The organism is Kribbella endophytica, from assembly GCF_054781295.1.
Window position 1 is genome coordinate 55,735 of sequence record NZ_BAAGUR010000006.1, and the last position, 56,407, is coordinate 112,141.

General features: G+C 68.8%; 50 protein-coding genes and 1 pseudogene (2 of these 51 running past the window's edge). 33 read left to right on the top strand and 18 right to left on the bottom strand.

Features of this window, described 5'->3' with window-relative positions; all coding sequences use genetic code 11:
- Positions 1-607 carry the 3' portion of a phytoene desaturase family protein gene (locus ACYVIO_RS38235; RefSeq protein ID WP_460655892.1) on the top strand. Its footprint begins 980 nt before the window's first position, so 607 of the gene's 1,587 nt are visible here — the last part of the coding sequence; the start codon falls outside the window, past its left edge; the stop codon is at positions 605-607.
- Positions 608-616: 9 nt separating this feature from the next.
- Here the strand turns inward: ACYVIO_RS38235 and ACYVIO_RS38240 are convergent, their stop codons facing one another.
- Positions 617-1,144 (bottom strand): GNAT family N-acetyltransferase, encoded by a 528-nt coding sequence (locus ACYVIO_RS38240; protein ID WP_460655893.1) that lies wholly within the window; start codon positions 1,142-1,144, stop codon positions 617-619.
- A gap of 66 nt (positions 1,145-1,210) precedes the next feature.
- On the opposite strand from ACYVIO_RS38240, the gene ACYVIO_RS38245 reads away from it, so the two are divergent.
- Entirely contained in the window at positions 1,211-2,440 is a 1,230-nt protein-coding gene (locus ACYVIO_RS38245) for an RNA polymerase sigma factor (RefSeq protein ID WP_460655894.1), read from the top strand.
- A 13-nt stretch (positions 2,441-2,453) separates the two neighbouring features.
- Here ACYVIO_RS38245 and ACYVIO_RS38250 read toward each other — a convergent pair whose 3' ends face one another.
- Both ACYVIO_RS38250 and ACYVIO_RS38255 read right to left on the bottom strand, forming a co-directional pair.
- Positions 2,454-3,989: an MFS transporter gene (locus ACYVIO_RS38250; protein ID WP_460655895.1), complete on the bottom strand. Its 1,536-nt coding sequence runs from the start codon at positions 3,987-3,989 to the stop codon at positions 2,454-2,456.
- Positions 3,986-4,420, bottom strand: a complete 435-nt coding sequence (locus tag ACYVIO_RS38255; protein ID WP_460655896.1) for an alpha/beta hydrolase — start codon at positions 4,418-4,420, stop codon at positions 3,986-3,988. Before ACYVIO_RS38255 ends, ACYVIO_RS38250 begins: the two co-directional genes overlap by 4 nt.
- 121 nt (positions 4,421-4,541) lie before the next feature.
- Between ACYVIO_RS38255 and ACYVIO_RS38260 the strand changes: the two genes are divergently transcribed.
- From ACYVIO_RS38260 to ACYVIO_RS38270, 3 genes are all read left to right on the top strand, one after another.
- Positions 4,542-5,750, top strand: a complete 1,209-nt coding sequence (locus ACYVIO_RS38260; protein ID WP_460655897.1) for an alpha/beta hydrolase fold domain-containing protein — start codon at positions 4,542-4,544, stop codon at positions 5,748-5,750.
- Between the two features lie 124 nt (positions 5,751-5,874).
- Positions 5,875-7,194 carry an acyl-CoA dehydrogenase family protein gene (locus ACYVIO_RS38265; protein WP_460655898.1) on the top strand — a complete coding sequence of 440 codons (1,320 nt, stop codon included), beginning with the start codon at positions 5,875-5,877 and terminating at the stop codon, positions 7,192-7,194.
- On the top strand, positions 7,194-8,408 hold the full coding sequence (locus ACYVIO_RS38270; RefSeq protein ID WP_460655899.1) for an acyl-CoA dehydrogenase family protein: 1,215 nt from the start codon (positions 7,194-7,196) through the stop codon (positions 8,406-8,408). Before ACYVIO_RS38265 ends, ACYVIO_RS38270 begins: the two co-directional genes overlap by 1 nt.
- Positions 8,409-8,681: 273 nt before the next feature.
- Here ACYVIO_RS38270 and ACYVIO_RS38275 read toward each other — a convergent pair whose 3' ends face one another.
- Positions 8,682-9,239, bottom strand: coding sequence for a hemerythrin domain-containing protein (locus ACYVIO_RS38275; RefSeq protein WP_460655900.1), 558 nt, complete (start codon positions 9,237-9,239; stop codon positions 8,682-8,684).
- Between the two features lie 483 nt (positions 9,240-9,722).
- Between ACYVIO_RS38275 and ACYVIO_RS38280 the strand changes: the two genes are divergently transcribed.
- From ACYVIO_RS38280 to ACYVIO_RS38290, 3 genes are read left to right on the top strand one after another with little or no spacing between them, the layout of a single operon-like run.
- Positions 9,723-10,472 carry a hypothetical protein gene (locus ACYVIO_RS38280; RefSeq protein ID WP_460655901.1) on the top strand — a complete coding sequence of 250 codons (750 nt, stop codon included), beginning with the start codon at positions 9,723-9,725 and terminating at the stop codon, positions 10,470-10,472.
- Between the two features lies 1 nt (position 10,473).
- Complete coding sequence (locus ACYVIO_RS38285) at positions 10,474-10,893, top strand: phage holin family protein (RefSeq protein WP_460655902.1); 420 nt, start codon at positions 10,474-10,476, stop codon at positions 10,891-10,893.
- Positions 10,869-11,501, top strand: coding sequence for a DUF3618 domain-containing protein (locus ACYVIO_RS38290; RefSeq protein ID WP_460655903.1), 633 nt, complete (start codon positions 10,869-10,871; stop codon positions 11,499-11,501). Before ACYVIO_RS38285 ends, ACYVIO_RS38290 begins: the two co-directional genes overlap by 25 nt.
- A 251-nt stretch (positions 11,502-11,752) precedes the next feature.
- Here ACYVIO_RS38290 and ACYVIO_RS38295 read toward each other — a convergent pair whose 3' ends face one another.
- From ACYVIO_RS38295 to ACYVIO_RS38325, 7 genes are all read right to left on the bottom strand, one after another.
- Positions 11,753-12,085 carry a DUF3140 domain-containing protein gene (locus tag ACYVIO_RS38295; RefSeq protein ID WP_460655904.1) on the bottom strand — a complete coding sequence of 111 codons (333 nt, stop codon included), beginning with the start codon at positions 12,083-12,085 and terminating at the stop codon, positions 11,753-11,755.
- On the bottom strand, positions 12,085-12,306 hold the full coding sequence (locus ACYVIO_RS38300; RefSeq protein ID WP_460655905.1) for a hypervirulence associated TUDOR domain-containing protein: 222 nt from the start codon (positions 12,304-12,306) through the stop codon (positions 12,085-12,087). The genes ACYVIO_RS38295 and ACYVIO_RS38300 overlap by 1 nt, the downstream gene beginning before the upstream one ends.
- Positions 12,303-12,485 (bottom strand): hypothetical protein, encoded by a 183-nt coding sequence (locus tag ACYVIO_RS38305; protein WP_460655906.1) that lies wholly within the window; start codon positions 12,483-12,485, stop codon positions 12,303-12,305. The genes ACYVIO_RS38300 and ACYVIO_RS38305 overlap by 4 nt, the downstream gene beginning before the upstream one ends.
- A 76-nt stretch (positions 12,486-12,561) precedes the next feature.
- Entirely contained in the window at positions 12,562-12,738 is a 177-nt protein-coding gene (locus ACYVIO_RS38310; protein WP_460655907.1) for a hypothetical protein, read from the bottom strand.
- A 262-nt stretch (positions 12,739-13,000) separates the two neighbouring features.
- A complete protein-coding gene (locus ACYVIO_RS38315; protein WP_460655908.1) occupies positions 13,001-13,438 on the bottom strand; it encodes an SRPBCC family protein in 438 nt (145 codons plus the stop codon).
- 4 nt (positions 13,439-13,442) lie between these two features.
- Positions 13,443-14,303: an SDR family NAD(P)-dependent oxidoreductase gene (locus tag ACYVIO_RS38320; RefSeq protein WP_460655909.1), complete on the bottom strand. Its 861-nt coding sequence runs from the start codon at positions 14,301-14,303 to the stop codon at positions 13,443-13,445.
- Positions 14,300-14,719, bottom strand: a complete 420-nt coding sequence (locus ACYVIO_RS38325; RefSeq protein ID WP_460655910.1) for an SRPBCC family protein — start codon at positions 14,717-14,719, stop codon at positions 14,300-14,302. Before ACYVIO_RS38325 ends, ACYVIO_RS38320 begins: the two co-directional genes overlap by 4 nt.
- A 72-nt stretch (positions 14,720-14,791) precedes the next feature.
- On the opposite strand from ACYVIO_RS38325, the gene ACYVIO_RS38330 reads away from it, so the two are divergent.
- From ACYVIO_RS38330 to ACYVIO_RS38355, 6 genes are all read left to right on the top strand, one after another.
- Positions 14,792-16,348: a phytoene desaturase family protein gene (locus ACYVIO_RS38330; RefSeq protein WP_460655911.1), complete on the top strand. Its 1,557-nt coding sequence runs from the start codon at positions 14,792-14,794 to the stop codon at positions 16,346-16,348.
- Positions 16,326-16,529: a hypothetical protein gene (locus ACYVIO_RS38335; RefSeq protein ID WP_460655912.1), complete on the top strand. Its 204-nt coding sequence runs from the start codon at positions 16,326-16,328 to the stop codon at positions 16,527-16,529. Before ACYVIO_RS38330 ends, ACYVIO_RS38335 begins: the two co-directional genes overlap by 23 nt.
- A complete protein-coding gene (locus ACYVIO_RS38340) occupies positions 16,526-17,260 on the top strand; it encodes a molybdopterin oxidoreductase family protein (protein ID WP_460655913.1) in 735 nt (244 codons plus the stop codon). Before ACYVIO_RS38335 ends, ACYVIO_RS38340 begins: the two co-directional genes overlap by 4 nt.
- Positions 17,260-17,469: a hypothetical protein gene (locus ACYVIO_RS38345; RefSeq protein ID WP_460655914.1), complete on the top strand. Its 210-nt coding sequence runs from the start codon at positions 17,260-17,262 to the stop codon at positions 17,467-17,469. Before ACYVIO_RS38340 ends, ACYVIO_RS38345 begins: the two co-directional genes overlap by 1 nt.
- A gap of 131 nt (positions 17,470-17,600) precedes the next feature.
- Positions 17,601-19,094 (top strand): FAD-dependent oxidoreductase, encoded by a 1,494-nt coding sequence (locus ACYVIO_RS38350; protein WP_460655915.1) that lies wholly within the window; start codon positions 17,601-17,603, stop codon positions 19,092-19,094.
- A 131-nt stretch (positions 19,095-19,225) separates the two neighbouring features.
- Positions 19,226-20,224 (top strand): hypothetical protein, encoded by a 999-nt coding sequence (locus tag ACYVIO_RS38355; RefSeq protein WP_460655916.1) that lies wholly within the window; start codon positions 19,226-19,228, stop codon positions 20,222-20,224.
- 110 nt (positions 20,225-20,334) lie between these two features.
- Here the strand turns inward: ACYVIO_RS38355 and ACYVIO_RS38360 are convergent, their stop codons facing one another.
- The gene (locus ACYVIO_RS38360) at positions 20,335-20,517 is read right to left on the bottom strand and encodes a hypothetical protein (RefSeq protein ID WP_460655917.1); all 183 of its coding nucleotides are present in this window, start codon (positions 20,515-20,517) and stop codon (positions 20,335-20,337) included.
- A 154-nt stretch (positions 20,518-20,671) separates the two neighbouring features.
- Between ACYVIO_RS38360 and ACYVIO_RS38365 the strand changes: the two genes are divergently transcribed.
- From ACYVIO_RS38365 to ACYVIO_RS38380, 4 genes are all read left to right on the top strand, one after another.
- Positions 20,672-21,406, top strand: a complete 735-nt coding sequence (locus tag ACYVIO_RS38365; RefSeq protein ID WP_460655918.1) for a GAF and ANTAR domain-containing protein — start codon at positions 20,672-20,674, stop codon at positions 21,404-21,406.
- 135 nt (positions 21,407-21,541) lie between these two features.
- On the top strand, positions 21,542-22,261 hold the full coding sequence (locus ACYVIO_RS38370; protein WP_460655919.1) for a VIT1/CCC1 transporter family protein: 720 nt from the start codon (positions 21,542-21,544) through the stop codon (positions 22,259-22,261).
- On the top strand, positions 22,258-24,033 hold the full coding sequence (locus ACYVIO_RS38375) for an FAD-binding protein (RefSeq protein ID WP_460655920.1): 1,776 nt from the start codon (positions 22,258-22,260) through the stop codon (positions 24,031-24,033). Before ACYVIO_RS38370 ends, ACYVIO_RS38375 begins: the two co-directional genes overlap by 4 nt.
- 49 nt (positions 24,034-24,082) lie before the next feature.
- A complete protein-coding gene (locus ACYVIO_RS38380) occupies positions 24,083-24,664 on the top strand; it encodes a Chromate resistance protein ChrB (protein WP_460655921.1) in 582 nt (193 codons plus the stop codon).
- A 4-nt stretch (positions 24,665-24,668) separates the two neighbouring features.
- On the opposite strand, the gene ACYVIO_RS38385 is transcribed toward ACYVIO_RS38380, so the two are convergent.
- Positions 24,669-25,592, bottom strand: coding sequence for a MurR/RpiR family transcriptional regulator (locus ACYVIO_RS38385; protein WP_460655922.1), 924 nt, complete (start codon positions 25,590-25,592; stop codon positions 24,669-24,671).
- Between the two features lie 251 nt (positions 25,593-25,843).
- Here ACYVIO_RS38385 and ACYVIO_RS38390 point away from each other — a divergent pair, with 251 nt between their 5' ends.
- From ACYVIO_RS38390 to ACYVIO_RS38425, 8 genes are all read left to right on the top strand, one after another.
- On the top strand, positions 25,844-26,872 hold the full coding sequence (locus ACYVIO_RS38390; protein ID WP_460655923.1) for an ABC transporter substrate-binding protein: 1,029 nt from the start codon (positions 25,844-25,846) through the stop codon (positions 26,870-26,872).
- A gap of 1 nt (position 26,873) precedes the next feature.
- Positions 26,874-27,926, top strand: a complete 1,053-nt coding sequence (locus ACYVIO_RS38395; protein ID WP_460655924.1) for a FecCD family ABC transporter permease — start codon at positions 26,874-26,876, stop codon at positions 27,924-27,926.
- Positions 27,923-28,951: a FecCD family ABC transporter permease gene (locus ACYVIO_RS38400; RefSeq protein ID WP_460655925.1), complete on the top strand. Its 1,029-nt coding sequence runs from the start codon at positions 27,923-27,925 to the stop codon at positions 28,949-28,951. Before ACYVIO_RS38395 ends, ACYVIO_RS38400 begins: the two co-directional genes overlap by 4 nt.
- A 9-nt stretch (positions 28,952-28,960) precedes the next feature.
- Positions 28,961-29,770 carry an ABC transporter ATP-binding protein gene (locus ACYVIO_RS38405; RefSeq protein ID WP_460655926.1) on the top strand — a complete coding sequence of 270 codons (810 nt, stop codon included), beginning with the start codon at positions 28,961-28,963 and terminating at the stop codon, positions 29,768-29,770.
- 176 nt (positions 29,771-29,946) lie between these two features.
- A complete protein-coding gene (locus ACYVIO_RS38410) occupies positions 29,947-30,741 on the top strand; it encodes a COG4280 domain-containing protein (RefSeq protein ID WP_460655927.1) in 795 nt (264 codons plus the stop codon).
- On the top strand, positions 30,738-30,956 hold the full coding sequence (locus ACYVIO_RS38415; protein ID WP_460655928.1) for a hypothetical protein: 219 nt from the start codon (positions 30,738-30,740) through the stop codon (positions 30,954-30,956). The genes ACYVIO_RS38410 and ACYVIO_RS38415 overlap by 4 nt, the downstream gene beginning before the upstream one ends.
- A gap of 103 nt (positions 30,957-31,059) precedes the next feature.
- Complete coding sequence (locus tag ACYVIO_RS38420; RefSeq protein ID WP_460655929.1) at positions 31,060-32,511, top strand: TldD/PmbA family protein; 1,452 nt, start codon at positions 31,060-31,062, stop codon at positions 32,509-32,511.
- Positions 32,508-33,833, top strand: coding sequence for a metallopeptidase TldD-related protein (locus tag ACYVIO_RS38425; RefSeq protein WP_460655930.1), 1,326 nt, complete (start codon positions 32,508-32,510; stop codon positions 33,831-33,833). The genes ACYVIO_RS38420 and ACYVIO_RS38425 overlap by 4 nt, the downstream gene beginning before the upstream one ends.
- 156 nt (positions 33,834-33,989) lie before the next feature.
- Here the strand turns inward: ACYVIO_RS38425 and ACYVIO_RS38430 are convergent, their stop codons facing one another.
- Positions 33,990-34,928 carry a GNAT family N-acetyltransferase gene (locus ACYVIO_RS38430; protein WP_460655931.1) on the bottom strand — a complete coding sequence of 313 codons (939 nt, stop codon included), beginning with the start codon at positions 34,926-34,928 and terminating at the stop codon, positions 33,990-33,992.
- 138 nt (positions 34,929-35,066) lie between these two features.
- Between ACYVIO_RS38430 and ACYVIO_RS38435 the strand changes: the two genes are divergently transcribed.
- Positions 35,067-37,277, top strand: coding sequence for a penicillin acylase family protein (locus tag ACYVIO_RS38435; RefSeq protein WP_460655932.1), 2,211 nt, complete (start codon positions 35,067-35,069; stop codon positions 37,275-37,277).
- A 3-nt stretch (positions 37,278-37,280) separates the two neighbouring features.
- Here the strand turns inward: ACYVIO_RS38435 and ACYVIO_RS38440 are convergent, their stop codons facing one another.
- Positions 37,281-37,763, bottom strand: coding sequence for a CGNR zinc finger domain-containing protein (locus ACYVIO_RS38440; RefSeq protein ID WP_460655933.1), 483 nt, complete (start codon positions 37,761-37,763; stop codon positions 37,281-37,283).
- 83 nt (positions 37,764-37,846) lie between these two features.
- On the opposite strand from ACYVIO_RS38440, the gene ACYVIO_RS38445 reads away from it, so the two are divergent.
- A complete protein-coding gene (locus ACYVIO_RS38445; RefSeq protein WP_460655934.1) occupies positions 37,847-38,719 on the top strand; it encodes an alpha/beta fold hydrolase in 873 nt (290 codons plus the stop codon).
- A gap of 4 nt (positions 38,720-38,723) precedes the next feature.
- On the opposite strand, the pseudogene ACYVIO_RS38450 reads toward ACYVIO_RS38445, so the two are convergent.
- Positions 38,724-39,337 (bottom strand): annotated as a pseudogene (locus ACYVIO_RS38450) (AMIN-like domain-containing (lipo)protein).
- 80 nt (positions 39,338-39,417) lie between these two features.
- On the opposite strand from ACYVIO_RS38450, the gene ACYVIO_RS38455 reads away from it, so the two are divergent.
- Positions 39,418-40,380: a GNAT family N-acetyltransferase gene (locus ACYVIO_RS38455; protein WP_460655935.1), complete on the top strand. Its 963-nt coding sequence runs from the start codon at positions 39,418-39,420 to the stop codon at positions 40,378-40,380.
- Positions 40,381-40,486: 106 nt separating this feature from the next.
- Positions 40,487-41,845, top strand: coding sequence for a hypothetical protein (locus ACYVIO_RS38460; RefSeq protein ID WP_460655936.1), 1,359 nt, complete (start codon positions 40,487-40,489; stop codon positions 41,843-41,845).
- On the opposite strand, the gene ACYVIO_RS38465 is transcribed toward ACYVIO_RS38460, so the two are convergent.
- Together ACYVIO_RS38465 and ACYVIO_RS38470 are read right to left on the bottom strand one after the other, a co-directional pair.
- Entirely contained in the window at positions 41,835-42,479 is a 645-nt protein-coding gene (locus ACYVIO_RS38465; protein WP_460655937.1) for a response regulator transcription factor, read from the bottom strand. The genes ACYVIO_RS38460 and ACYVIO_RS38465 overlap by 11 nt on opposite strands.
- Positions 42,464-43,699: a sensor histidine kinase gene (locus tag ACYVIO_RS38470; protein WP_460655938.1), complete on the bottom strand. Its 1,236-nt coding sequence runs from the start codon at positions 43,697-43,699 to the stop codon at positions 42,464-42,466. The genes ACYVIO_RS38465 and ACYVIO_RS38470 overlap by 16 nt, the downstream gene beginning before the upstream one ends.
- A gap of 370 nt (positions 43,700-44,069) precedes the next feature.
- Here ACYVIO_RS38470 and ACYVIO_RS38475 point away from each other — a divergent pair, with 370 nt between their 5' ends.
- The 3 genes in view from ACYVIO_RS38475 to ACYVIO_RS38485 are tightly spaced (at most 39 nt apart) and all read left to right on the top strand, a layout consistent with a single transcriptional unit that may run on beyond the window.
- Complete coding sequence (locus tag ACYVIO_RS38475) at positions 44,070-45,368, top strand: lysine N(6)-hydroxylase/L-ornithine N(5)-oxygenase family protein (protein WP_460655939.1); 1,299 nt, start codon at positions 44,070-44,072, stop codon at positions 45,366-45,368.
- A gap of 39 nt (positions 45,369-45,407) precedes the next feature.
- Positions 45,408-48,407, top strand: coding sequence for an amino acid adenylation domain-containing protein (locus tag ACYVIO_RS38480; RefSeq protein ID WP_460655940.1), 3,000 nt, complete (start codon positions 45,408-45,410; stop codon positions 48,405-48,407).
- Positions 48,404-56,407, top strand: the start of a protein-coding gene (locus ACYVIO_RS38485) for a non-ribosomal peptide synthase/polyketide synthase (RefSeq protein WP_460655941.1). Its footprint extends 15,861 nt past the window's final position; 8,004 of the gene's 23,865 nt are visible here — the first part of the coding sequence; its start codon is at positions 48,404-48,406; its stop codon lies beyond the right edge, outside the window. Before ACYVIO_RS38480 ends, ACYVIO_RS38485 begins: the two co-directional genes overlap by 4 nt.

The window sequence follows — 56,407 nt, forward strand, 5'->3', positions numbered from 1 at the left end:
CCCGATCCCGTGGAACTCCGACGAGGCGCGGCAAGCCGGCGTCGTCCACCTCGGCGGTACGGCGGACGACCTGATCCACATCTCGGCCGACCTGGAGACCGGACGGTTGCCGTCGGCACCGTTCATGCTGATCGGCCAGACCACGAAGTCCGACCCGAGCCGTTCGCCGGAGGGCACCGAGGCGGTCTGGGCGTACTCGCACCTGCCGCGCGGCATCGCCGACGACGCCTCGGCCGAGAAGCTCGGCGACCGGATGGACCGGCACATCGAGCGGTACGCGCCCGGGTTCTCCGACCTGGTGATCGACCGCGACCTGCAACGCCCGTTCGACTTCGCCGGCGAGAACAGGTCCCTCGGCCTAGGCGCCCTGGGCGGCGGTACGGCGCAGCTCCACCAGCAACTCATCTTCCGCCCCACCGTCGGCCTCGGCAGCGCCCGCACCTACGTCACCGGCCTGTACCTCGGTAGCTCCGCCATCCACCCAGGCCCCGGCGTCCACGGCGCCTGCGGCCACCTAGCAGCCCGCACCGCCCTCCGCGACGCCTCCCTGCTGGGCCCGATCACCCGGGCGTTCCCCACCGCAGCCCTCCGCCGCCTCCAACGCTGACAGCCGGCTTCAAGAGGACGCGGGTCGTAGGCCGAGCCACTGGTCGGCGTCCCAGGCGTGGAAGCGCTCCAGCTCGGCAAAGCCCAGCTTTGCGGCGAGGCGCATCGAGCTGGTGTTGGCGGTTTGGGTGGCGAGGACCACCGGCTCGCCGGGGAGAACTCGGTCGAACCAGTCGAGCGCCGCAGCGCAGGCCTCGGTGGCGTAGCCGAATCCCCACGCCTGCGGCAGGAACAGGTAGCCGAGATCGACCTTCCCGACTGCGGCCGGGCGGTGCTCCGTCGCTCTCCTGAGCAGGATCTGGCCGATCATCGTTCCGTCGAGCTCGACGACGAAGCTTCCGGGCCACTGCCCGGGGATCGCCGGCATTTCGCGCTCGAGCTCGTCGCGCTGCCGAGGGCCGCCGAGATAGGTGTGGACGTCCGGCGACGACGCCAACTCGACGAAGGCCGGACGATCCCGTGCCTCGGACCCACGCAGCACCAGCCGCTCGGTCCGGATCGGTTCAGGCGGCCAGGTGACAGCTCCGAGATCGTTCACGCCCGCCAGCCAATCAGCAGCCACGCCGACGATCAAGCCACGCTCGTCCGTATAGGCTCGGAATCTATGACTGAGATCGAGCCGCTGCTGCGGGAGCTGACGCCGCAGGTGCTGGGCTTCCTCGCGCGGCGGTACGGGCAGTTCGACCTGTGCGAGGACGCCGTACAGGAGGCCCTGCTGGCGGCGGCGACGCAGTGGCCGACCGACGGCGTACCGGCGAACCCGCGAGGTTGGCTGATCACCGTCGCGACCCGTCGCCTGACCGACCAGTTCCGGAGCGAGAGCGCCCGGCGCAAGCGCGAGGACTCGGTCGCGGGCCAGGAAGAACTGGTGTCGCCCGGCGCCGACCAGGACCAGCCAGCGGAGAGCGACGACACGCTGACCCTGCTGTTCCTGTGCTGCCACCCTGCCGTCACACCGGCCTCGCAGGTCGCGCTCACGCTGCGTGCGGTCGGCGGACTCGGTACGGCGGAGATCGCGCGCGCATTTATGGTGCCTGAGGCAACGATGGCGCCGCGGATCAGCCGGGCCAAGAAGAGCATCAAGGCGGCCGGCAGTCGGTTCGTGCTGCCACCGGAGGAGGAGCGCGCGGACCGGCTGCGCGTCGTACTGCAGGTGCTCTACCTGATCTTCAACGAGGGCTACACGGCCAGCTCCGGCGAGGAGCTGCAGCGCGTCGAGCTGACCGCCGAGGCGATCCGGCTGACCCGGATGCTGCGCGAGTCGCTGCCGGACGAGGGGGAGGTCGCCGGTCTGCTCGCGCTGATGCTGCTCACCGACGCGCGACGCGCGGCCCGGGCGACGGACGACGGCGAGCTGATCCCGATCGACGAGCAGGACCGCACGCTGTGGAACCAGGAGTCCATCGAGGAGGGCGCGGCCCTGATCCTGCAGACCTTGGCCACCGGCGAGGTCGGGCCGTACCAGCTGCAGGCCGCGATCGCCGCCGTTCACGCCGAGGCACCGACGGCCGACGAGACCGACTGGCGGCAGATCCTCGCGCTGTACGTGTTGCTGGAGAAGCTCGCGCCGAACCCGATGGTCACGCTCAACCGCGCGATCGCGCTCGCCCAGGTCGAGGGCCCGCAGGCCGGGCTGGACCTGCTGGCCACGCTCGACGACAACAAGCACCTGGCCGACAACCACCGGCTGGACGCCGTACGGGCTCATCTGCTGGAGCGAGCCGGCGACCCGGCGGCTGCGCGTGAGCACTTCCTCGCGGCAGCACGCCGTACGACGAGCCTGCCGGAACAGCGCTACCTCACAGCGAAAGCCGCCGGGATCACCGACGGCTGACGCCTAGCTCCTCCTACGGGACCAGTTCGCTCTCCCGCTCAGAGGCCGCGGGAGCCCGCAGCCGGATCGCGGCCATCACCGCGCAGCCGAGGAAGATCACCGCACCCACCCCGGCCACCAGGTCCAGCCCGTTGGCGAAGGCGGCCTTGGCGACTGTCGCCAGATCCTCGCCAAGCGGCCCGGCGATCTGACCGGCCGCGACGACAGCGCCCGTCACGCTCTGCGTCGCCTGATCCGCGACGTCATCGGGCAGCCCGGCCGGCAGGTCGAGCGTGCGCCGGTAGGCCAGCGTCCCCAGGCTGCCCAGGATCGCGATGCCCAGAGCGATCCCACCCTCGCCGCTCGTCTCGTTCAGCGACGCCGCCGACCCGGCCCGCTCCGGCGGAGTGGCCGCCATCATCAGGTTCATCGTCAGCCCCATCGGCACGCCCATCCCGAACGACGTCACGACCAGTCCGGCAATCAGTACGCCGAGCCCGCCGGTGCTGTCGGTCCGGGTGACGATCAGCAGTCCCACGACGCAGACGACCAGCCCACCGGCGATCGCCGTCGACGTCTGCCAGCGCTGCGCGATCCGCGGCGCCAGGGTGAGTCCGGCGATCATGGCGAGGTTTGACGGGATCAGCCAGAGGCCTGCTTGCAGCGGCGACAGGCCCTCGACCACCTGCAGGAACAGCGCCGCCTGGAACGAGACACCGGCCATCACGACTCCACTGGCGAACATGATGCCGAGCGCCGGGCTGAACCGGGGCAGCCGGAACAGACCGAGGTCCAGCAGCGGGTGCTCGAGCCGCTGCTGCCGCCGTACGAACAGCACGCCGATCGCTACACCGCCCGCAACCGCCAGCACAGGCAGTGCAGACCAGCCGGACCGGGCCAACTCCTTCAGCCCCCAGATGAAGGGCAGGATCGTGGCCAGCGACAGCACCACGCTGGCCAGGTCGAGCCGGCCGGCCTGCGGATCCTTGTACTCCGGCAGCAGGACCGGACCGACGATCAGCAGCAGCACCATCACCGGTACGCCGAGCAGGAAGGCCGAGCCCCACCAGAAGTGCTCCAGCATGACCCCACCGACCACCGGGCCGAGCAGCATGCCGCCCATGAAGCAGCTGTACCAGAGCCCGATCGCCTGGCCCATCTGCTTCGGGTCGTGGAACATGTTGCGGATCAGGGCCATCGTCGACGGCATCAGCGTCGCACCGGCGACACCCAGCAGAGCACGGGTGGCGATCAGCATCTCCGGACTGCTGGACCACGCCGCCAGCAGCGAGGCCGCGCCGAACGCCGCACCACCGATCAGCAGCAGCTTGCGCCGACCGATCCGGTCGCCCAGCGTGCCCATGGTGACCAGGAAGCCGGCCAGCAGGAACGAGTAGATGTCCAGGATCCACAGCTGCTGGGTGCTGGTGGCACCCAGGTCGGCGCTGAGCTTCGGCAACGCCAGGTAGAGCACGCTGACGTCCAGCGACAGCAGGAGAGTCGGCAGGGCCAGTACGGCCAGGCCGATCCACTCACGTCTCGTTGCGAGCGTAGTAGTTGTGTCACTCATCGGTTCGTCCTTTCCAAGGTGGTGATCAGGTCGGTGAGCAGCAGGAGCTCGGGCCAGCCCTCCTGTACGGCGATCTGACTGACCTGTACGGCGAGTGCGAGGCCGTCGCCCCGGCCGGAGATCAGCAGCCGGGCCGGGTCGGCCTCCAGCTCGGCCGCGTGGTCCGCGGCCCAGCCGACGATCGCCCTGGCGTCTGCGAGGGCCTGGTCGTGGTCAGTGGCTGTCGGACCGGCCAGGATCACCAGACCGCCGCGTCGGCAGATCTCCCGGCACTCCTGGTCGGGGTCGTTGCTGTCGGAGCCGGGGAAGAAGACCAGCAGCGGCGGCGTCCGGTCACCACTGCGGGCCGGCCAGTAGATGCGGGCCCAGATCGGCCCGGTGGCGCCGCGCAGCTGGACCGCGGCGCTGCGAGTCACGCGTGGTGTGGTCATGGTTGCAACGCTCGCAGCGCCGACCGGGTGAAGGGAAAGGCCGATCGTGCATGGCCGTGGTGCACCATCGGCATCACCGAGCTGAGGCGCGTGGCCGGGACCTGTGGTCAGAATGGCTGGCATGAGCAACGAGTCCGCCGACGTGCTGGCGATGTCCAACACCCCGGACGCGATCGAGCTGCGGCACCTGCGCGCGTTCGTCGCGGTCGCGGAGGAGCTGAACTTCGGCCGGGCCGCGACCCGGCTGTACCTGTCCCAGCCCGCGCTGAGCCGGCAGATCCGGGCGCTGGAGCGCCTGGTCGGCTGTGACCTGCTTCGGCGGTCCACACACCGGGTGGAGCTGACACTGGCCGGTGACGCCTTGCTGGACAGGGCCCGGTCGTTGCTGACCGATCTGGACAGTGCAGTGGCGACCACCCGGTCTGTCGGTGGGGAGCTGGTCGGGCGGGCGAACCGCCTGTGGGCCCCGGTCGCGCTGGGTGCGCCGGACTCCGAGGACCTGGTGGGCATGCGTACGGCGTACGAGCAGATGTTGGCGCAGGCGCCGCTGCCGGCTGAGGCCGTCGTACTGCCTGTGAACTGCGGGGGAGTGCCGGCGCTGCAGGTGGGTGCTGATGCGGCGCTGCCGAGGGTGCTGCACCTGCACGGTGGGGGCTTCGTGCTGGGCTCGGCGTACGGGTACCGCGGGCTGGCCGGTGCGTTGGCGGAGGCGATCGGGGCCGGCGTACTGGTTCCGGACTATCGGCTGGCGCCGGAACATCCGTTCCCGGCGGCGCTGGACGATGCGCTGAGTGCCTACCTGTGGATGATCGAACAGGGCGTGCGGCCGGAAGAGATCATCTTTGCGGGAGATTCCGGTGGCGGCGGCCTGGTGGTGTCGCTGCTGATCGCGCTGCGGGACCAGGGGCATCCGCTGCCGGCCGGGGGAGTGCTGCTGTGTCCTGGGGTGGACATGGGAGCGATCGCTGACGGTACGTCGGCGCTGGCGCGGCACGAGGGCTTCTCGACGATGGCGCGGGTCGTCAACTGGTACATCGGCGACCATCCGATCGACGATCCGCTGATCGATCCGTTGATCGCCGATCTGACCGGGCTGCCGCCGCTGCTCGTCCAGATGGCGACCGGTGATCCGGTGGCGCCGGGCGCTCGGCAGCTGGTCGAGAACGCCGAGCGCGACGGGCTGCGGGTGGTGGCGGAGATGTACGCCGTGGACACGCACATCTTCCAGCTGTTCTGGTCGTTCCTGCCCGAGGCTCAGCTCGCGCTGGCCAAGATCGGGGAGTTCACCGAGGGGCTGCTGGGGCAGGGCGAGGCGCGCGAGACGGTCTGAGCCGCGCGGGACGCGCGTGGAGAACGCCGCCGCTGGGCGACGACGCGCGCCGACGACGCGGTCCGTCGGGGTTGTCCACAGCCGTCGCGTGACTTGGGTTGTAACTTCGGTTTACAGTTGCCGCATGGCGAGTGACCAAGCGGTGCGCACTGGGCGGGACGCGATCGGGTACGGCGTCGCGCTGCTCAACAAGCTGGCCAGGTCGCGGGCGCTCGACCGGCTGGGTTTGCGCAAGCGGACCGAGCGGGTGGTGTTCGAGGCGACCCGGACCGGGTTCCGCACGGCCGGGGCGCTGACCAGGAGCTTCACGGCGGCGACCAAGCTGGGCAAGCCGGCGCGACTGCCGTCGGCGAAGGGGACCGGGCGGTTCGACCTGACGCCGACCGACGACCAGCAGATGGTGGTCGGGGTGGTGACCGAGTTCGCCGCCGAGGTGCTGCGGCCGGGAGCGGCTGACGCGGACACGGCGGGGTCGACGGATGCGAAGGTGCTGGAGCAGTCCGCCGAGCTCGGGCTGAGCCTGATCGAGGTGCCGGAGGAGCTCGGCGGGATCGTCACCGAGCGGTCCGCGATGACCGGCGTACTGGTGGCCGAGGCGATGGCGCACGGCGACATGGGTCAGGCGGTCGCGTGCCTCTCGCCGGCCGCGGTCAGTACGGCGATCTCGTTGTGGGGCGACGAGACGCAGCAGGCGACGTACCTGCCGGCCTTCACCGGTGAGAACGTGCCCGCCGCCGCGCTGGCGATCGTGGAGCCGCGGCCGCTGTTCGACCCGTTCACGCTGAAGACGCGCGCGACGCGGCAACGCACCGGGTACCTGCTGAACGGCGTGAAGTCACTCGTCCCGCGCGGCGCCGAGGCTGAGGTGTTCGTGATCGCGGCCCAGTTGGAGGATCAGGGGCCGGCGCTGTTCCTGATCGAGTCGGAGCATCCCGGCGTGACGATCGAGGCCGAGCCGTCGATGGGCTTGCGGGCGGCCTCGCTCAGCCGGGTGCTGTTGGACGACGTACCGGCTGTGCAGTTGGGGACTCTGGAGGACTACGCCGAGTGCGTGCGGTTGTCGCGGCTCGGTTGGTGCGCGTTGAGTCTCGGTACGGCGAAGGCGGTGCTCGACTACGTCACGCCGTACGTGAACGAGCGGACGGCGTTCGGCGAACCGATCAGCCACCGGCAGTCGGTCGCGTTCATGGTGGCGAACATCGCGATCGAGCTGGAGGGGATGCGGCTCGTCACCTACCGGGCCGGATCGCGTGCTGAGCAAGGGCTTCCGTTCGCGCGGGAGGTCGCGCTGGCGCGGCGGCTGTGCACGGACAAGGGCATGCAGATCGGGACCGACGGCGTCCAGTTGCTCGGCGGGCACGGCTTCGTGAAGGAACACCCGGTCGAGCGGTGGTACCGCGACCTGCGGGCCGTCGGCGTGATGGAAGGTGCGGTGCTGGTCTGATGATCAACCTGGAGACGCCCCGCAAGTTCCGTGCCTTCGTCAACCAGGCGCACCAGGTCGCGGCCGAGATGCTGCGGCCGAACGCGCGCCGCTACGACCTGGCCGAGCACGAGTACCCGAAGGAGCTCGACCTGCTGGCGGCTGTTGTCGACGGGCTGGGAGCCAGTGGGACGGGGTCGGGTGCTGGGGCCGGCGGCGTACGGCGTACTGACTCCGAGGACGATGGCAAGATCAAGAACGGCTCCAACCTGTCGTCGGTGCTGTCGATCATGGAGATGTGCTGGGGTGACGTCGGCCTGCTGCTGTCGATGCCGCGGCAGGGACTGGGCAACTCGGCGATCGCATCGGTCGCCTCCGACGAGCAACTGCGGCGCTTCGACGGCGTGTGGGCCGCGATGGCGATCACCGAGCCTGGCTGCGGGTCGGACTCGGCGAACATCCAGACCACCGCGCGGCGCGACGGCGACCACCACTACGTGATCGACGGCGAGAAGATCTTCGTCACCGCGGGGGCCCGCTGCGATGCGGTGGTGGTGTGGGCGACCGTCGACAAGTCGCTCGGCCGGGCCGCGATCAAGTCGTTCGTCGTACCAAAGGACACGCCGGGGCTGACCGTCGAACGCGTCGAGCACAAGCTCGGCATCCGCTCGTCCGACACGGCCACGATCCGCCTCACCAACTGCCGCGTCCCCGCGGAGAACCTGCTCGGCTCCCCGGATGTCGACCCGGACAAGGGTTTTGCAGGCGTCATGCAGACCTTCGACAACACCCGCCCGCTGGTCGCCGCCATGGCCGTCGGCTGCGCGCGAGCCTCGCTCGAGGTGACTCGCGATCTCTTGGCGGAAGCCGGCGTCGTCGTCGACTACGACCGCCCGGTCCACCTGCAGCCGTCGGCCGCAGCAACGTTCCTCCAGCTGGAAGCCGACTGGGAATCCGCCTACCTGCTCACCCTGCAAGCCGCCTGGATGGCCGACAACGGCCGCCCCAACTCCCTGCAGGCCTCAATGGCCAAGGCCAAAGCCGGCCGCACGGCGAACGACATCACCCTGCGGTGCGTAGAACTCACCGGCTCCCTCGGCTACTCCGAACACGAACTCCTGGAGAAGTGGGCCCGAGACTCCAAGATCTTGGACATCTTCGAAGGCACCCAACAGATCCAGCAATTGATCGTCGCGCGCCGCCTCCTGGGAAAGACCTCAGCCGAGCTGAAATAGCCTTGTGGTGTGTCGTACTCGGGTCCGATCTCACCTCTGCCTTAGGCCATTAGCGCGGCGGCAGGGCCGGGGCCTGGCGTACGACGCGTGCGTCGCGTAGGCCAGGTTCGTGCCGGGCACCGAGGATCCCGGCTACATCTGCAGCGGACGGCGGGGCCGGTGAGACCCGGCGCTGTGCTCGCTGCGCTCATCGGGAGCGCCGCCGCTGGCTCGCGGTTTCCCGGTACCTGCCAGCACCCCCCGTGCTCACCACGGCCAGGACCTACGCACCAGCTATTCCTCGGACTCGTCCTGGAGCTTCTTCTTGAGGTCGTCCTTGTCGAGTGAGGAGACGCCGGAGATGTCGGCGTTGCGGGCCTGCTGCAACAGTTCGTCGCGGGTGATGTCTTCGGGCTGGTCGCCGAGGTGCTGCTTGCGGCTGGCGGCGAAGGCTTCGCCGAGCTGGGCGCGACGTTCGTCGCTGAGGTTCTTGCGCATGCCGGGGAGGACCTTGGTCTCTTCCTCTTCGACGTGGTGGGTGACGGCGTCGACGAGGTTCTGCAGGACCTTGTCGAAGGCGGCCGAGGTCGGGTCGGTCTTGCCGAGCTTCTCGAGCAGTTGGTCGGCTTCGACGTGTTCCTGCTGGCTGTGGGCCACGTCGTCGGCTTCGTCTGCCTCCTCGGCGGCGGCGGGGTAGACCGCGGACTCCTCGGCGCGGCTGTGCGCCGACAGCAGCGTGGTGAGTACCGGCACCAGGTTGGGCCGCTTCTCCGGGTTGTCCTTCAACTCGTCGAACAGCCGCTCGACCTCGCGGTGGTCCTGCATGATCAGATCGACGACATCGCCCGCCATGGTGGTGATCCCTTCTCGCTCAGGAACTGCCGGTGCGGTAACACCGGATCAGTCGGCCGGTACCCGGGTTCAACCGGCACATTCGGCCGCGATGTTGCAGAATCGTTGGCATGATCGGGGCACTGAGCAAGGACGCGGACGAGCTGGCCGAAGCACGGTCTTCATCGCCGTGCGGTCGGCCGACGGCGTACAAGTGAGCGAGCATCACTTCGAGGGCGAGCCAGGCGAGGTCGTCGAGGCAGCAACGCGTACGGCGCTCCAGCGGCTCTTGGACGCCGTTCCCACCCAACGAAGCTGAGGGCGAGCAGCTCGCGGCAGGGCGGGGCTCAGTTCTTCTTGGCGGTGGTCTCCGGTACCCCGCCAGGCGCCGTACACGCACCCGGATCCCCGGAGTGCCGAGTGGCCGAAATGCGTAGCTTTCAAGGGGTTTCCCGGCTCGGTGGATGGCTACCGGGCCGCATCGGAACTCTGGAAGGAGCTGGCATGACACACACGACGGATCACCGGACGGATACAGGCACGTCGTCCGGTACCGAGCCGGATGGCGTGGCCGGGACGGTGCGGGAAGAGGCGGGGCATCTCAAGGAGACGGCCGGCGAAGCAGCCCGTGAGGTGGCTGGTACGGCGAAGGAGAAGGCGGGCGACGTCACGTCCGACGTACGGCGTCAGACCGCTCAACTGGCCGGGCAGACCCGGGACCAGCTGGTGGAGCAGGCGGGACAGCAGAAGGATCGAGCGGCCGAGGGGCTGCGGTCGGTGGCCGACGAACTGCGTGGGATGGCCGAGCACGGGCAGTCCGGGTGGGGCGCGCAGCTGGCTGGGCACGGAGCGCAGTTCGGCAACCAGGCGGCTGATTTCCTGCAGCAGCACGAGCCGGGGGAGTTGCTGGACGAGGTACGCCGGTACGCACGCAAGCGGCCGGGAACGTTCCTGCTGGGGGCCGCTGTCCTTGGCGTGGTGGCAGGCCGGATGACGCGTGCGCTGACGGCAGACGCCAAGTCGAGCGACCCGGCTGGGGGACGGATGCAGAACGTCGCCGACAAGGCGACGCCCGATGAGTACCTCGTCCCGCCACCGCCGGTCCTGAGTGAGCCTCCGATGACGCCCGCGTCGGCACAGGGCGGCGCCCCGGCAGGGACGCCGATGGAGCGGCCCATGCCGACTCCGACGGCGCCCGATCTCGACCCGGGTGCGCCGGTGGAGCCCAGGTTCGGGCCTGGGGCGGAGCGTTGAGATGACGACCGGTGGACGTCCGTACGATGCTGATCCGCCCACGACGGATGACTCGCTGGGGAGTCTGGTCTCGCACCTGACCGACGACCTCGGCCGGCTGACCCGCCAGGAGCTCGCGTTGGCCAAGGCGGAGTTGCGGGACGAGGCGAAGAAGGCCGGCAAGGGCGCGGGGCTGCTCGGCGGTGCCGCGGTGGCCGGCTGGATGGTCGCGATCTTCTTGTCCCTGACGGCGATGTGGGCGCTCGGTGAGGTCATGCACCTGGCCTGGGCGGCCTTGATCGTGACCGCGGTCTGGGCGGTCGCCGCCGCGGTGATGGCGATGAGCGGCCGCAAGGAACTGCAGGAGTTCAACCCGAAGCCCGATCAGGCGATCGAATCTGTCAAGGAGGACGCGAAATGGCTGAAGACACAGAACAACTGAAGCGCGACATCGAGAACACCCGGCGGGATCTCGGCCGCGACGTGGACGCCTTGACCGACAAGGTCAGTCCCGGCCGGGTCGTCGGTCGCCGGGTCGACCGGGTCCGTGGTGGGTTCGGTCGGGTCAAGGAGCAGGTGATGGGTTCAGCGGACTCTGCCGGTACGACGGTGAGCGGCGCTGCGGGCTCGGCCGCGTCGACCGTGAGCGATGCGGGGAGCCGGGTCGGTGACGCCGTGAGCTCGGCGCCGGATCGTGCTCGGGCGCAAACCCGGGGCACGCCGTTGGCCGCCGGTCTGGTCGCCTTCGCCGCCGGGTGGATCGTCGCGGCCGCGCTGCCGGCCTCGACCAAGGAGCAGGAGCTGACGCACGAGGTCAAGGACAAGGCGATGGAGGCCGCGGGTCCGGTCAAGGAGCACGCGGCGCACGCCGTACAGGAGGTCAAGGAGAACCTCCAGCAACCCGCACAGGAGGCGGTCGAGCACGTACGGCAGACGGCCACCGACGCGGCGTCCACGGTGGCCGATCAGGGGCGCGAGTCGACCCAGCGGGTCGCGGACGAGTCCAAGGACTCCGCCGATCACGTCCGCCAAGCAGGCTCGCAGAGCTGATGCCGGCGAACACGAAGCCCGGCGTGCCGGGGATCGAGGCCGACAAACCGGCCGAGATCCCCGCCGCCGGGTGGTGGCAGATCCTCCGTGTACGTCGCGACGTTCGGCAGCTACGCGAAGACGTACGGGAGCCTTGCGGCGGCAGCCGGCTGAGCTGGCTCCGGCGTACGTGTTCCTGGCCTCGCAGGAGTCCAGCTACATCACTGGCGAACATCGGCGTTACCGGAGGCCAGTCGCTGCCGTAAGGGTGGCTAGTTCTTCGGGTCGTGGCCCCAGTTCATCAGGGAGTAGCGCCAGTCGGTGTCGGTGATGTCGCCGGACGGGCGTTGCTTCAGGTGGCGGTGGACGTAGCCGACGACCTTCTCCATGTGGGCGAGGTCGGCGTCGGTCAGGTCGGCCTTCTTCGTGCCGAGCAGGTCGATGATGCGGCGGCCGCTGCGGTGACCGACCGACTCCGACCCCTCGGACGACTTCTGGCCGACCTGCTTCGACTCGGCGGTGTCCAGCCACTTCTCCAACTCGGACGGCGGCATGTTCACCGCGTCACGGAAGTCGCGATAGACCTCGTCGGTGTCGTCGCTCATCAGCTGTCCTCCTTGATGGGGCGGAGGGCGGATGGTTTGTGTACGGCGGTCCGGCCGGACTTGTCGCTACGGACGAGGTACTGCGGGTCGTCCGGCGAGGCGTCGACGGTGCGTTTGCCGGCGTGGGTGCGTTCGGTGATCTTCTTTTCGACCGTGCCACGCGCCGTACCGCCGTGGCTGTCCCACTCGACCTTGTCGCCCTGCCGGAACGTTGCGGTCATGAGGAGACACCGGCGTCGGCCGATTCCGGCGGGCCGGCGGCCGGTTCCTTGCCGGAAGCCCCATCTTCTCGCTGGTCCGGTGCTGGAGACTCCGGCCGGACCGGTCCTCCGCCCAGCCTGCGGTGCATCCACCGCTGCTCTTTGTAGTCGTAGTACGTGTCGACTCCACCCACGGTCATCGTGAGGTCCTTTCGTGCACCCCGAAAGCCTGCCTTTCTCCGGACAGGCCAACCCTCCGGTACCCAGGGCAATTCGTCAGTGCGATCGGCGGAGGTCGCGGATCGTGAGCGCAGCGAGGCCTGCGAGGGTGCAGCCGGCGGCTGAGAGCGCGAGGATCGCCGGGGGTGAGAGGTGGTCGATGCCCAAGGCCCCTACGGCGGCTCCCAGGCCCGAAGCGATCGACAGCGCGGCCACCGAGAACGCCTCCGGCAACGGAAGGAAGCCTGATCGCCACCACCAGCAGGGCCGTCTCCGGCCCGGACCAGCCTTGCGGGCCCGCACTCCACAAGAGGATGAACATCAAGAAGTTGTCGGCGGTCGACGCCAGGGTCCAGCCCGCTGCCAGCCGGTGCATCGCGGGCGGCAGCGAGGTGCTCGTGGCGGGCGCGGCGACACTCATGTGTGTTCCACGGACTCCGACACCGGACACTTCGTGCAGGCCGTCCAGTCGCACAAACGGCAGGTCGTGTTCGGTCTATCGGGCCAGCGCGTTGAGTACGTCGGTGAGTTGCTTCTCGGTGTCGTTGCCGACCTTTTCGAAGACGAGCTTGGCCAAGGGGTTGGCGAGTTTGGCGGCGCCCTGGAAATCGATCGTGTTGGTGTAGGTGATGCTCGATCCGGTGCCGCGGGGGGTGACCTCGATGGTCTCGGTCGAGGTGGCGGTGTCGTTGCGGCCGACCAGGACGACGCGGTTTCCGGCCAGTCCTTCGAGGGTGTAGGTCAGTTCGGTGCTGACGCCGGCGATCTTCGAGGTGTTGTGCCACGAGGCGCCGACCTTGACCGGTCCGTCGTCGTTGCGGGTACAGCGCTCGGTCCCGGGATCCCACTGCTCGGCGTTGCCGAAGTCGGCCAGGTACGGGACGACGACCTCAGGGGTCGCGTCGACGGTGAAGGTGCGCGAAACGGCGGGCACGGAGTCAACTCTCTTTCGAAGGCGGGGAGGCAAGATCATCAGCTGGGTCGAAGACGTTGCCGGGAGTCGGATCGGTGGGTGTACGGGACAGACCGAGCCGCTTCATCAACGGGACGACCAGGACGTCGTACACGGCTGGGACGAAGCGGAAGCCGAAGACCATCAGGGCGTTGGCCGGGCCGACCGAGAGTTCTCGGCGGGGGCGACGGGTCAGGGACAGGATCGCCTTGGTGACCTTGTCGACGTCGCTGACCGGCGGAGGCGGTTGGCCGACGCGGCCGATGTAATTGCCGGCGCGTTGGTAGACAGGGGTGTCGATGCTGCCGGGGGACACCAGGCTGACCTCGACGCCGGGGATGGACCTGACCTCCGCCTGCAAGGCGCGGGCCAGGCCGTGGACGGCCCATTTGCTCATCACGTACGAGCTCATGAACGGCGGCGCCATCTTGCCGATGACCGACCCGACGAGGATCAGGTGTCCTCCGCCCTGTTCGGTGAACCTCTGGAGCGCTGTGCGAGCGACGTTGACGGTGCCGTCGATGTCGACGCGTAGGACGCGTTCGAAGACCTCGGGCGGAACCTGCGCGAACTCGCCGTACGCCATCACGGCCGCGCAGTGCAGCAGTACGTCGATGCGCCCGCAGCGCGCGACGGTCAGTTCCACCAGTACCTCGACCTGTTTGGCGTCGGACACATCGGTCGGCGCGACAACCGCGTCACCACCCAGGTCGCGGCACTCGGCAGCGACCCGGTCGAGGCTGGACCGGGACCGCCCGGCCAGTACGACGGTGTCGCCGCGCTCGGCGAGCGCCAGGGCCGCAGCCCGGCCGATGCCGCTCGACGCGCCGGTGATCGCGACGATCACGCCTGACGTCCCTCGGCGATCAGGCGCAGCCGACGCAGCGTCTCGGTGTTGCGCAGGCTCAGGACCGGGTCGATCAGCGGCTGAGGGATCAGTGCGGCAGGCCCCTTCACGGCGTGTTCGCGCATCACCAGATGGCATCCGCCGTCCTTCTCGGTCGCCTCGAACTCGACCTGGCCTTCACCGGTCGGCCAGGCGCGGACCCGGAGCCGCAGGAAGGCGCCCGGGACGAACTCCTCGACCGTGGTGGTGTCGTCGATGAGCAGCGGCCAGGTCCCGACCGAGTGGTGGATGCTGAAACCGGGCTGCGGCCACTCGGCGTCGACGTCCCGGACCCGGGACGCACCGACCACCCATCCGGCGTACGACCAGCCGTCGGTCAGGACGGCAAAGACCTCGTCGACAGATGCGTGGATCATGCACTCGTTCTCGCTCATCCCTGACCAGTACCCATCGCGCATGAGTCGACGGCTCGTGGACACCGGGCCGTCATGACAGACGCGATCGTGATCGGCGGCGGCCCGAACGGGCTGGTCGCGGCCAACCTGCTCGCCGACCAGGGCTGGGAGGTGGTCCTCCTCGAGGCGAACGAGCAGGTCGGCGGCGCCGTCCGCAGCGCCGAGGACGTCGCGGACGGGTTCGTCCACGACACCTTCAGCTCGTTCTACCCGCTGGCCGCGGTCTCGCCGACGATCCAGGCGCTGGGCTTGCACGAGTGGGGGCTGGAGTGGTCCAACGCGCCCGCTCCCGTCGGCAACCCGATGACCGACGGTGGTTGGGCGATCGTGCACAACGACCCCTTCGACACCGCCGCGGCGCTGGACAAGATGGCGCCGGGTGACGGTGAGCGGTGGTTGGAGATGTACGACGACTGGCGCCGGATCCAGCGCGGGATGGTCGGGCTGCTGCTCGACCCGTTCCCGCCGGTGCGCTCGGGGGCCGCGCTGGCGCGGCATCTGCTCGGGCGGCGGGGCCTGGAGCGGGTCCGGCTGCTCGCGTCGTCGGTTCGGTCTTTGGGGGACAGGAGCTTCCAGGGCGACGCGGCGAAGATGTTGCTCGCAACGAACGCGCAGCATGCGGATATCAGTCCCGAGTCGGCCGGCTCCGGGCTGATGGGGTGGCTGCTGGTGATGCTCGGGCAGCAGTTCGGTTACCCCGTCCCGCGCGGTGGGGCCGGTCAGTTGAGCCTGGCGCTGGCTCGGCGGTTCGAGGCGCGCGGTGGGGTGATCCGCTGCGGCGAGCGAGTCACCGGCCTCGACGTCAGCGGCGGTCGCGTGACCGGCGTACGGACGGCGGACGAGCTCTTGCCCGTACGACGTGCTGTGCTCGCTGATGTGTCGGCGCCCGCCTTGTACGGCGAACTGCTGCCGGCCGACGCGGTCCCGGCGCGGGTGAAACGGGCGCTGCGCGGGTTCGAGTGGGATCCGGGGACGGTGAAGGTCGACTGGGCCCTCGACGGGGTGATCCCGTGGCAGGAGAAGCCCTCGGCGTCGCCGGGAACGGTTCATCTCGCCGACTCGGTGGACTCGCTCAGCCTCGCGGCAGCGCAGATCGCGGCGGGTAGGGTCCCGGACGAGCCGTTCTTGCTGATGGGTCAGATGACGACGGCCGATCCCTCGCGATCGCCCGCCGGGACGGAGGCGGTCTGGGCCTACACGCACGTCCCGCAGCGGATCCGTGGCGACGCGGACTTCACCGGCGCATGGAATGCCGACGAGGTCGAACGCTTCGCCGATCGCATCCAGGACCAGGTCGAACGGGCGGCGCCCGGCTTCGCCAGCCGGATCATCCGGCGCCGAATCCTTGCGCCTGCTGACCTCGAGTCCCGCAACGCCAACCTGGTCGGTGGTGCCGTGAACGGAGGCACCGCGGCACTTCACCAGCAGCTCGTCTTCCGCCCGATCCCGGGGCTCGGTCGCGCGGAAACCCCGGTCAAGGGCCTCTACCTCGCTTCGGCCTCCGCTCACCCTGGTGGCGGAGTCCATGGCGCGTGCGGGTCCAATGCCGCGCGTGCCGCACTCCTCCATGCGCGCATCGCGCGTCGGTGACCTGGCCGTGATCGGGAAGGCCGGGCTCGGGACGCCGCACATGGACGACAACACCAGGCTCTGTACGGCGACCGCCGCCGCGGCGCTCAAGGAGACCTTCGGGTCGAACGGGCAGCCGAGCAGCTACAACGACATCGAGTCGACGAACTCGCGCGGCTGTGGAACGTCGAACGGCTGGTGATTCCGCACTGGGCACCGCCGACGCACGCGATGCAGCTGTGGCGGTACGTCGAGCAGGGGTCGATCGACTTCCTCTGGATTTCGGCCACGAATCCGGCGGTGTCGCTGCCGGAGCTGCCGCGGATCCGGGAGATCCTTGCCCAAGACAACCTTTTCCTCGTCGTACAGGACGGCTTCCTGACCGAGACCGCCCAGTACGCCGACGTGGTGCTGCCGGTGGGGATGTGGGGCGAGAAGCAGGGGACGTTCACGAACGCGAGCCGGACCGTGCACCTGTCGGAGCAGGCCGTCGAGCCGCCGGGGGAGGCGCGCAGCGATCTGGCGATCTTCCTCGACTACGCGCGGCGGATGGACTTCCGTGACAAGGACGGGGAACCGCTGATCGCGACGACCGGGCGGTCGACGTACCAGTTCCACACCCGGACCAAGACGGGTCGCTCGCGGCGGCTGCGGGACGCGGCGCCGTCGGTGTGGGTGGAGCTGTCGAAGGCGGACGCCAACGAGCTCGGTGTTGCCGAGGGCGACGAAGTGCGGGTCGAGTCGGCGCGCGGGTCGATGGTCGGGCCGGCGCGGATCGGGGAGGGACGTGACGGGGTGGTGTTCGTGCCGTTCCACTACGGCAGCGCCGTCGAGCCGACGGCAGCCAACGAGTTCACGTTGACCGAGTGGGATCCGGTGTCGAAGCAACCGACCTTCAAGTGGTCGGCGGTCCGGGTGAGCAAGGAGGACTGATGCATCTCGCGAGCTATCTCGGCCTGCTGCGCGACTCGGAGCAGGCGCTGGGCGACGCGTTCCGGATGGTTGCCGAGCACCACAAGGACGAGCCGGACGTCGAGCATCTGTGCACTGGACCGTTGTCGAGCAGGCAGCCCAAGGGCTTCGGGACCAGGAGCTGCTGGATGTCATCGAAGCCTGCGAGCGGGAGACGACCCAGCAGCTGACCTGGCTCCTGACCTGGATCAAACAGGCGGCACCGCAGGCCCTGATCGCGGCCCGGTGAACCGCTGGTTCGGCCTGGGTACTGGCAGGTATGGATGACACACCTCGCAGTGTCTGGCTCGCTACAGCTGCCATGCCTCGCTTCGCGCCGGCGAGCGGCGAGCTGGCGGCCGACGTCGTGGTGATCGGCGCCGGCGTGGTCGGACTGTCGACCGCGCTGATGCTGGCCGATGACGGCGCCGACGTGATCGTGCTCGAAGCACATGGCGTCGGGGCCCGGACGAGCGGGCACACGACGGGCAAGGTGACGTCCCAGCACGGCGCGATCTACACCGAGCTGGTCAGCAGGCACGGACGGAACAAGGCTGCTCTGTACGGCGCGGCCAACGAGGCCGCGATGATGCAGATCGTCAGCCTGGTGGAAGCGCTGGCGATCGACTGCGAGCTGACCACGGCGCCGTCGTACGCCTACAGCACCGATCCCGGTCGCCTCGAGTGGCTGAAGAAGGAGGTCGCGACGGCTGCTGATCTCGGTCTGCCGGCCACCTTGGCCGGACCGAACGAGGTCGGTGTTCCGGGTGCGGCGGCGGGCGTGCGGTTCGGCGAGCAGCTCCATCTTCATCCGGCGAAGTACCTGGCGGGTCTGGCTGCGGCGTTCGTGGAACGCGGCGGCCGGATCTACGACCGGACGAGGGTGGTCGACGTCGATTCCAGGACCGACGGCGTGGTGGTCAGCACCGAGGCGGGCGCGACCGTCAGCGCCGGTCATGCGGTGATGGCGACGCTTTCACCCCTCGGCGTCACGGGCGGATTCTTCGCGCGAGTACGACCGCGCCGGTCGTCGGGCATCGCCGTACGGCTGCCTGTCCAGGCGCCGCCCGGGATGGCGATCACTGTCGACGATCCGGTCCGTTCGACCCGGCCTTGGCCTGGTGGGGGACCGAACGGGTTGATCGTGGTCGGTTCAGGCCCCGCCACCACGAGCCCGAGCGATGCCGACAGCAACGCGCAGGCCGATACCGGTGCGAACGAAGAGGCCCTGCTGAACTGGGTCCGCTCGACCTGGGACACCGGCGCGATCACAGCGGAGTACTCCTGGTCGGCCCACGACTACAGCACACCCGATCTCCTCCCGTACGTCGGAAGTGTCCCCGGCAGCGACCGGGTTCTCGTCGCGACCGGCATGAACAAGTGGGGACTCACCCAGGGAACGATCGCCGCCGAGATCCTCTCCGACCAGATCGCGGGCCACGCCAACCCGTACGTCGACCTCTACAACTCGACGAGGATCGGCGGGCCGGCTGCTGTCGCTGCTCTGATCAAGGGCAATCTTGCCGTCGGCAAGGATTTCGCGACCGGTCACGTCAAGCGCCTCACCGGCGGCGCCGATCATCTCGAGCCCGGCGACGGCGGCCTGCTCGACCACGAGGGCGCCACGGTCGGCGCCTACCGCGATGCGTCGGGCGAACTGCACCTGGTGAAGCCGGTCTGCACTCACCTGGGCTGCGCGCTGATCTGGAACCGCGCCGAGACGACTTGGGACTGCTCCTGCCACGGCTCCCGCTTCACCCCGGACGGCGCCGTACTCGACAGCCCGGCCACCACGCCGCTTCATCCTCCCGAGTAGAAGCAGCGGTACGCCGCCGACGGTGTCGAACTTATGCGAAAGTCATTCGGAGATCCGACCATCCGTCCGCGGCCAGTCCGTTCGACGAGACAAGGCCGGTACTTCGCGGCCACAACGGGTACCCGACCCTCATGAACTCCATCCGCGTCGGTCTCGTGGCTGATCCGGCCGCGCCGACCGAGATTGCCCGGGGGATGACCGACCTGGGCCCGCCCGACGGTAGCGACACGTGGGACGTCAGTGTGGTGAGTGAGCCGTTCACCACCGGCTCCGAGGACGTGGAGACCGCGGTGGGCCGGCTGCAGGACCGTGCTCGTCAGCAGGACTGGGACCTCGTGGTCGGTCTGACCGAACTCCCACTGCACGACCGTGAGGGTCGGCACCTGCTGGTGGAAACCGATCCACAGCAGCACACGGCAGTACTGTCACTGCCTGCTCTGGGCGGGTTCCGGATGCACAATCGCGCCCGTCGGGCCGTGCGCTCACTGGTCAGCGGCATGGCTGACCCGGCTGTCAACGGTGAGCGCCACGTGGTCCTCCCGCGTCTGCGTGGCCGGTGGCGCCTGCTAGTGGGGATGGTGCTCGCCAACCGGCCGTGGCTGCTGGTGCCCGGGCTGAAGTCCGCGCTGGTGGCAGCGCTGGCCACCGGCGCCGTGGCCACGGTCAACTCGACGGTCTGGCTGCTGGCGGGTTCGATGTCGTGGTGGCGTTTGGTGGTCGCGACCGTCGCATCGATCGCACTCGTCGTCGGGTGGCTGGTGATCGACGGCGAACTGTGGGACCGCCCCGACGACGACTCCCCGCAGGCAAGGGAGAGGTCGCGCCTGTACAACGCCTCGACCCTGGTGACGTTGATGGTCGGCGTACTCATCTGTTACGGCGCTCTGTACGTCGTGAACCTGGCGTGGGCGTACTTCGTCCTCGACCCCGACGTGATGGGCGGCTACGTCGATGTGCCGATAGGTCATGGCGATCTGTTCGTCCTGGCCTGGTTCGTCGCGTCGGCCGCAACCGTCGGCGGTGGCCTCGGCTCCGGCCTGGAGTCGGACGAGGCGATTCGCGCCGCTGCCTATTCCAAGCGAGAACAGGATCGGCGCGAACGCCTCGCGCACGACGAGGACAGTTCCTGACGCCACCTGCTTCTCGTTCTGTAGCCGGGGTGGTGCGGAAGGTGATTGCGGGCCCGCTCCCCCTGCCCCCTCCGGAGAGGGACGGGCCCGCAACCAGACGGTGGGTGCGGTCAGGCCACGCCGGACAGTTGCCGGTGACGACGGCGTAGCTCACGCAAGGTGAACTGTTTGCGCCGGATCAGGGCAGTCAGTCGATCGAGATCGGCGCTGCAGCGGGCCGCGCGCAGTTCGTCCTCGACGATGAGCAGGGCAACGATCAGCTGGCGAACGGTGCTGGGGTCGTGATCGCGCATGGAAGCCTCGACAGGTCGCAGTGTGCGGCGCCCGAATGTCTGAGGCTGAACCACTATGACCGCTGACAGCGCGGCGAGCAAGACCTCTTCTGCATCTCGTCAGCCCTGGACTGGGCGGCTCCGCGGTGCTACCCAGGAATGGTTGGGAGAGCTCGTGACCGATCGCCGCAGATTGTGGAGTCTCGGGCCGGCACCTCAGGACGGGCCGGACGCGCTCGCCCATGTGCTGAGCGAACTGGCCCGGGAACTGCATCACGTCGACGACCCCGACGTCGTACTGCGGGAAGCCGTAGAAGCCGCAATGGACCTCGTGCCCGGAGCGCAGGCCGGTTCCGTGACAGCGGTGGACGGCGGGAAACACGTTGTCCACAAGGCCGAGTCGGGCGTTCTGCCGGCCCGTGCCGACGCGCTGATGTCGGAGGTCGGCGAAGGACCGTGTCTGGACGCTCTGCATCAGCGGCGCATCATTCGGGTCGTCGACATGCGTCGGGAGACCCGGTGGCCGCGGTTCGCGCCGCGTGCGGCCGCACTGGGTGCCCTGAGCATGCTGGCGTTTCCGATGTTCGTGAAGGACGACAGCCTCTGCGCGCTCAACTTGTACGCGCACGAGGTCGACGCGTTCACCGACGAGTCCGAACACGTCGGCCGGTTGCTCGCCGCCCAAGCAGCCGTTGCCTACTCGAGCGCACAGCGGGCCGAGAACCTCCTGGCCGCCATCGATACCCGCGACCTGATAGGACGGGCGGTCGGCCTGCTGATGGAGCGCTACTCGATCACCGCCGGCCGCTCGTTCGCCACGCTGGTCCGCTTCAGCCGCCAGACGAACCGCAAACTCCGCGACGTAGCCGCCGAACTCGTCCGCGACGCCGAAGCCGGTGCCCACCAGTAGTAGCTCGCGTCTCACCTCCCGGCCCGATCGGCGAACCCGTTGCCACGGAAGGAAGGTAACGTCTAGTCTGATGTAACAGGTGATGCGTTGGACGGAAGGTTACGCATACCTAACTGTTGCGGAAGGACTGCTGAGATGACCGCGGACGTCGTTGACCAACCGGCCGAGCTGCACCACTCGCACCGGGACGTCACCGGTGGGTGGCTTCGGCCGGCCACCTTCGGGGTGATGGACGGGCTGGTGTCGAACTTCGCGCTGGTCGCCGGTGTGGTGGGCGGTGGCGCGACCGGCAAGGTCGTGATCATGACCGGGCTGGCCGGTCTGGTCGCCGGTGCGTGCTCGATGGCGTCGGGGGAGTTCACCTCGGTGTCGTCGCAGACCGAGCTGATGCAGGCCGAGATCGAGACCGAGCGCCGCGAGCTGCGGATCAACCCCGAGGACGAGCTGCGCGAGCTGACGCTGATGTACGAGGCGAAGGGCTTGCGTCCCGAGCTGGCCGCCGAGGTCGCCAAGGAGCTGACGGCCGATCCGGACGTCGCGCTCGAGGTCCACGTCCGCGAAGAGCTCGGGGTCGACCCCAACGACCTGCCGTCGCCCTGGCTGGCGGCCGGTTCGTCGTTCGCGGCCTTCGCGGTGGGTGCGGTGATTCCTCTGCTGCCGTTCCTGCTGGGCGTGGTCAGTGTCTGGCCGGCGCTCCTGCTGAGCGTGGTCGGGCTCGTGGTCACCGGTGGCATCGTCGCGAAGATCACCGCCCGCCCGTTCTGGTACGGCGGTGGCCGCCAGCTCCTGCTCGGCAGTCTGTCGGCCGGAGTGACCTTCCTGATCGGCCTAGCGGTGGGGACCGGGCTGTCGTGACACCGCTCCGGGTGACCGTGCTGGCCAAGCAGGTACCGAAGGGTGACCACGGTGGTCGCCTCGATGCCGACGGCCGCCTCGAGCGCAGCGGCACGATCACGGAGATGAATCCGTGGTGCCGGAGGGCCGTCGCCCAAGGCGTCCGGCTGGCCCAGGAGTCAGGCGGCCGCAGTACGGCGGTCACGATGGGCCCGCCGTCCGCGACCGACGTCCTGCGCGAGGCGCTGGCGTGGGGGATCGACGACGCCGTTCACCTCAGCGACCCGGCGCTGGCGGGGTCGGACTGCCTGGTCACCGCGAAGGCTCTCGCGGGGTTGGCCGGCGACGCCGATCTTGTCCTCGTCGGCGCGAGCTCCGTCGACGGGAGTACGGGAGCGATCGGTTCGATGGTCGCCGAGCTGCTCGGCCTGCCCTTCACCGGTCCGGTCCTCGATCTCGAGCAGCAGGAGGCGGGCCGCGTGCGCGCTGTCGTCCAGTACGACAACGGCACCGAGTCGGTGCTGATCGACCTGCCCGCCGTCATCGCCGTCGCCGAACGGTCCTGCCCACCCTGCAAAGTCCCGGTGGAGGAATGGCCCAGTGGCGAGAACATCCGCCACGTCACCGTGGCTGATCTTCCCCCTGCGCGCTGGGGGCTGGCGGGCAGTCCCACCAAGGTCACCGGCGTCAGACCGATCGGCCTGACGCGCGAACCGGTCATCTTCCGCGGTACGCCGAAGGTCCAGGCCGACCGGGCCGTGACCGAGCTGTTCAACCGCGGCTGTTTCGACACCTTCAGCCATCAACCGGAGTCCTCGCACGCCGTTCCGCTGTCGGTGAATGGCGATCAAAGCATTTTCGCGCTGACCGGGCCGGCGCCCGAGGAATGCACGCGCGCATTACTCGCCGCCGCGGCGGAATTGGCCGTGGAAATCGGCGGCCGGGTGATTGCCGTGCGCGTTGATACCACCGCTGATGCCGCCGACCTCGCGCGCTGGGGCGCCGACTCGGTGGTCTCGCTGACCGGTGACGAGCCACGGCCCACCGCCGCCGTGATGGCCGGGATGATCGGCGAGCTGGCGCCCTGGGCGGTGATCGGTGGTGCGCTGCCGTGGGAGCGCGAGGTGCTGGCCCGGCTGGCCGTTGCCCTGGGCGCCGGTCTCATGTCCGATCTCGTCAGCTTCACCGTCCGCGACGACGGGCGGCTGGCGGGCCTGAAGCCGTCCGGTGGGGGCAACCTCGCCGAGATCGTGAGCCACGGATCGCCGCAGATCGCGACGCTGCGCACCGGGATGCTGCCGTTGCTGCGACCGCGCGAGCTTCCGGCGTACAGCCATCAGATCCTGCCGGTCGGCAGCGATCCGGCGATCACCCGGTTCGACCGTCGGACCGGCCATGAAGGCGACGCGCTCGACCGTGCCACGGTGGTGATCGGCGTTGGTCGCGGAGTCGATCCCACGCAGTACGGCGCGTTGGAGCCGATCCGTGTGCTGCTGAACGCCGAGCTGGCCGCCACCCGCAAGGTCACCGACCAGGGCTGGCTGCCGCACGGGCGCCAGCTCGGGATCACCGGCCGGAGCGTGGCCCCGCGGATGTACTTCGCGGTCGGTCTGTCCGGCAACCACAATCACCTGGCCGGCGCGAGCCGGGCCGGGACCGTGCTGGCGATCAACACCGATCCGGCGGCCGAGGTCTTCGCGCACTGCGACGTGGGCCTGGTCGCGGACTGGCAGGAGGTGATGCCCTACCTCGTCGACGGTCTGCGGGAACGAACCGGACATGCCGGCGCCTGATCGCCCGCGGCACCCCGCGGGCACCGGTGGGCCGGATAACCTGTCCGGCATGGCGACTCGGCAGAAGAAGGCGGCTTCCAGCGACGTGAACAGCGATCGGTGGCTGCTGCTGATCTACAAGGTTCCCAGCGACTCGTCGCGCGCTCGCGTGGCGGTGTGGCGGGAGCTGAAGCGGCTCGGTGGGTTCTACGTGCAGCAGGCCGTGTGCGTGCTGCCCGACCGCGAAGAGCTGCGGGCCGGGATGGAGAAGGTCCGGGAGAAGGTGACCGAGCTCGGTGGCTCGAGCGTCTTCCTCACCCTGACCGACGTCGGCGAGGACGCCCAGACCCAGTTCGTCGAGGGATTCCGCAGCCAGTCCGCCAAGGAGTACGCCGAGATCGTCGAGGAGTGCGAGACCAAGTTCGTCAAGGAGATCGAGTTCGAGCGGTTCCGGGAGAACTACACCTTCGAGGAGGCCGAGGAGATCCGGCAGGACCTGGAGAAGCTGCGGCGCTGGCTGGCCAAGGTGGAGGGCCGGGACTGGATGGATGCCGACGGCAAGGAGCTGGCGCGGGCCAAGGTGCTCGACTGCGAGCGGTTGCTGGAGGAGTTCGAGGCCGACGTCTACGAACGGACCGAGGGCAAGATCTGAGTCGTCACTTGCGCCGCGGACGGCGTTTGGGGCGGGCCGCCACCTTGGCGGTCTCGTCGGTGAGCTCGTAGCCGTTCAGTTCCTCGCGGAGCAGGTTCATCTGGCCGGTGACGGCGAGCGCGCGGTCGCGATCCTGTGCGGCCACGGCGATCGTCAACGCCTCCAGGAGGATCAGCACGGTCGCCTGACTGGTGAACGTGCCGGGCCGGCTCATCGGTGCCGACAAGACGACGTCCACCTTGTCCCGCAGGGCTTCGCCGAGCGTGTCGGTCAGCAGGATCACCGGTACGCCGACAGCGATGCAGTGGTCGAGGACGACGCGGCTCTCGCGCTGGATCCGGTTGTGCGCCATCACGATCGCGACGTCCTCAGGGCCCAGCAGGAGCAGGCGATCCGCGAGGCGGTAGCCGGTGTCGGAGGCTGCCCGCGCGCGATGTCCGATCCTGGTCAGGTGCGTGGCGATGTACGCCGAAACGCCGTCCAGGCCGGCGAAGCCGCAGACGAGGGTCTCGCGGGCTGCCCCGAGCAGCTCGACCGCGCGCCGGAACTCGGCGCCGTCCAGGGTCCGCTCGGCCGCTTGCAGCCGCTCGATGTGATCGCGCAGCGTGGCGCTGAGCATCGCTTCCGGTCCGTCGTTGACGCTCTGCAGACTGTTGCTGAGCCGGTTCGCCGGGGTGAGCAGAGTCTGCAGATGCCCTTGCAGGGAACGCTTCAAGCCCGGCAGGCCGTCGAATCCGAGCGCCTTGGCAGTCCGTACGACGCTGGCGTCGCTGGTGCCGGTGGATCGGCCCAGCTCCTCGGCCGACGCGAACGCCGCTTCCTGCGGGTGCGCCGCGAGGTACTCGGCGACCTTGCGTTCGGTGGCTGTCAGTGAACTCATGCGGCTGGCGACGCGCTCCTGCAACGTCGGCGTCTTGGCTACGGACACATTTCCTCCGCCTCACGGTTGCTCTCCGGATACGCACTGATGATGACATCCGCCGGCCCGAGATCACCGCAAGGTAAACGATGCTCCGACCCGTTGACAGCGATTGTAGTGATCATTACCGTCATCTGAATATTCGGTAGCAAACACAACGCCGAATTTTTCCGTCTGACCGGTTCGCTCCGGAGTTGTCCCTGCCGGGAGCGAGCGCACCTCACCCCTGCACTGCTCTGCCTAGACCAGGAGCACCTGCCATGTCCCACCTCGCATCTCAGGGCCGTCGCCGTCTTGTCGCTGCCGCCCTCACCCTGACCGCCGCCGCGGTCGCCCTGTCCGGCTGCGGCGGTGCCGGCTCCTCCCCGGCGACCGGTGCCGCGCCCAACGCCGACCGCGCCGCGGCGGCCAAGGGCGTCAGCTCGGACGTCAATCAGGACCAGTGCGGCAAAGACACCCGTACGGTCAAGCACGACCTCGGCACCACCACGATCACCGGTACGCCGACCAAGGTCGTGACGCTGGAGTACTCCTTCGTCGACGCGCTGGTCGCGGTCGGCATGTCGCCGGTCGGTGTGGCCGACGACGACCAGCCGGAACGGATCATCGCCGCGCTGCGCGACCAGGTCGGCACGTACAAGTCGGTCGGTCTGCGGGCCACCCCGAACATCCAGGTGATCACCGCGCTGAAGCCCGACCTGATCGTGGCCGACTCGGGCCGGCACAAGGCGATCTACGCCCAGCTGTCGAAGATCGCGCCGACGATCGCCTTCCCGAGCCTGAACGGCAACTACCAGCAGGTGCTGGACAGCGAGATGTCGACCGCGATCGCGGTGAACAAGTGCGACGAGATGAAGTCCCGGCTCGAGGAGCACGACAAGACGATGGCCGGCCTGAAGGCGCAGGCCACGGTCGGCGAGGCACGCAAGGCGCTGTTCGTCCGGGCCTCGGAGAAGGGCTTCACCGGCTTCCCGCCGAAGGCCTACACGCCCGGCGTCCTGTCGGCCGTCGGGATCCCGTCCTCGCTGCCGGACAGCTCCGGCGATGCGTCGGTGTCGCTCACCCTGGAAACGCTGGTCGTCAACAAACCCGACGTCATGTTCATCGCGCCGAACGACGGCCCGACGCTGCGGGACCAGTGGACCAAGAGCCCGCTGTGGAAGGACCTCCCGGCGGTGAAGAACAACGCGACCTTCGACGTCGATCCGAACGAGTGGTCCCGCTCCCGCGGCCTGATCGCCTCCGAGGTCGTCGCCAAGGAAGCCGTCAAGCTCCTCTACGGGAAGTGACATGACAGTCCTCATGGCCCGACCCGCCCAGGAGTCAGGGCACAAGCGGCCGAAGATCGTCACCAGCAAGCAGCGGGTCACCTGGGTGAGCCTGGCCCTGCTGGTGATCGTGATCATCGGTGTCGCCTGGGCCCTGTCGATCGGCAGCCAGCACATCTCGCTGGCTCGGTTGCCCGGCGCGATCTTCCGGGCGAACGAACCGGACGAGCTGATCATCCAGTCGATCCGGCTGCCACGGGTGGTGCTGGCGCTCTGCGTCGGCGCCGCCCTGGCGGTGGCCGGAGCCCTGATGCAGGCCGTCGCGGCGAACCCGCTGGCGGCGCCCGAGATCATGGGCGTCAACGCTGGGGCGGTGCTGGTCGTCGTACTGGCGATCACGATCGTGCCGTCGCTGTCCGGTGCGCCGACGATCCTGCTGGCGTTCGGGGGTGCCGCCGCGGCCGGTGTGTCGGTGATGCTGCTGGCCGGCTCGGGCCGGGGCCGGGTCAGTCCGATCCGGCTCGCGCTGGCCGGGGTCACCGCGAGCAGCCTGCTGATCTCGCTGACGCAGGTGCTGATCATCTTCGACGAGAACTCCACCGACAGCGTGCTGTTCTGGCTGGTCGGCGGCGTCAACTTCGCCGCCTGGCAGGACGTTCGCAACCTGCTGCCCTGGCTGGCGATCGGTCTGGCCGGCGCGTTCTCGATGGCCCGGCCGCTGAACCTGCTGGCGCTCGGCGACGACATGGCCCGCGGCCTGGGCCAGAACATCGAGCGCACCCGGATCATCGGATCGACCCTCGTCATCGTGCTCTGCGGAGCGGCGGTGTCGGTCGCCGGTCCGGTGGCCTTCATCGGCCTGATCGTGCCGCACATCATGCGGCGGCTGGTCGGCTCGAACTACGCGGTCCTGCTGCCGCTGTGCGCGGTCGGTGGCGGCGTACTGGTCCTGTACGCCGATGTCCTGTCGCGCTACGTCAAGCCTCCGTTCGAAGTCCCGGCGGGTGTGGTGACCGCCCTGATCGGTGCACCGATCTTCGTGTACCTGGCCCGTCGGCAGAAGGTGACCTCATGACGACCACGACGATCGTCGCCCAGCACGTCCGCCGTACGACGATGGCTCAGCGGCACCCGAAGATCCTGATGGGATCGCTCGCGGTCGCGGCGCTGCTGCTCAGTCTCTACAGCCTCAGCGTCGGCGCGACCGAGGTCTCGCTGGGAGACGTCGCCAACGCTCTGATCGGCCACACCACGGACCAGGCAGCGCAGATCGTCGTCGACTTCCAGTTGCCACGAGTTCTGCTCGCCTGGCTGGTCGGCATCGCACTCGCGGTGTCGGGCGCTGTGATGCAGGGAGTCATCCGCAACCCGCTCGCGGCTCCGGACGTGGTCGGCGTGACCAAGGGCGCCGGCTTCGCGGGCATGCTGCTCCTGCTCGCGCTGCCCGGGCTCCCGGTGTTCGCGATCGTGCCGGCGGCCTTCGTCGGCGGTCTCGCGGCCGCCGCCCTGGTGTACCTGCTGGCCTACCGCCGTGGCGCGACGCCGGTCCGGATCGCTCTGGTCGGCATCGCGGTCAGCGCGGCGTTCGAAGCCGGTATTCGGTTCCTGCTGGTGCAGAACCCGCTGGACGTCAGCGCCGCGCTGATCTGGCTGACCGGCAGTTTGTTCGGCCGGTCGATGAGCTCGGTCTTCGAGATCCTGCCCTGGGTGCTGGTCCTGGTCCCGCTGATCATGATCTGGGCCCGCAAGCTCGACGTGCTCGGACTCGGCGACGACCTGGCCGCCGGGCTGGGGGAGCCGGTCGAACGGACCCGGCGGATCCTGCTGCTGTTCGCCGTCGCACTCGCCTCCGCGGCGGTCGCGGTGTCCGGAACGATCGGTTTCGTCGGCCTGATCGCGCCGCACATGGCGCGCCGGGTCTTCGGCGGCCGGCACCTCGCCTCGATCCCGTCAGCCGCGGTGTTCGGCGTACTGCTGATGCTGATCGCCGACATGCTCGGCCGCGGTCTGGCGCCTCCACTGGAAATTCCGGCCGGACTCGTCACCGCCGTCGTCGGCGGACCGTACTTCCTCTACCTGCTCGTGAAGACCGGAAAGTAGGAGACCGCCATGCGTCTGCAGGCACAAGGGGTCCAGCTGGCCTATGACCAGACGGTCATCGCCAGGGACCTGACCCTGACCATCCCGGACGGCAAGGTCAGCGTGCTGATCGGGCCGAACGGCTCGGGCAAGAGCACCGCGCTGCGAGCTCTGGCCCGGCTGCTGCCACCGGCCAAGGGCAGCGTGATCCTGGACGGCAAGTCGATCCAGGACACTCCCACCAAAGAAGTGGCCAGGCTGCTGGCGATCCTGCCGCAGGTCCTGGTGGCGCCGGAGTCGATCTCGGTCGAGGACCTGGTCTGGTTCGGGCGGCATCCGCACCGGACCTCGCTCAAGGTCCCGAGCGAGGCCGACAAGGAAGCCGTCGAGTGGGCCATGCAGGTCACCAGTACGGCGGAACTACGGCACCAGCACGTCGACCGGCTCTCTGGGGGCCAGCGGCAACGAGTCTGGATCGCGCTCTGTCTGGCCCAGGGCACCGACCTGATCCTGCTCGACGAGCCCACGACGTACCTGGATGTCGCCTACCAGCTCGAGGTGCTCGACCTGCTGCACCGGTTGAACCAGGAGCAGGGCAAGACGGTCGCGATGGTGCTGCACGACTTCAACATGGCCGCCGAGTACGCCGACCACGTGTTCGTGATGAAGTCCGGGACGCTGGTCACCGAAGGCGCTCCGGAGGACGTGTTCACCTGCGACATCATCCGCGACGTGTTCGGCGTGGAGTCCAAGGTGGTGCCGCACCCGGTCAGCGGCAAGCCCATGTGCATCCCGTTGCGGGCCGGCCTGCGGGCCCAGCTGGCGGTGGCCTGCGGGTAGCAGTACGCAGAGCGCCCAGGCGCCCGGTGGATCCCGCGGACTCGGGGCCGCCGGGCGCTTCGGCCTGCCCAAAAGTTGCCTCTAGCAACTTATTTGGAGAACTCGTTGACACTCACAGAACGGCGTAACTATCGTTCGATGCAGCATATGTTTCATCGAGCTGAGGGAAGTGAGAGATGGACGCGGCAACGTGGGGCCTGATCATCGCGACGTTCGTCGCGTGTTTCGTGGAGATGGTGGAAGCCACCACGATCGTGATGGCGATGGGCTACACCCGGAGCTGGAAGTCGTCGTTGCTCGGCACGCTCGCCGCGCTCGGCGCCCTGGCCGTGGTGACGGTGTTCGCCGGCTACGCGCTGGCCAACTGGCTTCCCGAGTCGGCACTGCAGCTGGCGATCGGCGGTCTGCTGCTGATCTTCGGGCTGCAGTGGCTGAGAAAGGCGATCCTGCGGTCGTCGGGACGGAAAGCCGTGCACGACGAGGCGGCGATCTACAAGGAAGAGGTCGCGGCGGCCAAGGCCGCCGGCCAGAGCACCGGCAGCATCGACATGTTCTCGTTCATGGTGTCGTTCAAGGGCGTCTTCCTGGAGGGCATGGAGGTGGTGTTCATCGTGATCACCTTCGGCCTCAATGCCGGGAACATCCCCGGGGCCAGTGCGGGCGCGCTCGCCGCGGTCGCGGTGGTGCTGGTGATCGCGGTGGCGCTGCGCCGCCCGCTGTCGATGATCAACGAGAACCTGCTCAAGTACGGCGTCGGCCTGCTGCTTGCGTCGTTCGGGACGTACTGGGCCGTCGAGGGCATCGGCATCTTCCAGGACGGCCGCGCCAGCCTCGACTGGCCCGGTCACGACCTGATGATCCTGGCCCTGCTGGCCGCCTGGTTGCTGCTCAGCCGGATCTTCGTCGCCGTGCTGCGTGTTCCCGCGAAGACCCCGGCCGTGGCCGGAACCCCTGTGGAGGTGGACAAGTGAAGTTCCTGAAGGCGTTCGGAGCGTTCTGGTACGACTTCATCATCGGCGACGACTGGAAGATCGCCGTGGCCGTGGTCGCGTCGCTGGTCGTGCTGTACGCCGCGATGACGGCGAAGGTCTTCAACGACACCGGCCTGACCCTGCTGGGTGGCGCGCTGATCGTCGCGGCGTTCGCGATCAGCCTGGCCATCGACGTAAGGCCGACCAAGAAGTAGCGATGTAGCGTCCGCGACATCTAGCACCAATCCTGTAGTGAGAGCTACAGTGATGCGCGAGGCGCCTGATTCCCCGTCCGTTCGTCCGAAGGAGGTCTCCCTGATGCGCGACATCGCCGAAGCCCTGCTCGCGTTACTCCCCGCAGATGTCGGTTACGCCGACGTCCGGGTCGTGCACCGCACCCACGAGCAGGTCCTGGTCGAGCTCGAGGGGCCGGGTGAGGTCGGGTACGACGACTCGCTCGGCCTCGGCCTCCGGGTGGTGGTCGGTGGCCACTGGGGTTTCGCGGCCACGCACCGGCTGGACCCCCGCGGCCTGGACGCCGTGATCGCCCAGGCCGTGGGTCAGGCCCGTGCGGCCGGGGGCGGCGGGCGCGTCGCCCTCGGTCAGCCGGTGACGACCAGGGCGACCTGGTCGTCGCCGCTGGAGATCGACCCGTTCGAGGTCGCCCTGTCGACGAAGCTCGACCTGCTGTCGGCCACGGTGAAGGAGGCGACGACTGCCGGACCGCTGGTCCAGCAGATCGAAGCCTCCGTGGACTTCTACCGCGACCACAAGGTGTTCGCGAACACCGAAGGCGCGCTGATCGAGCAGACCCTGACCGAGAGCGGCGGCGGGCTGCTGGTCAACGCCGGCAACGGTGACGACCTGCAGCGCCGTTCGTTCCCGCAGGGTGTGCCGCGCCAGATCCGCGGTCAGCGCGGAGACTTCGCCGCCGCCGGCTGGGAACACGTCGAATCGCTCGGCCTGGTCGAGAACGCGGCGCGGGTCGCGTCCGAAGCGGTCGCATTGCTGACGGCGCCGCAGTGCCCGGACGAGATCACCACGCTGATTGCCGGTGGCAACCAGCTCGCGATGGTCCTGCACGAGTGCGCCGGTCACCCGATGGAGGCCGACCGGGCGCTCGGCACCGAGGCCAGCCTGGCCGGCGGGACCTATGCGACACCGGAGCGTCGAGGCAACTACAAGTGGGGCTCACCGATCGTCTCGGCGTACGCCGATGCGACGATCCCCGGCGGCCTCGGCTCGTTCGGGTACGACGACGAAGGGGTGCAGTCTCAGCGCACGCAGCTGATCAAGGACGGCATCTTCCTCGGCTACATGTCCGGCCGGGAATCGGCCGCCGCGCTGGACGCCGAGTCGACCGGCGCGTCCCGGGCGGACGGGTGGCAGCGGTTGCCGCTGGTCCGGATGACCAACATCTGCCTGGAGCCGGGGGAGTCCTCGCTGGAGGAGATGATCGCCGGCACGAAGCACGGGATCTACGTGGAGACCAATCGCGGGTTCTCGATCGACGACCAGCGGATGTCCTTCCGGTTCACCACCGAGGTCGGCTGGGAGATCCGTGACGGCAAGGTCGGCCGCCTGCTGAAGAACTGCAGCTACCAGAGCGACACCCCGCGGTTCTGGGGTGGGCTCGACGCGCTCGGCGGACCGGACGAGTGGAAGATCCACGGGGTCCCTTCCTGCAACAAGGGCGAACCGTTGCAGGTGGCCCACATCGGCCACGGCACGGTTCCCGGCCGCTTCCAGAACGTGCAGGTGGGACGATGACGATCGAACAGACCCAGATCGAGCAGGCCCTGACCATCCTCGGCGAGGGCACCCGGCTCGACGTCCTCGGCGAGAACACGGACCTGCTGCGGTACGCCGAGTCCGAGATCACCGCCCAGCACAGCGAACGCCGGCTCCGGGTCCGGGTTCGCGTGAACCGCGCGGGCCGGGCTGCGGCCGGAACGCTGGAGACGCTCGATGCGGACGCCGTCCGGGGATTGTCCGCCCGGCTGGACGCTGCTCTTGCCGAGCTGCCTCCGGCCGCTCGGCAAGAGCAGCAGGACTCGCCGGCGCCGGAGGCTTTGAGCAGTCTCACGCCGGCTGCCGAGTCCGTGGTCGACGCGGATCCTGCGGTCCGTCACCGGTGGTTCACCCAGGTGCGGGACGGGCTCGACAGCTCGATGAAGCTCGGCGGTGCCATCCGGTACGACGTGCACGAGCGCGTCGTCGCCGACTCGGCCGGGCTGTTCCGGTCCGAGACGTTGACCAAGGCCTCGATCCAGGCAATCGCCAAGCAGGGCGAGCAGTCCGCCAGCGTGAAGCTCGTGCACCGCGACGCCGACCAGATCGAGGTCGACCAGATCGCCGGCCGCTTGCGTTCAGCGCTGACACCGCTGCCCGTCCGCGAGGCCTACCGCGGGACCTGCCGGGTGCTCCTGAAGCCGCAGGCGGTCAACAGCCTGATCGCGACCTACGGCTTCTGGGCGCTCGGCGCGCACCACTACGCGACCGGCCGCTCGGCGGTCAGCGGACGGATGGGGGAGCAGGTCGTCAGCGAGCTGCTCACGCTGACCGACGACGCCACCGATCCGGCCGGCCTGCTCAGCGGATTCGATGCCGAGGGCAACGTGCGTCGTCGTACGCCGCTGATCGATCGAGGCGTGCTGACCGGCGTCGTCTCCGACCGTCGGCGGGCGGACCTGACCGGCGGCGTACCGACCGGGCACGCCGTCCCCGACGGCTGGCGATTCGGCGGTGACCCCGTGCCGTCGCACCTGCTGCTCGACGCGGGGGAGTCGACCGACGACGAGTTGCTCGAGGAGTGTGGCAGCGGTCTGGTCGTCAACCGGCTCGACTACCTCCGGGTCCTGCATCCCACGCAGACCCTCGTCACCGGCACCACCCGCGACGCGACGTACTGGGCCGAGAACGGCAAGGTCGTGGCCTGGCACCCGCAGCTCCGCTTCACGTTCCGGATGGACGAGGTCCTGAACGCAGTCCTTGCCATCGGCACCGACCGTGAGATCTGCGACCAGACCTTCATGGACAGCATCGTTGTCCCGTCCCTCCTGATCGACGCCGGTCCCTTCGTCCTCGCCTGACCGGCGTCGCCAGACCAGCAGCGCCCCGCGCCACAACCACACACACCGCGGGGCGCTGCTGTTCCACCTGGGACTCAGCGCCGATGGCGAGGCTGATCGTGAACGCCTCCACGATCACCGCGCCGCCCAGCGGTGTTGACCGGGCCGAACTAGCCGTCAGAAATCGATGCGTACGACGGCTCGGCGGGGGCCCGGGCGGTTGACCACGGCGTACCCCGCCGCGGTGAACATCGCGAGCGTGCCGACCGAGCCGCCGTCGACGAGGTCGGGGTAGCCCTCGACCGCGCGGGCGCCGCGGGTGCGGGCGAAGTCGACGGTGGCGCGGGCCAGCGCGCCGCCGATTCCGCGGCGGCGGTAGCCGGCGCGGGTGACGAAGCAGGTCACGGCCCAGACGGTGGGGTCGGTCTTGTCCTCGGTGCGACCGAGCCAGGGGACGCGGTAGTCGCGGAGCAGTCTCGGGTGATCGGCTCGCGGGGCGACAGCGCACCAGCCGACGGGCTCACTGTCCAGGTAGGCAATCAGACCGCTGGTCGTTGCGGCCTGAGGATTGCCGCAGGCCGTCTGATCGCGCAGCCGGGCGGCGAGCTCTTCAGGACCTTCGGAGGCCCAACTCTCCTTCGGCAGCATGCGAAACCGCTGACACGAACACCGCCCCGGGTCGCCCGTACCGAAGACTGCCTCGAGGTCGTCCGAGGTCGCCTGGTTGGCCGGCACGATCGTGAGCTGCTCGTCGGTCACCGGCTCCCGTGAGCCAGTCGGCCGGGGGACCGGAACCCGCTTGGCCCGAGGCTCCTGCTTGGACGGCGGCGGATCGAAGGTCAGCCGAACCTCCACCGCATCCCCAGCATCCAACCCCGCGGGCTTCCGCACCGCGTCCTTCAGCGGAAGCCAGTAGCCCCCGTCCTTCGACCACAACGACGTCTTCCACTCGGCACTCCCGAGCTGAGCCCGGACCGGCAACATGCCCCAACTGTTGTACCCAGCCACCGAGCCCGCCGCCCGTAAGGCGTCGCTCTCCCGCTCAGGCACAGGAACGAAGTAGTACGGCGCCGGCCCACGCCACTCCACGATCTCCCCGCTGAACTCCTGATCCATCCCGAAAGCCTAGGCCCGAACCAGGACGCACCACGTCCGGATAAGCCCCGTGAATGTTGTATACGTCAGGTGTTGTCTTCGTCACCGTCCGGATCTAGCGTGGCTGCGGTCCTGGTCCCGAGAGTGACGGAGTGACGCGTGGACGACGTACAGAACGACGGAGTCAGTCGGCGTCGGGTGCTGGGCGGTGCGGCCGTCGGGGCCGTGGCGCTCGGGCTGCCGGCCGGTACGGCGTACGCAGGAACCGAAGGATCGCGCTGGCAGGACCAAGCGCGCCGGATCCGGATCACGCGGGACGACTGGGGTGTCGGGCACGTCGTCGGGACAACTGACGCGGACGCGGTGTTCGGAATGATGTACGCCCAGGCGGAGGACGACTTCAACCGGATCGAGAACAACTACCTGATCAGCCTCGGCCGGCTTGCCGAGGCGCAGGGGGAGAGCGCGATCTGGCAGGACCTGCGGCAGCGGCTGTTCGTCGACCACGAGGTACTGAAGCGCGACTACGCGAGGAGCCCGGCCTGGTTGCGGACCTTGATGCGCGCCTGGGCCGACGGCCTGAACTACTTCCTCGCGACTCACCCCGACGTCCATCCGCGGGTGATCACGCGGTTCGAGCCGTGGATGGCGCTGAGCTTCTCCGAAGGCAGCATCGGTGGTGACATCGAGCGGGTGCCGCTCAGCCAGCTCGAGGCGTTCTACAGCAAGAGTGACGTCCCGATGACCGACGACGAGCGTGGGCTGCTGTTCAAGGAGCCCAAGGGGTCGAACGGGATGGCGATCGCGCCGAGTCACACGCGCGACGGCCGGGCGCTGCTGCTGATCAACCCGCACACGAGCTTCTTCTTCCGCGCCGAGCAGCACGTGACTAGCGGCGAAGGACTCAACGCGTACGGCGCGGCGACGTGGGGGCAGTTCTTCATCTACCAGGGCTTCAACGCGAACGCCGGCTGGATGCACACCTCCAGCGGCGTCGACAACGTCGACGAGTTCGCGGAGACGGTCGAGACCGGGGCCGACGGCAACCATTCGTACCGGTACGGCGGTGCGCTGCGCCCGGTGACGACCAAGCGGATCACCCTGTCGTACCGCACGCCCGACGGCCGTACGGCACAGCGCGCCTTCACGACGTACGCCACGCACCACGGCCCGATCGTGCGCGAGGCAGACGGCCGGTGGATCGCGTTCGCGCTGATGAACCGGCCGGTCGAAGCGTTGCAGCAGAGCTTCCTGCGCACCAAGGCCCGCAACTATCGGGAGTTCATCGACGTCGCCGGTTTCAAGGCGAACAGCTCGAACAACACGTTGTTCGCCGACTCTCGGGGGAACACCGCGTTCCTGATGCCGCAGTTCATGCCGGTGCGCAACGACCGCTTCGACTACCGCAAGCCGGTCGACGGCAGCGATCCGGCGACCGACTGGCAGGGCGAGCACAGCCTGCGCAGCCTGCCGCAGGTGGTGAACCCGAAGAACGGCTGGGCCTTCAACTCCAACAACTGGCCGTGGACGGCGGCCGGCGCCGACAGTCCGAAGGCCGCCGACTTCCCGAAGTACTTCGACCAAGCCGGCGAGAACCCGCGCGGCCCGCAGGCGATCCGTGTGCTGAGCGCGGAACGGCATTTCACCCCGCAGAAGCTGATCGACGCCGCGTTCGACCCGTACCTCACCGCTTTCGCGCGTCTCATCCCGGGCCTGGTCGCAGCGTGGGACAAACTGCCCGATCGCCAGGCACAGAAGACGCAACTCGCCGGTCCCATCCGGCTGCTCCGCCGCTGGAACTATCGGTGGAGTGCCGACTCGACCGCGACGTCCCTGGCCGTGTTCTGGGGTGAAGCCCTGTGGGCACCGCTGGCCCAGGCGGCCAAGGACGCCGGGATGTCGATGTGGGACTACCTCGCCGAGCGGGCCACTGACCCGCAACGCCTAACCGCGCTCGAAGAAGCCCAGCTGCGCCTCACCCAGGACTTCGGCAGTTGGCAGGTTCCGTGGGGTCAGATCAACCGCTTCCAGCGCAACGACGGCGCGATCGTCCAGACCTTCGACGACGCGAAGCCGAGCTTCCCGGTGCCGTTCACCTCGGCCCAGTGGGGCTCGCTCGCCTCGTTCGGCGCCAAGCGCTACCCAGGAACGAAGCGCTACTACGGTACGAGCGGCAACAGCTTCGTCGCGGTCGTCGAGTTCGGCCCCAAGTTGCGCGCCTGGGCAGTGACCGCCGGCGGCGTCAGCGGCGACCCCGACTCGGAACACTTCGACGATCAGGTCAAGCGCTACGCCGGCGGCAATCTCCGCCGCGTCTACTTCTACCCCGACGACCTCAGGGGCCACGTTGAAAGCAGTTATCGCCCCTAGCTGTCAGGCCGTGCCGCGGGTTTTCGCCTGGTAGTGGCGGCGGGCCTTCATGCGGTTGCCGCAGGAGGCCATTGAGCACCAGCGGGCGGTGTTCGCCTTGCTGCGGTCGAGCAGGAACAGCTGGCACTCGGGGTTCTCGCACGGGCGGAGGCGGCCAGGTCTGGTCGCCTTCAGCTCGTTCCAGGCGAGGATCGCGCGGATCGCCGTACGGCGTGCTGCTGGTGCTTCGAGGGTCCAGGTGACGCCGTCGGCGGTGATCGTCGGGACCTGACGGACGTCGCGCAGGAATGGAGTCAGGGCGCTCGGCGGCTCGTCGCCTCGTACGACGTCCTGCAGCGCGGATCGGACCGCCACGAGGACCTGTCGGCCGTCTCGGCTCGCGGTTTCGGCCCAAGCCTCGGTCTCCGTCAGCAGATCCTGCTCGACGCCCGCGATCAGGGGCGTGCTGTTCAGCAGGTTCAGCAGCAGCTGCTCGTCCGTCGTCATCTTCTAACTCCCTTCGTCACGTTGACAGGTTACATGAACTGCTGCTTTCATCTAACCATCAAAGCCAATCAAGGGAGTTAGTGATGACGATCGTGCACCACCGGTACCTCGAGGTCGACGGCCGGCGGCTCTTCTACCGCGAGGCCGGGCCGCAGGACGCGCCCGCGATCGTGCTGCTGCACGGGTTCCCGACCAGCTCGTACATGTTCCGCGACCTGATCCCGCGGCTGGCCGGTCAGTTCCGGGTGATCGCGCCGGACCTGCTCGGCTTCGGGCTGTCGGACTCGCCGTCGGTGGAGGAGTTCGACTACACCTTCGACGCGCTGGCCGAGCTGACCGACGGTCTGCTGCAGGCGATCGGCGTGGACAAGTACGCGATCTACGTGCAGGACTACGGCGCCCCGATCGGTTGGCGGCTCGCGCTGAAGGACTCCGCGCCGGTCACCGCGATCGTGACGCAGAACGGCAACGGGTACGACGCCGGCTTCATCGAGGGCTTCTGGCAGGTCGTGTGGGACTACCAGAAGGAGCAGAACGAGAAGACCGAGACAGCGATCCGCTGGGCACTGAGCCTTGACGGCATCAAGTGGCAGTACGTCGCCGGCGTGGCCGACGAGACCGTGGTCAGCCCCGACACCTGGCACCACGACCTGCAGAAGATGTCGCGACCGGGCAACGACCTGGTCCAGCTGAAGCTGTTCCGCGACTACGCGACCAACCCGCCGCTGTACCCGAAGCTCCACGAGTTCCTGAGGGCCACGCAGACCCCGGTCCTCGCGGTCTGGGGCAAGAACGATCCGATCTTCGCCGCAGCCGGCGCGGAAGCGTTCGCGACCGACGTACAGGACGCCGAGATCCACCTGCTCGACGGCGGCCACTTCCTCCTCGAGAGCCACCTCGAGGAGGCCAGCGACTTGATCACCAAGTTCCTGGACCGCTACCTCAGCTCGAAATAACAGCTCACCAGGTGTGGGCGACGTCGACCACGACGCGGCTACCGGCGCCGGGGCCCGGTAGGGAGTAGATGCGGAACGGGAGACGAGCGCGGAGTCCGAGCCCGACCCACGCGGCGCCCTCGTTCTCCCCGGCGTACGCGACCTGCCGGAAGGTCCGGTAGCCGGTCACGTTCGTCAGTTCGTCACCGTTCGGAGGCTGGTAGGCCCAGTGTCCGGCGTCGTCGAACGCGCGGACGCCGAGCACGATCTCCAGCTTCGCGCCACCGCGCAACGGGAGCAAATGCCCGGCCCCGGCCGGAAGACGTCCGACACATACCGCGCGCCGTAGCCGGGTGTCGGCCCCGCGACGTCGAACACGACGCGGTCGAAACAGGCGTGCCGTCCGGTCCGAACCGTCTCGAGCGTCCCGGTGGTGACGAATGTGTTTGCCTTCGGCAAGGAACCCCAATGGGTGGGGCACGTGGTGGTAGCGCTGGTCGTGGTGCCGGCGACGGCCGGCACAGCGACCGCGCCCGTCGGCACGGCAGCGATCGCCAGGACGGCGAACGCCGTTCGGATCGGTCTTCGGATGGTGTGTTTGGTGCGATTGGACTTCAAGTGGTCCCCCCTTAGAGACACCTGTTAGATGCGTGGCCAGACCCGGAAGTTGCAGGGTGTCCTGCCCTGGACTATCCGGGCGCGGGGGACCACTGTGAGGCATGAGTAGCGGTGCTGTACTGCCTGGTGGGGTTACTGTCAGGGCTCCTGCGTCGACCGATGCCGAGGGGATCTTTGAACTGATTTCGGCCTACAACACGGCGGTGGTCGGGTTTGCCGACTGCACGGTGGACGACATCGCCGACCGGATCGTCGAGCCTGGGTTCGATGCGGGGAACGACGGGTGGTTGGTGCTCGCGGCGGACGGTCTGCCGGTGGGGTACGGGTACGCGTTCGGCAAGGGGGCGGGCGGGGTGATCGAGGTCGACATGATCTCGCAGGATCCGGCAGTGGCTTCGTGGCTGTACGAGCAGACGATGGGGCGCGCCCGGGAGATGGGGCGCGAGGGCGGACACGCGGAGATCACCGTGGACGTCTTCGCCTACCGTGCCGACGAGGGGCTGCGGGAGTTGCTGTCCGGGCACGACTTCGTTTCCGGTACGACGTACCGGCGGATGCGGATCGACCACACCGGTCCGGTCGCCGCCGCGGTGCCGCCGCCGGGGGTCGTGGTGCGCCGAGGTGTGTACGACGAAGAGAGGCAGCGGCGGGCGCACGACGTGATCATCGAGTCGTTCCGTGGTCAGTTCGGGTTCGTCCCGCGTCCGCACGAGGACTGGCTCGCGTTCCGGGAGAGCAGTTCGCTGTTCGACTGGTCGCAGTTGTGCGTGCTGGAGATCGACGGACAGGCGGTCGCGTTCAGGGACTCCTGCGACATGTCGCTCGAGACCGCCAACTGCGGCCACATCGCCGGACTCGGCGTGCTCGAGGAGTACCGCGGCCGCGGCCTGGCCAAGTTCCTGCTGTACGACGCGTTCGCGCTGGACGCGGCCGCCGGGCGGGACGGCACGATCGTGCTCGTCGACACCAACAACCCGACGCGGGCGCTCGAGCTGTACCTGTCGGTCGGCATGACCCCGAGCCTCACCTACGACGGCTGGCGCCGCGTGCTCCCGGTCGACTGACTCCGGACTGACCCGTCGTCTGACTCCGGACTGACCCGTCGTCTGACTCCGGACTGACCCGTCGACTGAGTTCGGACTGACCCGTCGTCTGCGGAACAATCGCGGGATGCGGATCAGTCGGCGGGGGTTGGGGAATGTGGCGGCGGGCGTCGCGCTCGGTCTGGTCGCGGGCTGCAGCGAGAAGGATCCTGCGCAGGAGCGGCTGCAGTGGTTGTCGGGGCTGGACGGGGTCGAGCGGGCTGAGCTGGTGCAGGACGGCGAGGACGAGCGGATCCTGCTGACCTTGGTGAAGCGGTTGCCGCAGGGCGACGTGAAGGCGCTGGCGGACAAGGTGAAGCGAGAGTTCCGCTCGCACGACGACGGTTACTACAGCAGCATCGAGGTGGAGCTCGACGGCTTCCGCGGGCGGTTCTACCCATCTACGTCAACGAAGAACGACGCCGATCTGGCGCGGGCGTTGTGGCTGCGGGAAGACGGCCGCGCGACGGCATCGGCGTACGGGACCTCTGGGCTGGTGATCACTGCGCCGGCCAAGGTGGTGGCCGCGGTGGCCCTCGGGGTCGACGGCGCGGTGGCGAGCGAGGACGGTCGGCGGACGCATCGCGTGGAGTCCTCGGACCGGCGGGTCGTCGTCGAGTGGACCGACAGCCTGAAGCTCGGCTTCCGGCTCGATCGTCGGGCCACGCAGGAGTTCGCCGATCTGCAGGCGCGGTACGCCGGGCTCACCGGCTGGATCGAGTGCCCCGAGCAGCGGGCCGGGATCTACTTCGCCGCGTCGGACCTCCCGCTCGCGACCCTGCTGGCCGCGCCCCCGAAGGCCGAGGTCTTCGGGAAAGTGGAGCTCGGCTGGGGGTTGGTCCGGGCGCCGCACACGGTGTTCGCCAAAGCCTTCACCCCGCAGGTCCGTGCACTCACGGCGGAACTGGCGAAGTTCCCCGGCGTCGCCAGCCTCGACGTCCGCGACGACGAGGGCGAGCCGGACCCGGCGTCGGTCACGGTCAAGGATCGCGCTGGGTACGTCGCGACGGTGACGACGCTGCGCAGGCTCTGGGACTCGTACCTGCCGATCCAGCTGATCAGAAAGGCGTCTCCGTATGTCGGCCGTACGCGGGAGCCGGTTTTCCGGACCTCCGCCTACGACCAGGACCGCGAGTTCCGGATCCACGCGGCGCTCGCCGATCTGGCCGGCCTGGTCCGCGTCCAGATCGGCCCCGAGGCCGCGAACCTGATCATCCTCCCGGACATCTCCGACCCGGATCTCACCGCGGCCCTGCGGGCGATGGCCCAGCTCCCCGCGACCATCACCATCCGTCTGTACGCGAGCTACGGCGCGGATGAGAGCCGGCTGACGCCGCTCGGCAGCATCGTCAAGCGCAAGTACAGCGGCGTCGATCCGGTACCGCCCGCGGTAGGCCCGGCGTTGATCTCTCGCCTGACCACCACCTGGGCGCAGGTTACTCGCTGAGATAAGCCAGTACGGCGAGGACGCGGCGGTTGGTGGTGTCGTCGTCGACGAGGCCGAGCTTGGTGAACAGGGACGTGGTGTGCTTGCTGATCGCACTCTCGCTGAGGAAGAGCCGGCCGGCGATCGCCTGGTTGGACAGTCCTTCGGCCATCAGGGCTAGGACGTCGTGCTCGCGTTCGGTGATCCGGTCCAGCAACCGGGTCGCCGAACCGCTCGTCAGCAGCTTGGCGATCACGGCCGGGTCCATCGCCGTACCGCCGGCTGCTACGCGTTCGAGTGCGTCGATGAACTGGTCGGCCTCGAAGACGCTCTCCTTGAGCAGGTAGCCGATGCCACCGGTGCCGTCGGCAAGGAGTTCGCGGGCGTACAGCTGCTCGACGTGCTGGGACAGGATGAGGACCGGCAGCCCAGGGATCTCGCGCCGGGCGGCAAGCGCGGCGCGCAAGCCTTCGTCCGACTGGGTCGGCGGCATCCGTACGTCGATCACGGCGACGTCCGGCCGCAGTGTGAGCAGCGCTTCGAGGGTCTCAGGTCCGGTGGACGCGGTGGCGACGACCTGATGACCGTACGCCTCGACCAGGCGGACGAGGCCGTCGCGCAGCAGGTACAGGTCTTCGGCTACGAGGATTCGCATGGCACCGTCATCTTCACACGGGTCGGTCCGCCGGCCGGGCTGGTCATCGTGAGCGTGCCGTCGAAGGCGGCGAGCCGGCGCTGCAGTCCTTCGAGCCCACCACCACGCCGTACGGCGGCACCGCCGCGACCGTTGTCCTCGACAACGATGCTCAAAGCACCATCGACCACCCCGAGTGAAATCGAAGCGTTCGCCGCCGAAGAGTGCCGGATCGCGTTGGTGACCAGCTCGACGATCGCGAAGTAGACCGCGGACTCGATCGGCGGTTCGACCGTCAGCGGTTCGGCGTCGACGGTGATCTCGAGCGGGCTGTCCATCGCGAAGGCGCGGACCGCGTCGACGAGGCCGCGTTCGTTCAGCACGGGCGGATTGATGCCTTGGACAAGCTCCCGCAACTCGGTCAGCGAGGTCGCGGCACCGGCCCGGGCCTCCTGCAGCAAAGCCTTGGCCTGCAGGGGATCGGTGTCCATCAGCTTCTCGGCGGTCGCCAGGGAGAGGCCGAGGGCAACCAACCGGGCCTGGGCTCCGTCGTGCAGGTCGCGCTCGATCCGCCGGATCTCCGCGGCCTGCGCGATCGTCGTGTCCGCCCGCTGCGCGGTCAGTTCGGACACGCGATCCGCCAGCGAGGTCACCGCCGGCGGACGCAGAAACCGTACGGCGACCGGCTCGAGCAGCCTCCACCCGTACGGCGAACTACCGATCCCGACCAGCAGACCAGCGACTCCTACGACGTACGACGAAGTCGCAAACCCCAACGCGGCAAGGGCGATCCCCACCAGCGGAACCATCGCGGCGACGCCCGCCGTCAGGGCAACGATCTCCGCGAACCGCAGGTCGCGCCACGTCGCGGGGTCGCGGAGCTTGTGCCGCCACTCCTGCTCCTCGCGCGCCTGCTTGGCGGTCTTCGCGTAGGTGTACCCGTTCCACCAGAAGCCGGTGGACAGCTGCGTCACCGGCGGTGGCTCCCGGTATCCGGGCGTGATCACCGTGCCGCTCCACCGCTCGACCAGTGAGCGGACCCAGCGCGAGACCGGCCGTGACAACCCGAGGGTGCCGACGGCCGGCACCACGAACAGCGGGATCCAGGTCCAGGGATTCTCCGACCACAGCACGGCCACGACCACGGCGACCGCCCACAGTGCCGGCACGAGCATCGTCACCGCCGTCACCGCGCACGCCCGCCAGAACCCGACGCCGACACCGGCCACCCAACGCATCATCGTTTCCATGCTCCCACCGTGCACCGTGCAACGCCCGGAACAGAGCGGTTCAGACCAGAAGTGTGTCTAGCCCCACCGACTCGTGGGGCCAGCCCCAGCCGGAGTCGGTTATCTCACATCGTGGAGTGGCATGGACCACAGATCCCGGCCCGGGCGGAGACCTCGCGGACGGCAGAACCCCTGCTGGTAACACGATTCGGCCCGCGACGCAGCCGTCCGGCGGGTCCTGGCCAGGCCCTGTTCGTGGCGAATGGTTTAGGTTAGCCTCGCCTAACACAACGCCGATGTTGGCTGCCCTCGACCGAGGGCGCCACATCGGCGTCGCCGTGACATTCCGTGGTTGAGACGAACGTTCGAGGGAGAGGCCGGCATGGTCGGGTTGGATACGGAGCTGGGAGACGACACGTTCGACCTTCTCGGGGTGGGCTTCGGCCCTTCCAACCTCGCGTTGGCCATCGCGGCCCAGGAGCTGGGGGCGGCGCCGCGCCGGGTCTTCCTGGAGCGCCAGCGTGGGTTCGGGTGGCACCGCGGGATGCTGATCGAGGACGCGACCATGCAGGTCTCGTTCCTCAAGGACCTGGTGACGCTGCGCAATCCGGCCAGCGACTTCACCTTCCTGACCTACCTGCACAGCAAGGGCCGGCTGGTCGACTTCATCAACCACAAGACGCTGTTCCCGCTGCGCGTCGAGTTCCACGACTACCTGGAGTGGGCGGCCGGGAAGGTCGCCGACGTCGTCCGGTACGACCGTGACGTGGTCGGCGTCCAGCCGGTCGAGCTGGACGGCGTGGTCGAGGCCTTCGACGTCACCTCCGCGTCGGCCGACGGCTCGGTCTCCGAGGTGCACCGGACCCGGAACGTCATCCTCGGCGTCGGGCTCAGCCCGTACCTGCCGGACGGCATCAGTCTGTCCGACCACGTCTGGCACAACCGCGATCTGCTCAACCGCGTCGGGGAGCTCGACGGCCGCCGGCCGCGACGCTTCGTGGTCGTCGGCGCCGGCCAGAGCGCTGCCGAGGTGACCGCCTTCCTGCACGAAAGCTTCCCGGAGTCCGAGGTCTGCGCGGTGTTCTCGCGGTACGGGTACAGCCCGGCCGACGACAGCCCGTTCGCGAACCGGGTCTTCGACCCGAACGCGGTGGACGAGTTCTACTCCGCGCCGGAGGACGTCCGGGAGATGGTGCTCGGCTACCACAGCAACACCAACTACTCCGTCGTCGACTCCGAGCTGATCAACGACCTGTACGCCAAGCTCTACCGCGAGCAGGTCCTGAACCGGCAGCGGCTGCGGTTCTTCAACGTCTCCCGCGTCGCCGACCTGACCGAGGCCGACGACCGCGCGACCGTCACGATCGAGTCGCTCAGCACCGGCGAGAAGACGCGCCTGGACGCCGACGTCGTCGTCTACTGCACCGGCTACCGTCCGGCCGACCCGGCGACGCTGCTCGGCCCGCTGGCCGAGCACTGCCGCCGCGACCCGTCCGGCCGCGTCCGGATCGGCCGCGACCACCGGGTGGTCACGACGGAACAGGTCCGCGCCGGGATCTACCTGCAGGGCGGCGGCACCGAGCACAGCCACGGGCTCAGCTCGTCGCTGCTGTCGACGACCGCCGTACGGGCCGGGGAGATTCTCGAGTCGCTCACGCGCAGAGTCCCCGCCTCGGTCTGACCCTCCCAGCTCGCACTCGAAACAGAGGTGTAGTCCGCCATGCTCGCCACCTGGCCCGCGCTCTTCGCCGACCACGTCCGCAGCACCCCCGACGCGGTCGCGGTGGTGTTCGAACAGACCTCACTGACGTACGCCGAACTGGACCGCGCGGCGGACCGGCTGGCCCGGGTCCTGGTGGCCCAGGGCGCCGGTCCGGAGCAGGTGGTCGGGCTGGCGCTGCCGCGGTCGATCGCGTTGATCGTCGCCGAGGTCGCGGTGCTGAAGAGCGGTTCGGCGTACCTGCCGCTGGACGTCGACTACCCGGCCGAGCGGATCGCGTACATGCTCGGCGACGCGCGGCCGACCTGCCTGGTGACGACGGCCGAGCTGGCCGAGCGGCTGCCGGACGGGCCGGTGATTCCGCGAATCCTGCTGGACGAGGACACGTACCCCGCGGAAGGGCCGTCGTACCACGGCGAGCTGCCCGAGGTCGAGGTCAGCAACGCGGCGTACGTGATCTACACGTCGGGGTCGAGCGGTCGGCCGAAGGGCGTCGTGCTCTCGCACACCGGCGTGGCCAAGCTGGTCGCGACGGGTCGGGAACGGTTCGGCCTGACGCCGGACGATCGGGTGCTGCAGTTCGCGTCGCCGAGCTTCGACGTCGCGTTCTTCGACCTGTGTCTGGCGCTGCTGATCGGCGGCCGGCTCGTGATGGTGCCGTCCGACCTGCGGCTGCCCGGTCCGGAACTGACCGAGTACGCCGCGCGGCAGGGCGCGACGTTCATGATCCTGCCGCCTGCTCTGCTTGCCGCGCTGCCCGAGGACCTAGCGTTGCCTGCTGGTGCGACGCTGCTGGCCGGGACCGAGCGGGTCTCGCCCGAACTGGTCGCGCGGTACGGGCGCGATCGGCGGATGTTCAACGCGTACGGGCCCACCGAGGCGACGGTCAACTCGACGCTGGGGGAGTCGCACCCGGATCGGTTGCGCGGTCCGGTGGTGCCGATCGGCATCGCGGATCCGATGACGACGGCGTACGTCGTCGACGCCACGATGCAGCCGGTCGCGCAGGGCGAATCGGGCGAGCTCTATCTCGGTGGTGCGGGGCTGGCTCGCGGGTACCTGGGTCGTCCTTCGTTGACCGCCGAGCGGTTCGTCGCGGACCCGTTCGGGGTCGAGGGCGGGCGGCTCTACCGGACCGGCGATCTGGTGCGGACCAACGAGGACGGCGCTCTGGAGTTCCTCGGCCGGGTCGACGACCAGGTCAAGATCCGCGGGTACCGGATCGAGCCGGGTGAGATCGAATCGGTGCTGGCCGCGCATTCCGAGGTGCGGCAGGTCGCTGTGGTCGCGCGGGCCGATGGCGACGGCGAGCAGCGACGGTTGGTCGCGTACGTCGTACCGGGTGCTTCGGACGAGCCGCCGGCCGCGCGGGTCGACGAGTGGAAGCAACTGCACGAGTTGCTGTACTCCGCGGCTGATCAGGCGGAGGAGGGGTTCACCGGGTGGAACAGCAGCTACGACGGCAGCCCGATTCCGCTGCCGCAGATGAAGGCCTGGCGGGACGCGACCGTCCGGCGGATTCGCGCGTTGCACCCTCGGCGAGTTCTGGAGATCGGTGCGGGTAGCGGGCTGATCCTGACTCAGCTCGCGCCGCACTGCGAGTCGTACGTCGGGACCGATCTGTCCGAGAAGGCGATCGACGCGCTGCGCGTGAAGGTCGCGGCTCTGGGGTTGGCGGAGAAGGTCGAGCTGCATGCGCAGCCTGCGGACGACTTCACCGGGTTGCCGGAGGGGACGTTCGACACGGTCGTGGTGAACTCGGTCGTGCAGTACTTCCCGAGCGCGGACTACCTGACCGCCGTACTGCGCGGTGCGCTGGAACGCCTGGCGCCGGGTGGCGTGATCTTCATCGGGGACGTGCGAAACCTTCGGCTGCTGCGCGCGCTGCGGGCGGCGACCGAGGCCGGCAAGCACGGGCGGACGCCGGAGCAGCTGCGGCAGATCGTCGACGCGGCGGTCGAGCGTGAGGGCGAGCTGCTGCTGGATCCGGACTACTTCCCGGCGGTCGCGCGCGAGCTCGGGCGGGTCACATCGGTGGACGTTCGGGTGAAGGAAGCGGACTACCACAACGAGCTGACGCGGTACCGGTACGACGTGGTGCTGCGCACCGGGCCGGTCGCGGTCGAGGATCCGGTCGCCGAGCTGACCTGGGGCGAGGACGTTCGGACGCTCGAGGATCTCGAGGCGTGGCTGTCGGGCAACGTGCCGTGCGGTTCGCTCGGGAGTGTGAGCGCGGTGCGGGTCTGTGGGGTGCCGAACTCGCGGCTGGCGGCAGATCTGTACAAGCTGCGGCAGATCGATGGTGGGGGCTGGGTCGCGCCGGGGGTTGATCCGGAGGATGCGGCGGGGCTCGCGAGCAAGCTCGGGTACGAGGTCGCGGTGACGTGGTCGGCGGCCGGGAGCGAGGGCGAGCTCGACCTGTTGTTCGTGAACGGGGAGCTGCCGGCGCAGGCCTATCGGCCGGGGCCGCTGCGGAACCCGGCGTCGCTGGCGAACGAGCCGGCCGGCGTACAGGACGCTGCTGGGTTGATGCGGGCGTTGCGGGGTTATGTGGCGGACAAGCTGCCGGCGTTCATGGTGCCGGCGGCGTTTGTTGCCGTCGACCACCTTCCGGTGAATGCCGCGGGCAAGCTTGACCGGGCCGCGCTGCCGGTGCCGAACTACGCGGGGCTGTCGACCGGGCATGCGCCGAACACGCCGCGGGAGAAGGTGCTGTGCGCGGTCGCGGCCGAGGTGCTCGGGCTGGAGACGGTCGGGGTCGACGACGACTTCTTCGCGCTGGGCGGGGACAGCATTTCGTCGATCGGGTTCGTCGTACGGGCGCGGGCTGCTGGATTGACGTTCTCCACGCGGCAGGTGTTCGAGCGGCGAACTGTTGAGGCGCTCGCGGTGGTTGCCGTGGAGGCGGTCGAGGTGGGGGAGTCGGCCGGGGCGATGAGCCTGGTCGCGCTGGATGACGACGAGATGGCGGAGTTCGAAGCCGAATGGGGACGTTCGTGAGTGCAGGGTCCGGCCTGGAGGACGTACTACCGCTGTCGCCGTTGCAGGAAGGGCTGTACTTCCTGACGTTGCTGCGAGACGGGGGGCCTGACTTCTACACGTCGCAGTTCGTTTTCGAATTGCGGGGTGAGGTTGATGCTTCTCGGCTTCGCGGTGCGGCGCAGGGGTTGCTGGATCGGCATCCGCATTTGCGGTCGGCGTTCCGGCAGCGGAAGACCGGTGGGGTGGTCGCGCTGGTGCCTGCGGTGGTTGAGCTGCCTTGGCGTGAGGTTGAGCTGACGGAGGCTTCGCTGGCCGGGGTCATCGACGCGGATCGGGCGGCGTCGTTCGATCCGGGGCAGCCGCCGATGATGCGGGGGCTGCTGGTGCGGCTGCCGGATCGGGTGGTGTTCGTGCTGACGCACCACCACCTGCTGCTCGACGGGTGGTCGGTGCCGTTGGTCGTCCGGGAGTTCTTCGCGCTGTACGCCGGACGCGAGCTGCCGCCCGCGATGCCCTACCGGGATTACCTTGCCTGGTTGGGGAAACAGGACGTTCCGGCCGCGAAGGTGGCTTGGTCGGAGGCGCTGGAAGGCTTCGAGGAGCCGACGCTGGTCGGTCGCGAGCAGGAGGGGCCCAGTGCTCCCGTTCGGTTGACGCGGCGGTTGGATGCTGCGACGACTCAGCGGTTGGACGAGGCCGCGAAGGCTGGTGGGTGGACGCCGAGCCTCGCCGTACAGGCTGCTTGGGGGATGGTGCTGGCTCGGCAGACCGGGCGGCAGGATGTGGTCTTCGGTACGACGGTGTCGGGGCGGCCGCCGGAGCTGCCCGGAGTTTTCGAGGCTGTCGGGTTGTTCATCAACACGGTTCCGGTGCGGGTTCGGCTGGATCCGGCGGAGAGCGTTCGGCAGTTGCTGCTGCGGCTGCGGGGTGAGCAGACTCGGCTGCTCGACCATCATCATCTGAGCCTGGCGGAGATCGGTGCTGCCGACTTCTTCGACACGGTCACGGTCTTCGAGAACTGGCCTGAGGACGGGACCGACGCTGCTGCTGGGTCGGGGCTGCAGGTGGACTCGTTCGAGATCCGGTCGGTGACGCACTACCCGATCTACCTGGCGGCAACGCCTGGTTCGGCGCTGGAGCTGCGGTTGCATCATCGGCCGGATCGGGTCGATGCGGCGACTGCCGCGGATCTGCTGGACCGGTTGGTGCGGGTGCTCGAAACCTTTGCTGCTGAGCCGGAGCGTCGGCTGGCGACCATCGACGGGTTGAGCGCGGATCAGCGCTCCGAGCTGCTTGAGGGGTTCAACGACACCGCGCATCAGGTTGCGCCAACGACCTTGGATGCGATGTTCGACGAGCAGGTACGGCGTACGCCGGATGCTCCTGCGCTGGTTCTGGACTCGGTCGAACTGACCTACGCCGAGCTGGACGAGCGCGTGAACCGTCTGGCTCACTCGCTGACCAGGCGGGGGATTGGGCCGGGCGCGGTTGTCGGGGTGGTGCTACCGCGGTCGTTCGAGCTGGTGGTGGCGCTGTACGCGATTCATCGGGCGGGGGCTGCTTATCTGCCGCTCGATGCGGAGTATCCGGCGGATCGGTTCGAGTTCATGCTGCGGGACGCGGGGGCGTCGCTGGTGCTGCGGCTGGGGGAGCAGTTGCTTCCGGCAACTGGTGTCGAGGAGTTGGTTGTTGACGGCCCGGAGTTGGTGGCCGAGCTGTCGTCGTACGGGTCGGTGATGGTCGAGCGTCGGACGACGCCGGCGCTTCCGGCGTACGTGATCTACACGTCCGGGTCGACCGGGCGGCCCAAGGGTGTGCTGGTGCCGCATGCGGGGGTGGTGAACCGGCTGGCGTGGATGCAGGGGACGCATCCGTACGGGCCGGGGGATCGGGTGTTGCAGAAGACGCCGGTCACGTTCGATGTTTCGGTGCCGGAGTTGTTCGGGGCGTTGGCTTGTGGGGGGACGCTGGTTCTGGCGCGGCCGGGCGGGCATCGGGAGCCGGCGTACTTGGCCTCGCTGATCGCGCGTGAGGGGATCACTTCGGCGCATTTTGTGCCGTCGATGTTGGCTGTGTTCTTGGATGAGCCTGGGGCTGCGTTGTGTCTTGGGCTTTCGAGGGTTGTTTGTAGCGGGGAGGCGTTGCCGGGGGAGCTTGCGGAGCGTTTTCACCGGGTGCTGCCGGGGGTGCGGCTCGACAATCTGTACGGGCCGACTGAGGCGTCGGTGGAGATCACCGGGCATCGTTCGTTGCCTGGGGCTAGTGGTGGTGTTGCGTCGGTGCCGATTGGTGGGCCTACGTGGAACAGCCAGGTGTATGTGCTTGATGGGGCGTTGCTGCCGGTGCCGGTGGGTGTGGCGGGAGAGCTCTATCTGGCTGGGGCTCAGTTGGCGTACGGGTACTTGGGTCGGTTTGGTCTGACTGCTGAGCGGTTTGTTGCCAGTCCGTTTGGGGTGCCGGGTGCGCGGATGTATCGCACGGGGGATCTGGTGCGGTGGACGGCTGATGGGTCGCTGGAGTTTGTTGGGCGCGTTGACGATCAGGTGAAGCTGCGTGGGTTCCGGATCGAGCTGGAGGAGATCACGGCAGCGATCCTGCGGGATCCGGCGGTGTCCCATGCGGTGACGATCCTGCGGGACGAGCAGTTGGTTGCGTACGTGGTTGGTGGTGTCGAGGGGCTGAGGGATCGGCTGCTGGCGACCTTGCCGGAGTACATGGTTCCTGGGGTTGTTGTGCCGGTGGAGGGGATTCCGGTGACTGCGAACGGCAAGGTCGACCGGGCGGCCTTGCCGGTGCCGGAGGTTGCTGGGCGGGTGGGGGCGGCGGTGCCGCGGACTGGTACTGAGGCTTGGGTGGCTGAGCTGCTGGCTGAGCTGCTGGGGGTGGAGCGGGTTGGGGTTGACGACGATGTGTTCGGGCTGGGGGTCAACTCGCTGACGGTGATGCGGTTGGCGGCTCGGGCTCGGGCCTCGCGGGGTGTGGACATTGCGTTGGGGGTGGTGTTCGAGCAGCGGACTGTGAGCAGGCTGGCTGGGTGGTTGGACGCCCAGGGGCCTCCGGAGGTGGGGCCTCGGCTGGTGGCGGTGGAGCGGCCGCAGCGGTTGCCGTTGTCGGCTTCGCAGCGGCGGATGTGGATTCATCATCGGCTGAATCCTGAGGACCCGGCGTACCTGGTGCCGTTGGCTTGGGAGATCGAGGGCGAGCTCGACACGGACGCCTTGAGGTTGGCTCTGCGGGACGTGGTGGGGCGGCACGAGGTGCTGCGGACGGTGTACCCGGATCACGACGGCACGCCGTACCAGCGAATCCTCGAGATGGCCGAGCCGGTGCTGGTGGTCGACGAGGGCGATCTTGAGACCGCGGCGCGGGTGGGATTCGACCTGACGGTTGAGGTGCCGTTGCGCGCGCATGTCTTCCGGGGATCCGTGCTGCTGCTGGTGATTCATCACATTGCGTACGACGAGTGGTCGATCGATCCGCTGCTCGCGGATCTGCGGGATGCGTACGCCGCGCGGCTGCGGGGCAAGGCTCCGGAGTGGGAGCCGCTGCCGTTGCAGTACGCCGACTTCGCGGTCTGGCAGGCGGCGCGGATCGACGAGGTGGCCTCCGAGCAGCTCTCGTACTGGCGTGAGCAGCTCGACGGGATGCCGGAGGAACTCGTCCTGCCGGTCGATCGGCCGCGGCCGACCGTTGCGTCGCCGGAAGGTGGGTCGACGCCGATCGCGCTCGATGCCGAGCTGACCGAGCGGCTGCGGGGAGTGGCTCAGCAGCACGGCGTCAGCATGTTCATGCTCGCGCATGCGGCGGTTGCGGCGTTGCTGAGCCGGCTTGGGGCGGGGACGGATCTGCCGCTCGGTACGCCGGTTGCTGGTCGGGCCGATGCGGCCTGTGACGACCTGGTCGGGTTCTTCCTGAACACGGTCGTCCTGCGCACCGACACCTCGGGTGACCCGTCGTTCGCTGAGCTGCTGGACCGCGTGCGGCGGCTGGACCTGGCGGCGTTCGAGAACAGTGATCTGCCGTTCGAGCAGGTGATTGAAGCGATGGGGCCGGAGCGTTCGGCGGCGCGGAATCCGTTGTTCGACGTGATGGTCGTGTACATCGCGGCGGCCGAGGGTGAGGGGTTGTCGCTGGCTGGTACGACGGCGCGCCCTCGTCGGCTGGAGACGACTGCGGCGAAGTTCGATCTGTCGTTCGACTTCGTGGAGTCGGCGGCTGGCGGGATCAGCGGGCGGATCGAGTACCGGGCTGAGTTGTTCGACTCGTCGACGGTTGCGCGGTTGGCCGAGCGGTTGGTATTGCTGCTGGAGCAGGTCGCGGATGATGCGTCGCGGCGGTTGTCCTCGGTGCGGACTGTGCTGGCCTCCGAGGATCTCGATGGGTGGAACGAGACGGCGCATGAGGTTCGCGCGACGACGTTGCCGGAGCTGTTCGCCGAGCAGGTTGCGCGGACGCCGGATGCCGTTGCTTTGATCACCGATCACGAGCAGCTGACGTATGCCAAGCTCGATCGTCGGATCGATGGGCTGGCTCGCCACCTGTTGGTGCTCGGCGTGACGCCGGGCTCGGTGGTGGGGGTGAAGTTGCCGCGGTCGGTGGAGCTGGTGGTTGCGCTGTACGCGGTGCAGCGCGTGGGGGCCGCGTACTTGCCGATGGATCCGGAGCTGCCGCAGGAGCGGTTGGAGTACTTGGTCGAGGATGCGAAGCCGGTCTGCGTCATTGATGCTGGTCTGCAGATCGCGGCGGACATGCAGTCGGTGGGCGGGTCTGCGGGGCGACCGGGGAAGTCGACCTCGCTGGTCGCGCCGGCCGACGATCGAGGCGTTGAGCCTGTCTTCGTGCCGGTGTCGCCGCAGCATCCGGCGTACGTGATTTACACGTCGGGCTCCACCGGGCAGCCCAAGGGTGTTGTCGTGCCGCATGCCGGGATTGTGAATCGGCTGGCTTGGATGCAGGACGAGTATGGGCTGACGGCAACGGATCGTGTGCTGCAGAAGACGCCGGCTGGGTTTGACGTGTCGGTGTGGGAGTTCTTTTGGCCGCTGCAGGTTGGGGCGGCGCTTGTGCTGGCGAAGCCGGACGGGCACAAGGACGCGGCGTACCTGGCTGATCTGATCGACCGGCATGGCGTGACCACCGTGCACTTCGTGCCCTCGATGCTTGCCGCGTTCGTGGCTGAGCCGGCGGTTGCTGGGTGCGCGAGCTTGACCAGGGTTGTGTGCAGCGGCGAGGCGTTGCCGACCGAGCTGGCGGATCGGTTCCGCGCGGTGCTGCCCGGCGTACGGCTGGACAATCTGTACGGGCCGACGGAGGCGTCGGTCGATGTCACATTCTTCGAGGCTGGCTCGTCGCTGCGGACGGTTTCTGGTTCGGTGCCGATCGGGCGGCCGGTGTGGAACACGAGCTGCCATGTGCTCGACGCTGCGCTGCAGCCTGTTCCTCCTGGTGTGACGGGAGAGCTCTATCTCGCGGGGGACCAGCTCGCGCACGGGTACCTCGATCGTGCGATGCTGTCGGCCGAGCGGTTCGTGGCCAGTCCGTTCGGGGCGCCGGGGGCGCGGATGTATCGGACCGGCGATCTCGCGCGGTGGTCGGCGGACGGGGTGCTGGAGTTTGCCGGACGGGTGGATCAGCAGGTGAAGCTGCGCGGGTTCCGGATCGAGCTGGGCGAGATCTCGGCCGCGTTGCTGCGCGATCCCGCGGTCTCGCAAGCGGTTGTGGTGGTGGACGAGAACCGGCCGCAACTGATCGCTTACGTGGTTGCCGCCGATGGGTTGGAGCCCGGGGAAGGGCTTGATGTGGAGCGGTTGCGGGTGGGGTTGGCGGGGAGGTTGCCGGAGTACATGGTGCCTTCGGTGGTGGTGGTGATTGATGCGATTCCGGTGACTGCTAACGGGAAGTTGGATCGGAAGGCTTTGCCGGGGGTGGACTTTGGGGCGCGGGCTGGGGGTGCGTTGCCGCGGAGTTCGGATGAGGCTGTGCTGGCTGGGATTGCGGCTGAGTTGCTGGGGCTGGAGCGGGTGGGGGTGGACGACGATCTGTTCGGGCTTGGGGCGGACAGTATTACGTCGATTCAGTTGGCTGGGCGGGCTCGGGCTGCGGGGGTGGTGTTTGCGCCTCGGGTTGTGTTTGAGCGGCGTACGGTTGCGGGGGTTGCTGCGGTGGCTACGCGGACCGCGGTGGTTGAGGAGGCGCGGGAGCAGGCTTGGGGGGCGGTGGCGGTGCCGCCGGTTGCGTTGGCTCATCTGGAGTTGGGGGCGGCTGGGGATCAGTTCAATCAGTCGGCGGTGTTGTGGACGCCGGCGGGGATTACGCATCAGCAGTTGGTCGACGTACTGGGGGCTGTGGTTGATCGGCATGACGTGCTGCGGGCGACGCTGACGGAGGATGGGCTGGTTGTGCCTCCGCCGGGGCGCGCGCCTGTGGTGGAGGTTGAGGCTGGCGACGGCCAGGCGGTGGCGAGGCGCCGGGAACTGGATCCGCGGCGGGGCGGGATGCTGCGGGCGGTGTGGATTGGTGGGGATCGGCTGTTGCTGGTGGCTCATCATCTGGTGGTTGACGGGGTGTCGTGGCGGATCATCGGTGAGGACCTGGCAACGGCTTGGGAGGCTGTTGCTGCGGGCAAGAAGCCGGTGCTGGGGGCAACGACTTCGTACCGGCGGTGGGCCTCGGAGCTGCGGGCGCAGGATCACGGTGACGAGCTGGCGACCTGGCGGAACATGCTGGCTGGGGACGATCCGTTGCTTGGGCGGCGGGCGTTGGATCCGGCGCGGGACACGGCGGCGACGACCGGTGAGGTGATGGTGACGTTGCCTTCGGCGCAGACCGCTGCGCTGCTGGGTGCTGTGCCGATGGCGTTCCATGCGGGCGTGGACGACGTACTGCTGACTGGTCTGGCGACGGCTGTTGCTGAGTGGCGGGGTGGCAGCGAGGTGCTGCTGGATCTCGAGCGGCATGGGCGTGACGGCGAGCTGGATGTGTCGCGGACTGTTGGATGGTTCACGACGGTTCATCCGGTGCGGTTGAACGCTGCCGGGCTGCGTGCGACCGATGCGGTGAAGGCTGTCAAGGAGCAGTTGCGTGGGGTTCCGCGCGGCGGGGTCGGGTACGGGTTGTTGCGGTACGTCGACGCGGCGGCTGCGGCGGTGCTTGCGCACGAGCGGCGGCCGCAGATTCTGGTGAATTACCTCGGACGGGTCGGTACGGCGCAGCCGCGGGCCTGGGGGCCGGTCGGGGACGACTCGTTGTTGCCGCCGGCACGGGGTGCGGAGATGCCGACGGGGTACGCGCTCGAGATCAACGCAGTCACGCGAGAAGGGGCCGAGGGCCCGCGGCTTGTTGCCTCGTTCACCTTCAGTACGGGGGTGCTGGCGGAGTCGGCGGTTGCCGAGCTGGCTGAGCGCTGGATGGCTTCCCTGACCGACTTGGCTGGGCTGGCCGACGTACCGGGTGTTGGTGGGTTCACACCGTCGGACTTCGCGTTGGTGGACGTTGCGCAGGGTGAGCTCGACGAGTTGGCCGGTGCGTTGCCGGGGTTGACCGAGGTTCTTCCGTTGTCGCCGTTGCAGACCGGGTTGTACTTCCACACCGCTTTCGAAGGGGGACAGTTGTACGTCGTCCAGCAGCTGATCGAACTGTCCGGACCGCTCGACGCGGCCGCGCTGCGGGTTGCCGCTGAGCGGATGGTCGAGAGGCACTCGGCGCTGCGCGCGGGCTTCCGCGAACTGGCCGACGGCCGGCTCGTGCAGGTCGTTGTCGAGACCGCTGCGCCGGAGTGGGCGGAGGTTGCGGGTGGGGATCTGGAGGAAATCGCGCGGGGCGAGCGAGAGCGGCCGTTCGATCTGGCGACTCCGCCGCTGCTGAGGCACGTGCTGGTGCGGGTTGATGAGGACCGGCATGTGCTGGTGCAGACCGCGCACCACTTGGTTGCTGATGGGTGGTCGGTGCCGATCATGATCGGGGATCTGCTGGGTGGGTACGAGGGTGAAGAGCATGCTGGGAAGGCGCCGGCGTACTCG

Bases quoted from the DNA above. Each gene is read 5' to 3' on its own strand.
- ACYVIO_RS38245 (WP_460655894.1), top strand. From the start codon at position 1,211: ATGACTGAGATCGAGCCGCTGCTGCGGGAGCTGACGCCGCAGGTGCTG.
- ACYVIO_RS38250 (WP_460655895.1), bottom strand. From the start codon at position 3,989: ATGAGTGACACAACTACTACGCTCGCAACGAGACGTGAGTGGATCGGC.
- ACYVIO_RS38255 (WP_460655896.1), bottom strand. From the start codon at position 4,420: ATGACCACACCACGCGTGACTCGCAGCGCCGCGGTCCAGCTGCGCGGC.
- ACYVIO_RS38260 (WP_460655897.1), top strand. From the start codon at position 4,542: ATGAGCAACGAGTCCGCCGACGTGCTGGCGATGTCCAACACCCCGGAC.
- ACYVIO_RS38265 (WP_460655898.1), top strand. From the start codon at position 5,875: ATGGCGAGTGACCAAGCGGTGCGCACTGGGCGGGACGCGATCGGGTAC.
- ACYVIO_RS38270 (WP_460655899.1), top strand. From the start codon at position 7,194: ATGATCAACCTGGAGACGCCCCGCAAGTTCCGTGCCTTCGTCAACCAG.
- ACYVIO_RS38275 (WP_460655900.1), bottom strand. From the start codon at position 9,239: ATGGCGGGCGATGTCGTCGATCTGATCATGCAGGACCACCGCGAGGTC.
- ACYVIO_RS38280 (WP_460655901.1), top strand. From the start codon at position 9,723: ATGACACACACGACGGATCACCGGACGGATACAGGCACGTCGTCCGGT.
- ACYVIO_RS38285 (WP_460655902.1), top strand. From the start codon at position 10,474: ATGACGACCGGTGGACGTCCGTACGATGCTGATCCGCCCACGACGGAT.
- ACYVIO_RS38290 (WP_460655903.1), top strand. From the start codon at position 10,869: ATGGCTGAAGACACAGAACAACTGAAGCGCGACATCGAGAACACCCGG.
- ACYVIO_RS38295 (WP_460655904.1), bottom strand. From the start codon at position 12,085: ATGAGCGACGACACCGACGAGGTCTATCGCGACTTCCGTGACGCGGTG.
- ACYVIO_RS38300 (WP_460655905.1), bottom strand. From the start codon at position 12,306: ATGACCGCAACGTTCCGGCAGGGCGACAAGGTCGAGTGGGACAGCCAC.
- ACYVIO_RS38305 (WP_460655906.1), bottom strand. From the start codon at position 12,485: ATGACCGTGGGTGGAGTCGACACGTACTACGACTACAAAGAGCAGCGG.
- ACYVIO_RS38325 (WP_460655910.1), bottom strand. From the start codon at position 14,719: ATGATCCACGCATCTGTCGACGAGGTCTTTGCCGTCCTGACCGACGGC.
- ACYVIO_RS38330 (WP_460655911.1), top strand. From the start codon at position 14,792: ATGACAGACGCGATCGTGATCGGCGGCGGCCCGAACGGGCTGGTCGCG.
- ACYVIO_RS38335 (WP_460655912.1), top strand. From the start codon at position 16,326: ATGCGCGCATCGCGCGTCGGTGACCTGGCCGTGATCGGGAAGGCCGGG.
- ACYVIO_RS38345 (WP_460655914.1), top strand. From the start codon at position 17,260: ATGCATCTCGCGAGCTATCTCGGCCTGCTGCGCGACTCGGAGCAGGCG.
- ACYVIO_RS38350 (WP_460655915.1), top strand. From the start codon at position 17,601: ATGCCTCGCTTCGCGCCGGCGAGCGGCGAGCTGGCGGCCGACGTCGTG.
- ACYVIO_RS38355 (WP_460655916.1), top strand. From the start codon at position 19,226: ATGAACTCCATCCGCGTCGGTCTCGTGGCTGATCCGGCCGCGCCGACC.
- ACYVIO_RS38360 (WP_460655917.1), bottom strand. From the start codon at position 20,517: ATGCGCGATCACGACCCCAGCACCGTTCGCCAGCTGATCGTTGCCCTG.
- ACYVIO_RS38370 (WP_460655919.1), top strand. From the start codon at position 21,542: ATGACCGCGGACGTCGTTGACCAACCGGCCGAGCTGCACCACTCGCAC.
- ACYVIO_RS38380 (WP_460655921.1), top strand. From the start codon at position 24,083: ATGGCGACTCGGCAGAAGAAGGCGGCTTCCAGCGACGTGAACAGCGAT.
- ACYVIO_RS38390 (WP_460655923.1), top strand. From the start codon at position 25,844: ATGTCCCACCTCGCATCTCAGGGCCGTCGCCGTCTTGTCGCTGCCGCC.
- ACYVIO_RS38395 (WP_460655924.1), top strand. From the start codon at position 26,874: ATGACAGTCCTCATGGCCCGACCCGCCCAGGAGTCAGGGCACAAGCGG.
- ACYVIO_RS38400 (WP_460655925.1), top strand. From the start codon at position 27,923: ATGACGACCACGACGATCGTCGCCCAGCACGTCCGCCGTACGACGATG.
- ACYVIO_RS38405 (WP_460655926.1), top strand. From the start codon at position 28,961: ATGCGTCTGCAGGCACAAGGGGTCCAGCTGGCCTATGACCAGACGGTC.
- ACYVIO_RS38410 (WP_460655927.1), top strand. From the start codon at position 29,947: ATGGACGCGGCAACGTGGGGCCTGATCATCGCGACGTTCGTCGCGTGT.
- ACYVIO_RS38420 (WP_460655929.1), top strand. From the start codon at position 31,060: ATGCGCGACATCGCCGAAGCCCTGCTCGCGTTACTCCCCGCAGATGTC.
- ACYVIO_RS38425 (WP_460655930.1), top strand. From the start codon at position 32,508: ATGACGATCGAACAGACCCAGATCGAGCAGGCCCTGACCATCCTCGGC.
- ACYVIO_RS38430 (WP_460655931.1), bottom strand. From the start codon at position 34,928: ATGGATCAGGAGTTCAGCGGGGAGATCGTGGAGTGGCGTGGGCCGGCG.
- ACYVIO_RS38440 (WP_460655933.1), bottom strand. From the start codon at position 37,763: ATGACGACGGACGAGCAGCTGCTGCTGAACCTGCTGAACAGCACGCCC.
- ACYVIO_RS38445 (WP_460655934.1), top strand. From the start codon at position 37,847: ATGACGATCGTGCACCACCGGTACCTCGAGGTCGACGGCCGGCGGCTC.
- ACYVIO_RS38455 (WP_460655935.1), top strand. From the start codon at position 39,418: ATGAGTAGCGGTGCTGTACTGCCTGGTGGGGTTACTGTCAGGGCTCCT.
- ACYVIO_RS38460 (WP_460655936.1), top strand. From the start codon at position 40,487: ATGCGGATCAGTCGGCGGGGGTTGGGGAATGTGGCGGCGGGCGTCGCG.
- ACYVIO_RS38465 (WP_460655937.1), bottom strand. From the start codon at position 42,479: ATGCGAATCCTCGTAGCCGAAGACCTGTACCTGCTGCGCGACGGCCTC.
- ACYVIO_RS38470 (WP_460655938.1), bottom strand. From the start codon at position 43,699: ATGATGCGTTGGGTGGCCGGTGTCGGCGTCGGGTTCTGGCGGGCGTGC.
- ACYVIO_RS38475 (WP_460655939.1), top strand. From the start codon at position 44,070: ATGGTCGGGTTGGATACGGAGCTGGGAGACGACACGTTCGACCTTCTC.
- ACYVIO_RS38480 (WP_460655940.1), top strand. From the start codon at position 45,408: ATGCTCGCCACCTGGCCCGCGCTCTTCGCCGACCACGTCCGCAGCACC.